Source organism: Rhodanobacter aciditrophus (genome assembly GCF_042679525.1).
Lineage (GTDB): Bacteria > Pseudomonadota > Gammaproteobacteria > Pseudomonadales > Marinomonadaceae > Marinomonas > Marinomonas aciditrophus.
The window spans coordinates 288,040-345,710 of the sequence record NZ_JBHTMN010000011.1 but is presented as its reverse complement, the minus strand read 5'-3'; the positions used below and the strand labels follow the sequence as shown (position 1 = coordinate 345,710).

The window sequence follows — 57,671 nt, the reverse complement described above, 5'->3', positions numbered from 1 at the left end:
GCTTGCTGGGATGGGCGATTTAATTGCGACATGCTCTTCCCCGCTAAGTCGAAACTACCGTGTAGGCTTCGCCCTAGGTTCTGGAGAAGCGCTAGAAAAAGCAGTGGGCTCCATAGGTGAAGTTGCAGAGGGTGTTAATACACTTCGCATGGTGGTAGAAGAAGCACATAAACATCAACTGTACATGCCGTTAGCAGAAGGTCTGTATAAGTTGATCTTTGAAAACGCGAGCTTGGAATCCCTGATTGGTGGCCTTATGACTGGCGAACAAAAATGGGATGTAGAGTTTGCAACGACTGGAGAAAATCATAATGGATAAGCCGGGTTATTCAGATCAGGGATATTGGTTGCGTATCCTTTTTATGTTGATTTATTGGTGTCTACTCAATGTGGCATTTACCTTGTTCGGCTTTTTGCTGATTATCGTCACCTTGATACGTTTCGGCTCAAAGCATGAGCCTGTGACACTCGGCGCTTGGCTGCGATCTGTCTCCGCTTTCATGAAGCAAGTATTGGCTTTCTTAGCTTTCAGTAGCGAAGAGAAGCCTTTCCCATTTCAACCTTGGCCAGAAGGTGACAAGCGTGCAGAGTAAACGACTCTACATCATGCGTCATGGCCATGCTGAGCCATTTGGTTATCAGGACGATAGCTCAAGAGCTTTGACAGAGGCTGGATATGAAGAAGTGCGTCAAACCGCCCAGGCATTTTCTGAGACCACTGAAGACTTTGATGCAATTTTTGTCAGTCCTTTTTTGCGGGCTCAGCAAACCGCTAATGAGTTTATAAAAGTATTAGGGACTGCTACTTTACCGACGACTTTAGAAACTATTACCCCTAGTGCTAAGGCGCTGGATGTAGCGCTTTGGCTAAATGATTTACCTTATCAATCGATCTTGTTGGTGACTCATCAGCCTTTTGCATATCAGTTAGTAGATCTTCTTGCTGACCAGCCATTGCCGCCGACTTTTTCAATGCAAACGGCAACACTCGCAGCTCTTGAGGGAGAGCTTTTTGCTACAGCTTGCTGTCAGTATCGCTGGTCCCTGTCGCCAGCAAATCCATAATTTGATGGGACTGTTATGAGTAATGAAACGGCTTATAACTTAGGCCATATTAAGTTAGGCGCGCAGCAATGGTTGTCAGCCAATCCAAATGCTCTACGTGTTTTGATGCTTCATGGTTGGCTCGATAATGCTGCCAGTTTTAATAATATTGCTCTTCAATTGTGCGAATACAATGTGACTGCTATTGATCAGGCTGGCCATGGGGTGTCTGATCATAAGCCAGATGGCAGTTTTTATCATTTATGGGATCATGCCCTAGATGCTATTAGTGTGTTAAATGCCTCTACTCAAAGTACATGGTTAGTAGGGCATAGTATGGGGGGAGCGGTCGCCATGTTGGTCGCAGCACTTGCTCCAGAGAAAGTAAGAGGGTTAATAATCCTCGACAATATGGGCCCTTTGACCGCGTCGGCAGATGAGCGTGTGACCACTATGCAGCGGGCGGTCCAGAAAATGCTAAAAACCCGGGCAGATAGATATACCCGGTATCCCTCCCAAGAAGACCTTATTCAGGCTAGGATGCGTGGTTTTACTGAATTGTCACATGGAGCGGCTAAGCCTCTGGTTGAGCGAGGTTCGATCATGAAAAATGGTGAATGGGTTTGGCGATCTGATCACAAGCTCTCATTTCCTTCACCGTTTCGTATGGATGAAGCTGCTGTCGAGTCATTTATTCAGTCCATAAAATGTCCTACCTTGGCACTTGTTGCTGATAATGGTGTCTATGAAAACAATAAAGAATTGGTTAAGAAGCGCGCTACTGCGTTTCCCTGGATTAAACTTAAGTGGTTACCAGGTGGCCATCATTTTCATTTAGAGCCAAATACATGCAAAGCCGTTGCAGAGGAAATTAGACGGTTTATAGACCAAAATTAGTAAGTATTTGGTGAGGAGTCCTGATTATGTCCCGACTATTTAGATCTGCATTGGCACCCTTGTTTATAATTCCGACCTTGTCCTATGCTGCCGTTACTGAAGTGCCTGTTTTTCGAGGTGCGCAAATTATAAAAAGCGAACCCGTCGAAAGCTCCTCTATCGAAGTGCCCCTCGCTAAGATCTATCGCTCAGGTCGTGGATGGGAGCCAGAATCCGTGGAACGCATAGATGGGCAATCATTTCAGACTCTTTATAAGATTGGTCGTAATGTACCATTAAATGAAGTAGTGGATTTTTATGACGAGGCACTTGCCAGCATTGAAGGCAACACTGTTTTGTTTCAATGTGAAAGCCGTAACTGTGGTAGCTCCAATGCTTGGGCAAACAACTTTTTTAACGAATATTTGCTTTACGGTGCGGACCAGAATCAATCACTAAAAGTTCTTAAAGATGCCCAAAATCATTATTGGGTACTTTATATTAATCGTCGCGGTGCAGGTGATGTCATGGTTCGTCTTGATGAAGTTGTGCCAAAAGGGAGTGATGCGGTTGGTGCAAATATATTGGCCCAATTAAATGTTGCTGATGTGCCGCGAATACGTAGCTTTCTTCGAGAACAGTCTGATTTGAGCAATATTGTGGCGTTTGTGACGTCAGACAATCGAGATGGCAACCCGATCATAACAGGTGACAAGTCCATTGAGATGCTAAAAGATGGGCTTAATCCTGATGAGCGTCGTTTACTTCGTTTCATTAATTTAGCGAATATGGGTAATCCAGCTTATGGGGTCAACCGTGTTATTTTCGTTAGTATTAAATAGCTTTTCACATCACAAGGAGGTGATATGAGCAAGAAAACTGTCTCCCTAGTCTTAGGGAGTGGTGCGGCACGTGGGCATGCACACATAGGGATTATCAACGCTGTATTGGAAAAAGGATATGAAATAGTTTCCATTTCAGGGTGCTCAATCGGTGCCATTATTGGTGGAATCTACCTTCAAGGCAAGCTCAAGGAATATCAAGAATGGGCGGAGACATTAGACAAATTTAATGTGCTTAAGCTTCTTGATATGGCGGTACTTAGAGGTGGTTACATCAGTGGTGATCGTTACTTTCAAGTCATCGAATCCATGATAGGCGATGCTGATATAGAGTCCCTTTCGTTGCCTTATACGGCCATCGGCGTGGATATTTTAAGCCAGAAGGAATTTTGGTTTCAAAAAGGCAGCTTAATGCAAGCCATGCGAGCTTCCTCTGCTGTGCCCTCTATAGTTACACCTATACAGATAAACGGTCGAGTTTATGTGGATGGTGGTGTACTGAATCCCTTGCCAATCATTCCTACAGTATCGGCCGGTGCCGATTTCATCATCGCGGTGGACTTAAACGGACCTGCGCAAGAATTATCAGAAGAAGAATTTATCAAACAGGATGATGAGCCAGAGTGGTGGTCCAATGTTAAAAACTTTTTTGGTAAGGGAAAGGATTCTGAAGGCATTCCTGAAAAGCGTTATGAACCGCAAAACTGGGGGCGAATTCAAACCATTAACATGATGTTTGAAACCATGCAGGAATCTTTAACCCAATACAAGATTGCTGGTTACCCGCCTGATGTCCTAATCTCGATTCCAAAAGATACTTGTAGTTTTTATGAATTTTGGCGATCCAAAGAGCTGATTGATTTTGGCTACGATCTGGCCATGAAAGCACTGGATGAATACGAGCAGCCAGAGACAAAACACTTTTCATTTCCAAAGGGGCAATAAGCCCCTTTTTTTATGGCTTTAATAAAATCGACCTGAGATCTTACCAATAGATAAATAATGATCTATTTGATAAACTATTTATTTAATAGATCAAATTAACGTTGGAGCTGTTATTCATGGCACGTAAAGCTAATATCGCTAAAGAAGAGATCATAGAAGCCTGTTGGCATCTCATCTCAGAAAACACCTTTCCAAATATTCCTCGTCTGAGTGAGTACTTCAAAAAACTAGATGGAAGAGGGTGCTCCAATACAACATTGCTAAATGCTATCTCTGAATGGGAAGAAGCCTATAGAGAACAAAGTGCGAGTGAATTATCAGATCTGGCTGAAAGCATTGAGCCTTGTATCGACCGTTTTAATCGAGATTTAATCAAAGCTGTCTCAGTAGTGTTAGACGAAAAAATACGTGCACATGAAGAGTCGTTATCATTGCGCAAGGCTTCTTTAGAGGGGCGAAGCGACGCTTTGAGCGAGGCCTTATCCGAAAGCCAAATAGCGCTTGAAGAACGAACAATTGAAAACCATCAATTAAAGGAAGCCTTAGAGAAGCAACAAAAGAGCAATCAGCAGTTAACCACTCAAAATGAAGGCATGCTGTCCAGAACTCGAGTTTTAGAATCTGACTTAGCGGCTATGAAGCGGCAGTTAGAGGAAGCTGATGCAGCGTTACATCAAGCCCAAGTAGATCTTGCTAAACAAGACATTAAAATAGAACTGCTCACTGATGCGAACAAGTCTGCCCAGAGTCAAATTCAGCAGCTGCAACAAAGTAAGACTCAAGAATACGATCAACAGGTAAAAAGCACGGTACTTGAGCTAAAGGAAATCGCAAAATCCCTGCAGAACAAAGGGGCTGAGCGATAGAGCTAATATGGGTTTATCGGTATAATACGCCTCTTTGTAGCAAGATTGAATGTCATGAGTAAACATCAAACCGCGGTTCGCGACTTAGAATCCATCCAAGATTTCATTCGCTGGACTTATTCTCGTTTTCGTCGATCGGATATATTTTACGGCCATGGTACAGATAACCCATGGGATGAAGCGGTTCAATTGGTGCTTGGTGCGCTGACTCTGCCTTTGGACTTTGATAAAGAGTTTTTGGATAGCCGCCTCACGTATAATGAAAAAAAGCATATCCTTAAGCTCGTTGATGTTCGTATCAATCAACGCGAACCTTTACCGTATTTACTTGGTGAAGCTTGGTTTATGGGGCTGCCGTTTAAAGTCACGAAGGACACCTTGATTCCACGCTCACCGATCATGGCTTTGATTCAAAATGAATTCCAGCCTTGGCTACAACAATATCCACTTAACATACTGGATATGTGCACAGGATCCGGTTGTTTAGGTATCGCTGCGGCGTTAACCTTCGAAGACTCTAGTGTGGACATCACAGATCTTAGTGATGCGGCACTAGCCGTAGCTCAACAGAATATTACTATGCATGAGGTTGAGGACCGCGTCACGGCTATCCAGTCTGATATGTTTGATGGTCTTTCCGGTAAGCAATACGACCTCATTATCTGTAATCCACCTTATGTGGATGCAGAAGATTATGAATCGGCTCCTGAAGAGTTTCATAACGAACCAGAATTAGCGTTAACATCAGGGGTAGACGGGTTAGATTTCACCCGTAAATTTTTAACACAAGCAGGGGACTATCTGCACGACAATGGCATCATAGTTTATGAAGTCGGAAACTCAGAAGTCGCGTTGCAAGAGGCCTACCCAGATACACCTTTTATGTGGGTTGAGCTAGAAAACGGTGGTAACGGTGTATTCGTTCTCACCAAAGAAGAATTAAAGACATTACAACAAGAGTAACCTGACACATGGCTGGTAATACATTTGGAACTATGTTTAAAGTCACAACATTCGGTGAAAGCCACGGCTTGGCTCTAGGCGCGATTGTTGACGGCTGCCCTCCAGGCTTAGAACTAACAGAAGCCGATCTACAGCGTGATTTAGACCTTCGAAAACCAGGTACTTCCAAGCATACTACACAACGCCGGGAGCCTGATGAAGTCGAAATTCTGTCTGGCGTTTTTGAAGGCAAAACCACCGGTACACCGATCGGACTTCTAATCCGTAACACGGATCAACGCTCTAAAGATTACGGCAATATCAAAGATACCTTCCGTCCAGCTCACGCTGATTATGTATATGATCAGAAATTTGGTTTCCGTGACTATCGTGGCGGCGGTCGTTCTTCTGCTCGTGAAACGGCCATGCGTGTAGCGGCTGGTGCCATCGCTAAAAAGTGGCTAAAACAGCGTTATGGCATCGAAATTCAAGGCTTTTTGTCACAACTTGGTCCGATCAAGCTAGACGTTAAAGATTTATCACAGGTCTATGAAAACGCCTTTTTTAGCCCTGATCCTGATGCGATTCCAGAGCTTGAAACCTACATGACGAACCTGCGACGTGAGGGGGATTCTGTTGGTGCCAAGATTACAGTGGTTGCAAAAAATGTCATGCCTGGACTGGGTGAGCCCGTGTTTGATCGCCTTGATGCGGACATTGCAAAAGCCATGATGGGCATCAATGCCGTTAAAGGTGTGGAGATTGGTGATGGCTTTGATGTGATTGAACAAAAAGGCACTCAACACAGGGACGAAATGACTCCAGAAGGTTTCCTAAGTAACCATGCTGGTGGTGTTGTTGGTGGATTGTCTTCTGGACAAGACATTGTGGTGCACATGGCACTTAAGCCAACTTCCAGTATCACGGTGCCAGGCAAAAGTATCAATCGCCAAGGCGAGTCTATCGATGTGATTACTAAGGGCCGTCATGATCCATGTGTCGGTATTCGTGCCACACCGATTGCAGAAGCCATGTTGGCTTTAACCTTGATTGATCATTTATTACGTCATCGTGGGCAAAATGCTGACGTGACATGCGAGACCCCGATCATAAAAGGGCAAGCATAACGTTTTAAAAGCCGCTTCCGAGCGGCTTTTTTGTCTTTAAAACCACATGATATCAACTCTTACGGATCGAGAACTCAGATGGCTAATGTCGTTATTCGTATACAAGTAGGCTCGCAAAATCCTGTAAAGCAGGGGGCGGCCATGAAAGCATTTGCGAAAGCTTTTCCCAGTCGTGCATTACATTGTGAAACGACAAGCGCCCCCTCCGGGGTTCCTGATCAGCCTATGAATGAAGCTGAAACCAAGCTTGGGGCGCAAAATAGAGCAACCCACTGTGCTCATCATGATAAGAAACAATCCTTTGATTTTTATGTTGCCATGGAAGGGGGCGTTGACCTATTTGACGAAGGTCCAGCAACCTTTGCCTACGTCACCGTACGGGATAAAAATGGCAAAATGATCACGGGCCGAAGTGCCAATTTACCGCTACCAAGTGGCATTTATAAGCGCCTAGTTGAAGGTGAAGAGCTGGCACACGTGATGGATGATGTGTTTAATGAGCACAATATAAGACAAAAGGGCGGCGCGATCGGTGTCCTGACTAACCATATTGAAACCCGTGAAAGTGTCTACATGCAGGCCTTGATACTTGCTTTAGCGCCTTTTATGCATGAAGAGATATATCAATGATCGATCAATACAGTCACTTTTGGTTTGACGCCGATGAAACCCTGTTTAAGTTTGATGCTTATGCAGGTCTACAGCACATGTTTCAAATGTACGATGTGGAATTTACTAAAGAGCATTTTGAAGTATATCAAGCGACGAATAAGCCACTTTGGGTAGCATACCAAGACGGCTTAATAGACGCTAATACGCTTCAGATAACGCGTTTTAAGGGTTGGGCAGATAAGTTGTCTGTGGAGCCAAGTGTATTAAATGAGCAGTTTTTAGACAGCATGGCGTTACTCTGTGAGCCTTTACCAGGGGCATTGGGTTTAATCGATTATCTGAAATCTAAACAGAAATCTCTATCAATCATCACCAATGGTTTTACCGCGTTACAAGAGCGTCGACTGCAAAAGACGGGCTTACGGGATGCATTTGACCACATAGTCATTTCAGAGCAGATTGGGTACGCAAAACCACATAGCAAGGTATTCGAGCATACCATGGCCAAACATGGCTTAACGGAACAAGACAAACCGCACATCTTAATGGTTGGCGACACCTTAGCCTCAGACATCCTTGGTGGTAATAATGCCGGTATTGATACTGTCTGGTTGAATCATCACAACATTGAAGTAGAGCCACACGTAATGCCCACGTATGAAGTTCCTAATCTGGAAATATTACTTCGCAAACTGAAAGGCCGTAACTAGACATTCGCGACTGATCAACACAGCTTTAAACTTGTAAAAGCCTTAAGAAGAAGCGAATTCAACAAATAGAGGTTTTGCCTAGCTGAGCACAACGAAAGTAGTTCTGATATTTCCGATAAATGTTATTATCGGAAATAGCGAAATAAGCCATTTTAAGTTCAATCTCTCTGTATTTGACACTTTGTCCTAAGAGTTTTCTCTTATTGAGCTGTATTGAAACTGCATTGATTCATTATGCTGCTCGCCATTGGCTCCCTTTATAAACTCACTATTCCTAGTCTCAGTACCATTCACACCCTGAGTTCAACAGCACAAACTTAGGATAAATCTTGCACCGTGTTGAATTCCTCCATTATCGTCCTATCTATTAGTTATCGATAAATTAACTTTTAAGGATTTAACAATGTCTAATGCTACGCAAGCACTGTTTACATCTGTGGCTCTTGGTGATGTTCAGCTATCAAATCGATTCGTCATGGCTCCATTAACACGCTGTCGTGCTGTTGATCATCAGCCTAATCAATTAATGGCTGAATATTACTCACAACGAGCTTCTGCTGGCTTGTTGATTACTGAATGTACAATGATGACTGAAGGCACTTCTGCGTTTGGCAACGATCCTGGCATTTACAGTGCTGAGCAAGTGGCTGGATGGAAATTAACCACTGATGCCGTACACGCTGCTGGCGGTAAGATTTTCATGCAAATCTGGCATCCAGGTCGCGCTGCTCATCCTGCCCTTAATAATGGCAAGCCGTCAGTGGCACCAAGTGCCATTGCTATTGATGGCGAGATTCATACGCCAGAAGGCAAAGTGCCCCATGCAGTACCTGAAGCCCTAACTAAAGAAGCTATTGCTGCGATCGTAGAGGATTTTCGTAAAGGCGCAGAAAACGCTAAAGCCGCGGGCTTTGATGGCGTAGAGATCCACGGTGCCAATGGTTACTTGATTGACCAATTTTTACGTGACAGCAGTAACAAGCGTACTGACGAATACGGCGGCTCCTTTGAAAACCGAGCGCGTTTCTTAACAGAAGTGATTGAAGCTGTGACCAGTGTATTTGGTTCTGGCCGTGTTGGTTTGCGCCTTTCGCCCCTTAATAGCTTCCAAAGTATGCAGGACAGTGACCCTGTTGCTTGGACCGAGTATTTAACAACTCATCTGAATAAGTTTAATTTGGCTTATTTGCATCTTATGCGTGCTGATTTTTTTGGTGTGCAGCAAGCGGATGTGGTTCGAGTCGCCCGTGATCATTACCAAGGGCATTTAATGGTGAATATGGGTTATTCTGCTGAAGAAGCGAGCGCTACTATTGAAAGCAAAGATGCTGATACGGTTGCTTTCGGTACGCCGATTCTTGCGAACCCTGATTTTGTAGAGCGTACTCAAAAAGGTGCCGAATTGAATACTCCAGACCAAGATACTTTCTATACATCAGGTCCTGAAGGTTACGTCGACTACCCTACTTTGCAATCTGCCTAATCATTATTAAATGAACTAATCAAAGCCGGACAATCAGTCCGGCTTTTTTATATCATAACCTCTCGCTGAAGAGCGGCTCCTAGCACACCAAAGTATTGGTTAAACATTTCATTAATAATCAGTCGTTGTTGACCCTTAGGATACAGCCCGAGCTTGGCTTCATCAGAATGAATGGATCCACGTACCAAAAACTTATTTTGCGGCACGCTATCTTCAATAAAGGCTTCAAATGCTCGGGCGCACATTTCTTCAGGCCGTGAGTAATATAATACCCCTAGGCGATCATCCGTATCCCGTGAGACAGTAAATAAGTCACTAGGTTGCTTACCGTCATTAGATAACATGATGGCGGCAAAGCATTCACCTAATAAGGCATTTAATGGGTGTTTACCGCTGGGATAATCATTAAGCCACATGTTTGAAGCGAAGGCTTGTGAGTCAGCAATGGGAAACATTTTCTCACCCATATAATGGTCAAATGCATGAAACCATTCATGGGCAAGACTTCCTGCCCCCGCATTCTTTGCTAAAGACAGCTTTCTCATGGCCGGCACATAATGAGCAGACACTCCAGGTCGGCCACCTTTGCCATATTGCAACCCCAGCGTGCCTCTTAGAGATATTAAATGTGTCGTTCCTGATAAAGCAGATTGGAGATCACATAGGGCATTATGAAAGTTAATGGCTGCTCTATCCCGTTCTTCTGGTGTGACCCAGCGCCCCATTTCAATTCCTTTAAAATCGAACTGACGACGAATGCTAACAAATGATGGAATTTGATGGGATGCAATCATAATAAGCAGAAAAGTGGCGGGGACCTATAGAAATTCAGCGAAAATAGTATGAAATAGATGTTAAACGATACGACTGTGTTGCGCATCGTGTGATTACCAATTTGATTCATATTTGACCGCTTTTTCTTTCGTGTAAAACATGAAGAATAGGCGCTCCTTTGAAACCAGATACTGTCGGATGTATTAATGACTCAATTACCTCCTCACTCAGAAACACCGCGTTACGTTCAATACTTAAGGGTATTTGCGTTAGGATTTTGTGCGTTTATTTTTAATACATCTGAGTTTGTTCCCGTGGGTTTGTTGTCTGATATTTCATCTGACTTTGGGATTATGCCCTCGCAGACAGGCTGGATGCTGACAATCTATGCTTGGATTGTCGGACTCATGTCACTACCTATGATGCTGATCACCAGCAGAATGGAGCGGAAACGTCTGCTATTAGGCACATGTACGGTATTTGTTTTGAGTCATGGATTTTCTGCCATTGCTTGGGACTTTCAGAGTTTGTTAATCAGTCGCATTGGTGTGGCATTCTCCCATGCGGTGTTTTGGTCCATTACGGCATCCATTGCAATCCGTGTTGCGCCTCCAGGTAAGATGAATTTCGCCTTGAGTGTTTTAGCCACGGGGACAGGGATGGCCATGGTATTGGGCGTTCCTTTAGGTCGACTTATTGGACAGACTCTTGGTTGGCGAATGGCGTTTGAAGCCATTGGTATTGCGGCATTTGTCACTACCGTTGCGGTATTCCGTTTGTTGCCACCTCTGCCTAGTATGACCACAACGGGTTTAGGTAGTAAGGTAAAATCTGTTTTTACCAATAAGATATTGTTCACCATTTATTTTGCGATTTTATTGGTGTTTACCGCCCATTATACGTCTTATAGCTACATAGAACCGTTTTTGAAAACCTTTGAAAATATCTCTGATTCAATGACAACTGGGGTGCTTTTAACGTTTGGTTTAGCGGGTATCATTGGTAGTACAACGTTTGGGTACTTTGGTGAAAAGTACGGTAATCAGTTAATGATTGGCAGTGCTGCAGGTTTAGCGGTCTGTATGTTAGTGCTTGGGTTGGCGGCGAACATTACCTGGTTGATGATTGCTGTCACTGTGGTTTGGGGGGCATCACTAATTTTGACGACGCTATCTATGCAAGCCCGTGTATTAGGGATTGATGAAGGTGCTTCGGACATTATCATGTCTCTGTATTCAGGCATTATTAATGTGGGCATCGGCGCTGGAGCCTTACTTGGCAGTGTTGTCATTGAACGTGCTGGCATTGCTTATACGACTTATGCGGGTGCTTTTGTGGCCTGTTTGTCCCTCTTGGTAATCTACTACATTACCAAGCTGGGACTAAAACAGGTTGCGGTTAGCGGCGGACATTAGGGGCTTTACTGCAACAGTGAGGTACGTGCTTTGCGTTTGCCCGAATGTTTTCATCTTTCATGGTGGCTAAAGAAAAATACCAACGTTTTATAAAGTTAGAGCGATCAACTTCTAGCCCCACCTTTGTTAAGGTATTTAAGCAGTCTTCTAACGTTATAATCGAAGCATCATAGCTGAAAGCAAGCTTACCAGTGCGAGGTTTATAAGACTTGACCTTTGCACTGGGCAATGCTTTAAACAGCTCCTTCAAATTCCCTAGGGACCAAGTGCCCTCTTGTGTCTGATCTGTTGTTTTAAACGTCAAACTAACAGTATGTTCAAAAGCGGATTTAGACATATCTGCTCCATTTTTTAGCCGACTGGGCTTAGCGAGAGTCGCTAAGCCAAAACCACCAAACTATGAAACCCATTAAGGCAACACCTAGTACATTGATTAAAATATCCATGATTAGTCTCCTTTAGTTGGCGTTGTTGAAGGCTTAAATAAGCGTAATCGATTGGCATTTAGTACCACAGTAATGGATGACAGTGACATTGCAGCACCAGCGATCACCGGACTGAGTAGCCATCCTGTGAATGGAAATAACAGACCCGCAGCGACAGGGATACCTAAGGCGTTATAGCCAAATGCCCCCCAAAGGTTTTGCTTGATATTGTTTAGAGTCCCTTGGCTCACAGCAATAACACTCACCACATTATTGAGGTCATTACCAATGAGGGTAATGTCAGCACTTTCCATGGCCACATCTGTCCCAGCTCCCATGGCAAAGCCTACGTCAGCTTGAGCCAATGCTGGGGCATCATTAATACCGTCACCGATCATGCCGACTACAAACCCCTGTTGCTGCAAAGATTTGATGTGAGCATGTTTGTCTTCAGGGCGCATCTCAGCTTTGAAGTCATCTATGCCTACTTCTTTTGATACGGCTGCAGCGGTTTGCTCATTATCACCGGTTAGCATGACGACCTTTATCCCTTGATCATGTAGCGCTTGGATTGCATTAGCCGAACCGGATTTAACCTTGTCTGTAATATTAAATACAGCCAATAGGTCTTTATTTTTAGCAACATAGACATGTGAGCCTTGGCCCAAGTCAGTGACTTTGGAAAGATCTACATGGTTGTCCTGCATTAACTTCCCATTACCCAGTAAATACGTCTCCCCATTGATGTCGCCAGAAACACCTTGTCCTGTAATGGATTTGAAATTCTTCACTTGCGCTTCAGCGTATACATCAGATATCCCTTCCACCTCAACATAGTTAAGTAAGGCTTCTGCTAACGGGTGGTTGGCACCCTTCTCTAAGGCCTGAATAACACCGTGAACCTCTGATTGGGATAATTCACCATGGTACTGAGTTGCATCAACTACCGGTTTGCCCTCAGTGATGGTGCCTGTTTTATCGACTACCACTAGGTTAATTTCACTGGCCTTTTGCAGGGCATCACCGTTTCGAATCAAGCCTCCAAACTCCGCTGCTTTACCGATACCAATCATAGTTGAAATAGGTGTAGCCAAGCCTAGGGCACAGGGACAAGCAATAATCAGCACAGAAACCGCAGCTACTAGCATGTTTACAGAAACGGGAGATGGACCAAAATTGAACCAGAGCAATGCGGCAGCCGTAGCAATTAACATCACGCTTGGAACAAAGATAGCTGAAACTTTATCCGCAAGTTTACTGATAGGCGGTTTTGAATTCTGTGCTTCTCCCACCATGTTAATGATCTGAGCAAGCAATGTGTCAGCACCGATCTTAGTGGCTCGATAGGTAAAGCTACCATTACCATTGACGGTGCCAGCAGACACATTGCTCCCTTGTGATTTTTCAACGGGAACGGGTTCACCTGTTAGCATGGACTCATCTATTACGGATTCGCCTGATAAAAGGATGCCGTCCACAGGAAGCTTCTCACCCGCCTTTACTTGAATGGTATCGTCTATCTGAATGTCGCTAATGGCCACAGTTTGAGACCTATTATTCCGGACGACCGTGGCATGACGTGGACGTAAATCCAACAAGCGTTTTAGTGCTTGGCTGGTTTTACCTCGCGCTCTTACTTCCAATGCTTGCCCTAGGTTAATTAAACCTAAAATCATGGTGCTGGCTTCAAAATAGAGGTGGCGAGACGCTTCAGGTACCCAAGTAGGTGCGATCACCACCGCCATTGAATAGACCCAAGCCGCTCCCGTACCTAAGGCAATTAACGTGTCCATGTTACTGCTGCGATGTAAGAATGCACGCCACGCACTACGATAATAATGGCCACCAGAAAACACCATCACAGCCAAGGTCAGGACGCCAATAGCGCCCCATGTCCACTGCTGTATTGTGGTGCTGATCATCATAGAGCCACCCAGTAGCCCCCAAAGCATGAGAGGAACACCAACAGCCAACCCAGCAAACGCATTACGAAATTTTGTGACTAACTCTTGGTGCTCTTTTTCGTCTCGCTCCTTTTGAGCTACTTCAGGATCAACAATCTGTGTTGCCCCGTAGCCCACATTGGTCACTGCCATAATCAAGGCGTCAACGCCTTGATTACCGCGCACCTGAGCCGTTCGGCTGGCAAAATTTACCTCAGCGTGTTGTACGCCAGGAACCTTATCAAGGGCCTTTTGTATGGTGTTCACGCATCCAGCACAGGTAATCCCGGAGAGTTGTAATTGAATGCTGTCTTCGTTGTTTAATTCAGCACCCTCTTCTTTGACGACATCAGAAGGCTGCACTTGAGTTTGTTCATGAGCATGCTCATTGCTTGTTTTAGTTGTTGTTAAGGCGGGCTCAGGCTCTTGTGCAGGCACCTCATATTGCCCTAGTAGTTCATACCCTGTTTCTTCAATGAGTGTTTCAATTTGTGACTCATGTAATTGAGTCTGGATTTCTAGGCGGTTGTCTTTAGGAGTGCCGACCACTTCCGCACTAGGATCTTTCTCTTTAATGGCCCGTCGCACTTTGCTGACACAGCCTTGGCATGACATGCCTGTGACATTCAAATCGAACTCAAAAATATTCGGTGCATCCGGTGCCACAGGATGCGTTTGGTTAACATCACTCATTTAATGCTCCTTAGAACAGCAATCTGTTTCCTGTTCCCATTCTTCGATAAGACAACAAATGGAGTGGCCATTAGGGATGCCATCCTCCATTTCTTCCCAAGTTGCGAGAGCCGCCTCCATTTTAGCGAGGTGTGCTTGAAGCTCTGCTATCTGGCGTTTTGTTTCGGGGACTTTTTGTCGCAATAAGTCGCGAACCAGTGGACAAGGAGAATCACCAGAATCTGATTGTTCAAAAATTTCAGCGATTTGTTTTAGACTAAACCCCAACAAACGTGCCTGTTGAATAAACCTAATTCGCTTCAGTGCAGCGGCGTCATACTGCTGATAGCCATTATTCGGGTTTCGCGTAGAGTGAATAAGTCCTTCGCGAGTGTAGTGACGCACTGTTTCACCGGTAACCCCTGCTGCTTTTGCCAGTTCTCCGACTTTCATAATGCCCCCTGTTATTTCATTCGTCCTATCTTAGAACCTTTGTGTAACACATAGGTCAAATGTCGAATAGCGAATACACCTGAAAAATTGATACAAACGGATATTTGCGCAAATCTTCAAGATTGCTTTCATGCTTCTTACATAAAGACAGGCACGGGATAACCGAGTAAAGTAAACGGCTTATGGACTTTAAATGTTATCTTCACGCTTATGATTGCTGTATTTGTTCAGGCGCTTACGCCGATTATTCTCCTTGCTGGCCTTGGAATACTACTCTCTAGAAAGACCCAATATCTTGATAGTCCACAGTTAGGTGCCTTGGTGTCCAACATAGGGATCCCTGCTTTGTTATTGCACTCCATCTTAAATATGAAGATGGAATTGTCCGGTATGCTGTCTCTCGTGGCCGTGACGATTGTGATTTTAGTATTAGTAGGTGTAGCGTCATTTGTGTTTTTAAAACTATTAGGATTACCGGTTCGCTTTTATTTACCTCCTTTGGTAAACCCGAATACAGGTAATCTTGGAACACCAGTGGCCTATGCGTTATTTGGTGTAGAAGGATTGACGGTTGCTATTGTGGTGAGTTCTGTTGTCCAGATCAGTCATTTCACTTTAGGGGTGGGATTTATGTCAGGCAGTTATCATCCTAAGCAATTAGTGAAGAACGGTCCTGTTTTAGCCCTAATAGTAGGTGGGGTATTTAGTGGTATGCAACTGAGCTTACCCGAAGCTGTTATGAATACTCTTGGGATGCTGAGTGCAATCACCTTACCCATTATGTTGATGCTACTCGGTAAGTCCCTAGCCAGTCTTAGTATTAATGATAAAAGCCAAATTAAACGAGTCGTCAGCCTTTCTCTGTTCAGACCCCTAATTGGTTCAGGTGTTGCGTTACTGGTGGTGCCTTTTTTTAACTTTAATAGTGTTGAAACCGCAACCATTGTCATGTTGCACGGCATGTCTGTGGCGGTGATCAGTTATATGTTGGCAACACGCTTTGATGGCCCAAAAGACGAAATTGCACTTATGATAATGCTCTCATTGCCCGTATCACTTGGTGTCGCGGGTGGGGTTTGGTGGTGGTTTCAGTAGCTCAACTGAGCTAGCGAACAAGGGGCGCTGACTTGATGGTTGCCCAGACCGTCATTCCGTTTGTTAAAGCCAGATTATGTACAGATAATCGGGTGATACTTGATACAAGCTCAATGCCATTAATATCAATGGTAACGGTTGCAAGGGCAGAAGATTCATTTGTTACGATGTTCGAAATACGGCCTTTGAAGCTATTTAACGCACTTGAATCTGACATGGCAGTTAAGCTAAGGCTTACTTGATTCGCTTTAATAAATAGCTTAACAGTGCTTCCCTTGGATGCACTCAAATTTGGGACAATGAGATCACCCAGCGGGGTGTTGACTCTAGTGAGCTGCCATGCAGACAGTTCTTCCATTACTTCTCCAGCAACGGCAGTACCCATTCCTCCTAATTCAGAAGCTTCGGGGCCAAGACGCGCCAGTATGTTATTAGGTTCCCCTATTGCACTGATATTGCCATTCTCTAAATACACGACACGATCGGAAATACGAGCCACTTCTTCTATAGAATGGCTCACATATAATATGGGAATCTGAATCTCTCGAGTGAGTTTCTCTATGTACGGCAGAACTTCCTGTTTTCTTTGGCTATCGAGGGCTGCTAAGGGTTCATCCATTAATAATAAACGAGGACGTCTAAAAATAGCTCGAGCAATGGCCACCCTTTGCTTTTCTCCCCCAGAAAGCTCATGGGGCATGCGAGATAATAAATGTTCGATACCTAAAACCTGAGCTAGATGAGCTTGCTCACTTTCTGTGGACTTAGACACCGCGCGCTTTAAGGCATAATCCAGATTCTGTTGCACTGTGAGATGCGGAAACAAACTGGCCTCTTGAAAGACATAGCCAACCGCCCTTTCATGAACTGGCACATGATGATTATCTGTGAGCCACTTAACATCGCCTATGGAGAGGCTTCCTACAGCGTCAACTTCCAAGCCTGCAATCACCCGTAATAACGTGGTTTTACCAGAACCTGATACCCCCATAATCCCAGTGATTCCAGATAAAGGGAGCTGCATTGCAATTTGCAGTTTAAAGTCTTCTTTTCGTTTCAGGGTAATATCTAACGACAGGGTTTTAGCCTTTTCCATTAGTATGCTCCATGGGACATTGCTTTAGTGCTTTTCGTACCATAAAGGAGCAGCAAGACTACAAAAGAAAACCCAAGCATTAACGCGGCTAAAGTATGAGCTTCTGCATATTCTAGCGCTTCAACGTGATCATACATTTGTACCGCAACCACACGGGTTTCTTCTGGAATATTGCCTCCAATCATCAACACCACGCCAAATTCACCGACTGTATGGGCAAAACTTAATACAGCAGCAGTAAATAGACCGGGTTTAATTAAGGGTAACACCACTGTGAAGAAACGATCCCAAGGGCCTGCACCTAACGTCGCTGCAACTTCCAAGGGGCGCTCCCCTAGTTTCTCTATGGCGTTTTGAATGGGATAGACTGCAAAGGGTAGCGAATAAATGACAGAAGCAATAACCAACCCTGAAAAGGTAAAAGGCAGTAACCCAATACCTAAAAACTGTGTTGTTTGGCCTATGAATCCGTGTGGCCCCATGGAAATCAGTAAGTAAAAACCGAGCACCGTAGGGGGTAAGATAAGGGGCAAGGACAGTATTGCGGCAATTGGTGCTTTCAGTTTGGAGCCAGTGCGTGCTAGCCACCAAGCAATCGGGGTGGCTAGACATAGCAATAGAATCGTAACCGTTGTGGCAAGCTTTATTGTCAGCCAAATAGCGGCTAAGTCTGATTCTGATAAGTACACTGAGTGTCCATTATTGTATTTTGTAGCCGTATGATTGAATCACCTGGTGCGCCTCATCCGACTTTAAGTAATCTAAAAATTCTTGTGCTGCGGCGTTACGTTCAGCACTTTTCATCAGTACAGCGTCTTGGCGAATGGGTAGATAGAATTCGTCAGGAATGATCCATACTGAGCCATGGGTAATCTTATTGTTCTGGGTGATCTGTGACAAGGCAACAAAGCCAATATCAGCATTTGACGTGTCTACATATTGGAAGGTCTGGGCGATGTTATTACCTGTCACCCATTTAGTTTGCGTTTTGTCTACCAACTCTAGGGTTTCCAGGGTTTGTAATGCCGCTAAGCCATAGGGTGCTAACTTAGGGTTCGCCATGGCTAAACGGTTAAAGTCATCTTCATCGAGTATTTTACCTAAAGGATCTACTTTTTCGGGATCCGCTGACCAAAGTGCGAGTTGTCCCTCTGCGTAAGTGAAGCGTGATTCTGCTAATGCAAGATCCTCTTTAATCAAAGCTTCTGGTTTCGCTTGATCTGCAGAAAGGAAGACTTCAAACGGTGCACCATTTGAAATTTGAGCATAGAACTTTCCAGATGAACCAAAAGACAGTTCAACTTCATGGCCAGTTTGACCTTCAAAATTAGCTGCAATGACTTTTGCGGGTGCCGTAAAGTTAGAAGCCACTGCTACATTTATCGTATCAGCAAAAGCCATATTGGAAGTGAACGCATAGGCCAACACACAGGCTGGGAAAATAGTACGAAAAGGCACCGCTTATCTCCTTCATTAAGAAACATTCCCATTAGAATAACCCGCATACATGTCATGGGATAACTCAAATTGGCTAGAAAAAAAGGAAATAGCGTCTGTCCCACATAAGAGGAAATGGGACAGCTTTATTTAAAAAGTGGTATTAAGGGAATTGAAGTCAGTCAGTTTAAAAAACGAACCATCTTGTTCAAAATTTTTAAGGGTTTTGCTTTTTAAACTATCCGCGTTAAATGTACTTGGCTCTGACACTTCGGAATGGGCATAACGGTCAGTGTAATCTTCGGAAGTAGTTGTATAGATATCAAGCAAATCATTTTGCGCAACCACACTTACCTGACTGTCTGCACTGACTGTTAAGCTAATAAAAGGTAAGACAATAAAGAGGGTTTTGATGGCATATTTACTCATGATTTTACCTAGATACAAAATCAATTTACTGAACAAATTATAACAACCAGTGACTTAAACTGCGTTATCCTGCCGATGAGTTAACTTCTTTTTCCAAACTGTGACATCATATTTCAATTATGCTGCCACACTGTGCACAGCATTCCATTCTCTCACTGTGATTTGACTATCATTGAAAGCAACAAAAAAGGACACCCCGTGGTGCCCTTTTTATAAAGTTATCTCGTATCAATAATGTGCTGACGACTTAAACTTTAAGCTTCCAATTCACTTCTTGACCGGCATGAAAAGGAACAATCGGCTCGCCAGTAGGCAACATGATAGATTCTGGAACCGTCCAAGATTCACGGACCAAGGTAATGGTTTCCTTGTTGCGTGGTAATCCATAGAAATCCGCACCATGTAAGCTTGCAAAGCCCTCAAGCTTGTCCAGAGCATTAAGATCTTCAAATACTTGTGTGTACAGCTCAATAGCAGACCAAGCACTGTAACAACCAGCACAACCACAGCTAGACTCTTTACGATGTTTAGCGTGAGGAGCTGAATCTGTTCCTAAGAAGAATTTAGGATTACCTGTCTGGACCGCAGCACGTAGAGCTTCTTGATGTGTTGAGCGCTTAAGTACTGGTAGACAGTAGTTGTGCGGACGAACGCCACCATCCAGTAAGTCATTACGGTTCAGCATTAGATGCTGAGGTGTGATGGTTGCCGCAACGCCATCACGGGCTTCGGCAACGAAATCAGCAGCATCTTTCGTAGTAATGTGCTCAAACACTACTTTAAGAGTAGGAACGCGCTCTACAATCTTAACTAGGTGTTGATCAATAAAGGCTTTCTCACGATCAAAAATATCAATATGTTTTTGCGTCACTTCGCCATGAATTAGCAATAGCATTCCTGCATCTGCTAAGGCTTCAAACACCGGATAAAGCGTTTCTAAAGAACTTACACCAGAATCTGAGTTAGTGGTGGCACCAGCAGGATACATTTTAGCTGCGACAGCACCAGCCTCTTTCGCAGCGCGAATGTCCTCAGCTGTGGTCTTATCCGTTAAATAGATGGTCATAAGTGGCGTAAAGTCCACATCCGCGGGGATCGCTGCTTCAATACGTTGACGGTATGCGATAACACCCTCTGCGTTTATGACAGGTGGAACTAGGTTAGGCATAACAATTGCGCGGCCAAAGCAACGGGCTGTGGCAGGCACAGTTTCTTTAAGCATCTCGCCATCGCGGAAATGAAGGTGCCAGTCATCAGGGCGAATAATAGTGATTTGATCCATTTCAAAACCTGCTTTTTATCTGTGATAAAGGGAACTAAAACTGCTAAAAACATGGTCTTACAACGGGCCTGAACCATGATTTATAGCTTAGACAAAAGCGCTACATGTGGTTAATCATCGAACGAAAGCAGTCAAAGGTTACCTTATTAATGCTCTGGCAAGATCAATAACGCAAGGAGCCTCATTAGGTGCTTCCTAGTAAGATAAAGACATGAAGCGTTTATCAATTTTTTTTAAACAAATAAAAGCCGAGCTAGGCTCGGCTTTATAGAACTTATACTTACTTAGATCTTGGGCGTGGCTTACGATCTTTGTTAAAGGCTCTTGGCTTACGATCACCACGATCATTGCCGCCATTATGTGATCGACGACGAGGCGCTGGGGCTGGGCGATCAAAGGTAGCATCGTCAGCTTTTTCCAGCTCAGTGATGTCTGAGCGTTGACCACAAATACGAGTTTTCGCAAGTTTACCAATCACCTGCTTGCTCATATCTGAAGGTAAATCGACCGTTGCGAAATCTTCAAAGATCTCAATATGACCAATCAATTTGCTATCGATGTCCGCTTCGTTAGCAATGGCGCCTACGATGTTGCCTGGCTTAACACCGTCACGGTAACCGACTTTAAGCAAGTAACGAGTCATCTCAACAGACGGATTGTCTTTAAGAGGCATCGCTTCTTTAGAAAGGTTACGTGGTTTACGCGGTGCACGATCACCTCGATCAGGGCGTTCTTGGCGCTCACGAGGTTTAAATTCGATCTCTTTCAAGATAAGAGGCGTTTTGCCTTGAGCCATAAACGCCAACGCAGCGGCGGCTTTTATCGGATCGACTTCATTATCTTTTTGGTAGCTTTCAACCAGCTCGATAAAGAAATCAAGATCTTCATTGTCCATCGTATCTGTGATGCGCTGTTTGAAGCGAGAGATACGCTGAGCGTTGATGTCAGAGGCGGTCGGAAGCTGCATGCGCTCGATCGTTTGACGTGTTGCGCGCTCAATTTGTTGCAGCATACGACGTTCGCGGTGTCCTACAAATAGAATCGCAGTACCAGTACGACCGGCACGGCCAGTACGACCAATACGGTGTACGTAAGATTCTGTATCGTATGGAATGTCGTAGTTTACAACGTGGCTCACTCGATCTACGTCCAAACCACGTGCTACAACATCTGTCGCAACAAGGATGTCAATTTGACCCTTCTTAATGCGATCAACTGTACGCTCACGTAAGTTTTGGCTGATGTCACCGTTTAAGGCTTCACAGGCATGACCACGGGCTGTTAGCTTTTCAGCTAGCTCAACCGTTGCGGCTTTAGTGCGCACAAAGATGATCATACCGTCGTGTTCGTTCATTTCTAGAATACGGGTTAAGGCATCTAGCTTATGAAGACCACTCACCTGCCAGTATTTCTGAGAAATAGTCGTGGCAGTCGAAGTTTTGGTTTGAATCTTAACTTCTTTCGGGTTGTTCAAATGTTGTTGAGCAACCTTACGGATCACACTCGGCATGGTCGCAGAGAACAATGCGATCTGACGAGATTTAGGGGTGTGCTCAAGAATCCACTCAACATCGTCAATGAAGCCCATGCGAAGCATTTCATCTGCTTCATCAAGAACCAGTGCCTGCAAGCCATCAAGCTGCAAAGTACGACGACGAATATGGTCCATAACACGACCAGGTGTACCGACAACAACTTGTGCGCCACGTTTTAGCTGACGTAGTTGTGAGTCATAGGACATACCACCATAAATGGGTAGCACGTGAAAATCCGGAATATGGCGAGCATAGCTCTGGAATGCTTCTGATACTTGAATGGCCAACTCACGTGTTGGCGCCAACACCAATAATTGTGGTGTTTTGTTTGCCACGTCAATACGAGATAACAATGGCAACGCGAATGCGGCTGTCTTACCCGTACCTGTCTGCGCTTGACCAAGAAGGTCATGCCCTTCTAACAAAAATGGAATACTTTGCGCTTGAATGGCAGAAGGTTGTTCATAACCTAGTTCACTAACCGCTTTAAGGACTGGGGCGGCTAAACCCAAAGAATCAAAAGTAGGCTGAATATCAGCGTCAGACATGTAGATGGTAACCTTTAAATAGGATGGGAGACGTGCATAAGTGCACCGAGAAATCAATCGCGCATTTTAGTGCAATAACGTGAATTTAGCTAGTAGAAAATGCTAAATTCACGAATATAACCAATGTTTCCTTTTTCTACTGGTGCGCTTTCGAGTCAATCATAATAGCTAACCAACGCATTCTTGGGTTTGCTTCTAAGGCGATTTTAATAATGATAGTCAATGGAATGGATAAAAGCATACCCACTGGACCAAAGACCCATCCCCATAGAATCAAAGATAAGAACACCACTAAGGGTGATAACCCTACCCCACGCCCCATGAACTTAGGCTCTACAAAGTTACCCATTACTAGGTTTACTACTAAAAAGCCCAGCGCAGTGAGACCAGCATAGGCACTTCCCAATTGCACAAACGCGAGAAAGACGGCAGGCACCGCCGCAATGATGGAACCAATGTTTGGCACAAAATTTAACAGGAAGGCGCAAACACCCCAAAGCAATGGGAAGTCTACCCCTAAAATCCATAACCAAATGCCTATGATCAAACCTGTACCAATACTTACCAAGGTTTTAAGCATTAAATAGCGGTTAACCGTGTCAATGAATCGATTTACCTTTTCCATAGAACCGTCTGCATCGTCCAGTGCGTAAGCTAGTTTTTTGGGTATTTCAGCCGCTTCAAATAAGATAAACACAACGGTCATGATCACTAGGAACATATTCGTCAAAACACTGCCAAGGCTGGATAAGGTGTTGGTGAACATTGACATCAATGAAGAAGGATCCATGTAGCCACGTATTTGCTGATAAGAAATATTCAACCCAAAACCATTTAACTGATTGAATAAGGCCGACATTTCTTTGCCAAAGCGCTCTTTGTACATAGGGAGTTGCTTAGTGAAATCTTCTAATGAAGCACCTACCAATAAGCCAACAAAGCTTAAACTCGTCATAATAAGTAAGACGATAATGATGATGGACGCCCAAGTTGGCACTCGATACTGCTTAAGTGTGCCGAGTAATGGTGTACAAATAATGGCGATAAATACCGACAACATAAACGGCACAATGATTTGCGAAGCGGCTTTAAGCCCCGCAATGATCAATATAAAGGCAGCAAATCCTACCAGCCAATGTATTCCTTTTCCTTCGTTCATCAATGTGACTCTCCTGCCATGAACATCCTAATTAATATGGATAAATACTCTGTGCATAGTCGGCCAAATCCTGGAGCATAATGCGTTTGCTATCAGGTAATGACTCGTCCATAGCGAGCTCATTTAAACGGGCAAAATATTGCTCCATGTTAATGGAGCCACTGCCGTCCTTCTCGAGTAATCTAATACGTCGATATTCTTCCCATTCTTCGCGCTGCTCACCATTCATTTGCTCTGGATAGTTTCTAGCAAGATAACGGGTAAACATTTCAGGCAGTCGACGATCATCAAATGTCATTTCTAACTCGCCTAAAATATCACTTGGTGTCTGTCTGATTTCTTCCATTCTCAGTTTGTCATCCCTAGAAAAGAAACCACCACTGTAAAGCATGAGATCTGGATCTTTATCGATGCGCTCATGTTCTTGCATAAATACCTGAGTGAGTTTTGCAGCTAAGCCAGATGACTGTTTAATCTTGGCTAAATTTCCGCGACAAATATCACCATCTAATCCAAGACGAGAAACAACCGATTCGTCTTTTAAAAACGTCGCTGGGGCAACGGCAGGGCATTTGTTTATATGAAGCACTTTCAAAGGCAACCGCTCTACCCCATCCCCTAACGCTTCTTTACGAGTAAAAACTCGCTCACGAATCTCATCTACAGATAGATCGATTAAAGGCTGCGCATCAGCCATCAAATCGTAAACGATGATGCCATTCTTATTGGTGGGATGTGGAGCCACCGGCACGACAAATGCTGAGAATTTACGCTCTTGGCCAAACATGCCAGAAATATGCAGGAAAGGTTTCATCCGAATAGGATCGATAAATTGTTGCAAGGACGCCTTATCACGCATTGAGAAGTAATAATCAAAGAGTTTGGGCTGCGTTTCCTTGATCAGCTTAGCTAGGGCAATCGTGCCATGAACATCCGAGAGTGCATCATGGGCCTGTTCATGCATGATGCCATTTGCCACGGTGAGATCTTCAAGTTTAAAAGAATAAGTGCCATCTTCTTTTTTGGGCCATTTAATACCTTCTGGTCGCATGGCATAGGTCATCCTTACCAAATCAATAATATCCCAGCGGGAACAAGCGTTTTGCCATTCTCTTGCGTAAGGGTCGATAAAGTTTCGGTAGAAACTATGGCGAACAACTTCATCGTCAAATCTTAAGGTGTTGTACCCCAGCGCACAGGTCCCGGGAGTGGCTAATTCTTTTTCGATGAGTCCCATGAACTCTGACTCATTAAGCCCTTCACGGTTAGCATCTTGGGGAGTGATCCCTGTTAAAAGACAGGCATCAGGATGAGGTAATACGTCATCGGCCAACTTGCAGTAAAGCATGATAGGTTCGCCAATGGGGTTAAAATCTAAATCTGTACGAATCCCCGCAAACTGCATCGGTCGGTCTTTAGCGGGATCGACTCCCGTAGTTTCAAAGTCGTACCAAAAAAACGAGGTGGTCGCACTGTTACTCACAAATAATTCCTGTTCGCTTCGTTTAAAATCAGTATTATACGCATCTAGACAAGAACTTGGCGATGAAGGAGTAATGATGTCGACGCCAGCTCAATGCCCATGTGGCTCAGCAGCCCCATACGAAATGTGTTGTGGAATGTACCACAATAATCCTGGCACTGCGCCTACCGCAGAAGCTCTCATGCGCTCCCGTTATTCTGCTTTTGCTCTGAATAAGTTTGACTATATTGCAGCAACGCAAAAATTAGACTCTGACCCAGAGCAAACCACAGATGCCATAGAAGACAGTAATGGCACCACCAAATGGACCAAGCTCACGATTACCGAGGTTCAAGATGGTGGTGAAAAGGATAAGACTGGCTTAGTCGCTTTTAGTGCTCATTTTAAGGAAGGGAAAAACACCGGAAAGTTAACTGAGCGCTCGCTTTTCAAAAAGGACAAGGGAACCTGGTATTACATTGCAGGGGAACACGAAGTTCAGGGCAACACACCTCATGTTGTGCCACAAGAATCTCGTATTGGTCGAAACGATCCATGTTCATGTGGTTCTGGTAAGAAATTCAAGAAATGTTGTGGGTGATCATTGATCACCCTTCAATTCCCACTCCGCTTTAATGGCTCTAATCTCTTCGTCTTGAACGATGAACATTTCAACTAAGTTCGGATCAAAATGTGATCCGGCATTATCTCGTATGTATTGATAGGCATCTTTAATAGGCCAGGCTTTTTTATAAGGCCTTTCCATAGTCAATGCATCAAATACATCTGCAAGGGCAACAATCCTAGCTGTCAGTGGAATGTCTTCACCTGCTAAGCCGTTAGGATAACCACTGCCATCCCAGCGTTCATGGTGCGCTAATGCAATTTCAGCCGCCATTTGAAACAAGGGTGACTGGCTATTCCCCAGAATTTTCGCCCCAATTGTTGGGTGTTGTTGCATGACTTCCCATTCTTCAGGCGTAAGTTTTCTAGGAGCTTTTAGAATATTGTCTGGAATACCAATCTTCCCAGTGTCGTGCATGGGGGCTGCTAAACGTATTCTCTCCACTTGTTCTGCATCAAAGCCGACCTTGCGTGCCAACAAGGCACAGTAATCCGCCATGCGCCACATATGAGAGCCGGTATCTTCATCATTATAGGTACCCGCTTCACTTAGCATTTTTACCGCTGCGACTAACGACTCTTCTAGCTGTGAGGTACGCTGCTTAATAATAAGTTTGTTACGCTTATCTTGTTCCGAGAGGGCTATGTGATTAGCGACACGGGCTAATGTGGTTAAAGGGGTAATAGGCTTGGTTATGAAGTCAACTGCGCCTACTTCAAAGCCTTTACGTTCATCATCAACTGACGTCATGGCGGTAATAAAGATCACAGGGACATGGGCCGTCATCGGATTGTTTTTGATCTTACGGCAAACTTCGTAGCCATTCATGCCCGGCATCATAATATCCAGCAGGACCAGATCGGGTACCTTCGCTTCAATGCTTTTGAGCGCCATCGCACCACTCTTGGCGATACGAACATCGTAATGTTTTTTTAGGATACCTTTTAAAATATCTATGTTATCGGCCATGTCATCGACAACAAGCACGCTTTTAGGCGCTAAATTAGACTCATAGGCTAATAAAGCATCATTCATATAATCAAGATCAAACATGACTCCAACACTCCTATGTCTTTGGAGTTCTGACACGGTCAAAAGCTATTATTAGGGTTGCAAGGACACGCTCACGCGGACTTACAATGGGCCCTCAAACGATCAATAGCTAAATCATAGTCATAATTATGAATAAGTTTCTGGATTTCTAATAAGTTTTCGTTATGATCAGGGCCATACAACTCAATGATCTCAGAGATCTGATCATCTACATCAGCCTCTCCGATCTCTAGGCTTTCTTTAAGTCTCGATACACGCTCAATAAATTCTTCTGTTAAGTCTTTGTCTGTCGGAGACAACTGAGCAGTTGCCGATTGGTCCTCGATTAAATCTATTTTTAAGTACCTTGTAACAAGGGCTTTCAACTCAATCGCCGCGTCGACTATACGGTTAACCTGTATGCGCTGTTCTTGTGCCGCGTGATTTTCACTGATCAACAACTCTAATGCGGCAATCTCCCTAGCGAAACTCTCGCCACCGATATTAGCCGCCGCGCCTTTAATACTGTGTAACTCATAAGATGTTGTTGGAATGGTGTCTTCATGCTCTCCTGTGTAGGGTTGCAATAGAACAAGAAACCTCTCTAATACTTCGTGATATTGATGATCATCTCCACCAAAGCGATACAAGCCTAGCTCTGGGGAAAAGGCTTTAGCAGTCATGGATTGATTCATAGGAATCACGTTATTAACAGACTCTCCAACTAACCAATGTTCTAATTTGTTAAGTAGCAATAAAGGGTCAAGAGGTTTGGTCAAGAAATCACTCATACCTGCTGATAAGGCATGTTCACGGTCTGTATCTAACGCGCCTGCAGTTAAAGCAAGAATCGGTGGATGATCTTCGCCGAGTGCTTGGATAATTCCTTGAGTCGCTTGGTAACCATCCATAATAGGCATTTGCACATCCATTAAGATCAGATCAAATGAATGTTTTTGCGCTTCTTCAACGGCGGCCTTACCGTTTTCTACAGCTAATACCTCCACGCCTAGCTTTTCCAGTAAAGCGGTGGCAATCTCGCTGTTTACAATGTTGTCTTCCGCTAACAATATCTTTTTACCAAGCAAGCTATCGCACTCGTGAAACAAGGCCAAAGGCAGGGCGCTCTCCACATCGGTGTTAGCGCCTTTTGTGCGAAGTTTATCGATGGTTTGCTCTAATTTTTTAGGGGTTATTAAGGCTAATTGTTCCCAAGGAAATTGCAGCTCCACACGTAAATTATGTCCGACAATGATCACGCGACCGCAAAATGATGAGTGTAATGCCCCAGCCTCATCATCTGACAATAGGTCGGACAAATCATCGCTAACGATCAGTACAGACGTATCACTCACCTTTTCACCCTTTCCAATATGTTGAAAGGACAAATTTAAACGGGCCAGGTGTTCAGCAGCAATATTATCTTGGGTTAGAACCAAGAGTGGGAATTCCTTTATAGAGGGACGATTACTTTCAGGTTGCAAAGGTAGAGAGACATAAAAGACGGTGCCTTCACCAACTTTACTCTCAAAAGAGATGTCTCCTCCCATTAGATTCACTAAACGTTTGGAGATCCCCAGGCCAAGACCTGTACCACCGTATATACGCGTTGTACTGGTGTCAGCTTGACTAAAACCATCAAAAATATCGTTTTCGGACTCGATGCCAATGCCAGTGTCACTAATAACAAATTGTAAACTATCCCCTTCACGTTTTACTTCCAGTATCACCTGTCCAAAATGAGTGAATTTCACCGCATTGCCGAGGATATTTACCAAAATCTGCTTAATACGAGTGACATCCCCTATCAGCTGATTCTGTAGTTCAAAATCCCGCTCAACGATTAAATCCAACCCCTTAGAATCAGAACCTGAGCGGCAGATTTCGTAAACGTACTCTAAAACTTCATCGAGATTAAAAGGGGCATATTCGAGTTGTAACTTGCCAGCCTCAACTTTGGAAAAATCCAATATGTCGTTGATGATCAACAATAGATTATTTGCAGAATTTTGAATTTTATTTAGATAGTTTCGCTGTTTTGGATGTAATTCCGTATCCAACGCCAAATGAGACATACCTATGATAGCGTTCATCGGAGTGCGAATCTCATGACTCATGGTGGCCAAAAAGTCAGACTTAGCTTTCGTTGCCGCTTGCGCTGCCAACGCCGTTTCTTGTAGCTCATTTGCTAATGCTTTTGTGCGCTTATAGGACATTAAGCTGATTTTGACTTGACGCACCAGCATCACAATTATAACCACCATAGTGGTAGTGAGGAGTGCAACTAATACCCCTAAATAGCTGAATAAACGCATCATGTCATTGCGCGCATCCACTTTATCCGCCGAACGTCTCGCTAAAGCATCAAGCACAACCTGCTCTGTTGTGCTGAGCAATGCGTTGACATGCTCAGAAATAAAGTCCAGATCTGATGGGCCAACATTGCCAGAGAATAAGCGGCTATCGATAGCATTTAGTCGCTGACGTAACTCTCTGCGGCGTTCTTCCGCATTAGGAAGTTGGTTAAACAAGTCTTTTAGCTGACCTTCAGATACAACATTAAGACGACTGTAGAGAATATCAAAACGTAGCTGCGCTTCTTCCATACGGTCAAGATCAGTGGCACTGTCTTCCCAAAGTCGCACAGCGTTTCGTAATTTTAGAGCTTCTCTATCAAGCTGGTAAGAAGCCCACAGAGCATCTTCTTCTGCAGCGGATAATAGATCTTGTTGACGTTCTACAATCTGTAGGTACAACAACACTACAACGATCAAAAACATGGCTGCGGCTGGAACTAGGGTGGCAATTACCTTACCCGCACGTGTTTTAAAAATCGTTCTCATACAAGACCCATATCCATGTCATCATATTGCATGTTTAGGCTTACTCAACAGTAATGGACTTAACCTGCCAAACAGAGCGGTTATGAATAACTTCATTATTTAGAGAAGGATCTTGATCGAATGGGTACAGCATAAAGATTGGCCCTTTATCTCGTACTGACATTCTCTCCCCGTTCATGGTCATGGCCATAAGAACGCCTCTGTCGTATGCGTCCGCGACCGGCATCTTGGCACTATAATCATTCAGTGCGGTAATGGTAAGGGTGTCACCCTCAGCACCAACAGCGTCTAAAAGAGCAGACAGTTGAGGACCAGTGAAAGTATTGACACCTTCCGTCCAAGGGGTGCTAGTGACACTGGTCATTTCCCCTAAAGCCATCAACATTTCGCGATCAAATTGCGCAGTGGAATCAATATTCGATTGAGAAATTTTTCCTTGCACAGTCAACACTACTCTGCCATCCGGTTTGTCCAGAGCCATTGCATAAGATGAGGCTGATACAACAGCAACAGAAAGAATCATTTTTCCCCAAGAATTCTGATAAATCATTAGATGCTCCGTGTTCAACTTTAAGAAGATAAATCAATACTATAAGCCCCCTGTCTTTAATTGAATCTACTGCTTACCATTCTTTACGTAATTACAACCCTTGAACACGCTGTCAAAGCTTTTATTACATGGGACACAGGGGGAAATACCCGCCAAAATTGTTGAAGTTCAAAGCGACAAAAAGTATCTTACGGGGTACTTGTAATAAAATGACAAAACGCGCATTAAATGCCACATGCGACAGAACGGAACCCTCCTATGAAAGCCATTACATTAGGCCCCCTAAACTCCGCTAACGGGGAGATTCAAATTCCTGGGTCAAAAAGTCTATCTAACCGAATTTTGCTACTTGCGACACTTGCGAAAGGCACAACTAAAATCACCAATCTTTTAGACAGTGACGACATTCGTCATATGCTAAGTGCCCTCACGAAAATGGGTGTGCGTTACACTCTTGAAGACGAAGGCACCACTTGTATTCTTGAAGGTAACGGCGGTCCATTACACGTTGAAGATGCTGACCTATTTTTGGGAAATGCTGGCACGGCTATGCGCCCTCTCACAGCGGCATTGTGTTTAGGCACAGGTTCCTACCGCCTACATGGTGAACCGCGCATGCATGAGCGCCCAATTGGTGACCTTGTTGATTCGTTGCAGGCATTAGGCGTCGCTATTTCCTATGAGGAAAATGTTAATTACCCTCCTCTTCTTATAAAAGCTAACGGCCTACCTGGCGGTGAAGTTTCCATTAAGGGAAATATTTCTAGCCAATTTCTTACTGCTTTGTTGATGAGCGCCCCTTTGGCAACATCTGATCTGACCATCAAAGTGGATGGAGAACTCGTTTCTAAGCCCTACATTGATATCACTCTACATGCTATGAAGCAGTTTGGGGTGGAAGTTGAGAACCAGAACTACCAAGCATTTGTGATTAAAGGCAATCAAACTTACCAATCACCTGGCGAAATTATGGTTGAAGGTGACGCCTCATCCGCTTCTTACTTTTTGGCTGCCGCCGCCATTGCGGGAGGTAAGATTAAAGTACATGGGGTTGGCTCAGAGAGTGTACAAGGAGATGTTAAATTTGCTGAGGTGCTCGCTAAAATGGGAGCGAAAATCACCTACGGCCCTACTTGGATAGAATCTGAACGGGGCGAATTGAATGGCATCGATATGGATATGAACCATATTCCTGATGCAGCCATGACCATTGCGACCACAGCACTCTTTGCTAAGGGACCTACCACTATTCGCAATATCTACAACTGGCGGGTAAAAGAAACAGATCGTTTATACGCAATGGCGACTGAACTTAAAAAACTCGGCGTAGAAGTGGTAGAAGGCGAAGACTTTATAAAGGTCACTCCTAATAGTACGCTTGATCTGAAACATGCAGAGATCGACACCTATAATGATCACCGCATTGCCATGTGTTTTTCTCTCGTTGCGTTTTCAAATACGCCTGTGACGATTAATGATCCAGGATGTACCTCTAAAACATTCCCGACTTACTTCTCTCTATTTGAGCAGATCAGTCATTAAGATGTTTGACTGAGAGATCATGACCAACAAAAAAGCCCGCACAGTAATCTATGCGGGCTTTTTCTATTAATATCAGTCTATCAATTAGTTCGCTGTGCGAATGGTTTCTAATTGAGACTGTAGCTCAGCTGCTTTTTCAGAGTATGCTGCTTCTTGCTGAGTGAAAGTAACAGGACCATTAAAGTCGACAGTGCTGTCCACATCAACACCCATTGTTTCAAGTTGAGCAGACAAGGCTTTTACATCGGCTTTAGCAGCCATCAAATCATCATGAATGTTATCTGATGCGGCAAAAGAGCTAGTGGCTGCAACAGCAAGAGCGGCGATAAGTGCTGGAGTTTTAAATTTCATAATAAATACCTCTAAATTCTTAAATTCTAAATCTGGTTAAATAAAACGACTGTCGATTAATATGACGCGTTTAGTTTGTTGTATTCAGCTTGTAGCTCACCTGTTTTCTCAAGGTAAACAGATTCTTTCTGACCAAAAGTGTTAGCGCCATCTAGATTAACTTCATCAGCTTGGTAACCCATGGTTTCAAGTTGATTTGAAAGCGCTTGATAACCTGCACGAGCCTCACGGTAATCAGTGAAGGTGTTAGCAAAAGCTGACGTAGATAGTGCTGAGACAGCCAAAACAGAAGCAGCTAGTGTTGTGATCTTTTTCATTTGGAACCTCCTAAAAGGTTTGATTCATATTGTTGAGCGAATGTGTTTCGCGCTTCGATGTCAGTAATATTAGCCGCGTTTTTGCTAAAAAAAAGAGTCTAAAAATGCGTTTCAAACTTCTTCCAATAACCCACTCAAACACCCTTAATTTGGCGATTTCGGTATCAAAAGTGGATAAAACGCTTTCGCTATTCTTTTTCCAGCCTAAGTTGTAAATAATAATCATGAGCGCATAGGTTTGCAGGCATATTGATATGCAATTAGACGGTCAGCTGACTCGTAAATATTCCAAATATGAATTTCTAGTCCTTCTTATAAAGCCGTAACAGATAAAAAAACAAAATTAGCTTTCTTATTTGAAATCGATAACTTCGATGATCCTTTATCTAAAAAGCTGATAAGTCCTGCAAAACAGGTAGAATAGGCGATACAGCTGGCTAACACTGGCATCACTACGCTAGAGATTTTGTAATGAAGACACCCTTGCCCTTGATAGACAACCTAGAGCATTTGGCGAATCCGTTTACCCAATTCCCCTTAATTCTTCAAGGCTTGAAGGATGGTGTGTCACTTCTCAAAGAAGATCAGTTCGTTAGAGACTTACAGCTCGCGTTATGCTTTATCTATAGCTATAACGGCTCACAAGCCACATTCAATTCTTACCGTCGCGAAGTAGAACGTTTGCTACTATGGTCCTGGTATGAAAAAGAGACCCCTGCTCTTGAATTAAAGCGAGATCAAATCGAAGAGTTCATACACTTTTGCAATACCCCACCAGAAGCTTGGATTGGTACTAAAAACGTTGCACGCTTTAAAAATCATATGGGGGAACGTGTCCCGAATGATGAATGGCGTCCCTTTGTTGCCCATGTATCAAAAATCGACTTTCGCAATGGGCAAACCCCTTTGTCACAGCACTATAGCCTTTCACAGGCAGCGATTAGGGCGACCTTTTCAATTCTGTCCTCTTATTATGGGTTTTTGATGCAAGAAGAAGCTGTGCAGCAAAACCCTGTCGCTCTCATCAGGCAAAAAAGTAAATTCGTAAAAAAAGAAGTCACTCGTCGCCAAGTTCGTCGTATTTCCAACTTACAATGGGATTATGTTATCGAAACTGCGGAACTGATGGCCGAAGAAGACCCAGCCATGCATGAACGCACCTTATTCATCATGAACGCCCTCCTTGGGATGTATTTACGAATCTCAGAATTAGTGGCTGATGAGCGTTCAGCGCCAATAATGGGGGATTTTATCAAGGACACGGACGGAAACTGGTGGTTTAAGGTGCTCTCAAAGGGGAACAAAGAACGATTAGTCAGCGTCTCAGATGAAATGCTTACCGCTTTAAAACGGTATCGACGTTTTCGACAACTTCCTGACCTCCCTACCGTTGCTGAGCCTACCGCCCTGATACCAAAGAACCGAGGACAAGGAGCCATGACCAGCTCCCGCCAAGTTCGCAACATTGTGCAACATTGTTTTGATCAAGCTTATTATCGGATGTGTGATGATGGTCTTAAATCAGATGCTGATGATTTGCGGGTAGCAACAGTACACTGGTTGCGCCACACTGGGATTTCAGAAGACGTAAAAGTACGCCCCAAAGAACACGTTCGTGAAGACGCTGGCCATGCAAGTATGGCCACGACAGACCGTTATATTGATACCGAATATCGTGAGAGACACGCCAGCGGCCGAAAGAAAACTCTACGCCCCCACTAGTAAATTAACGCCAGCGGTCTAAGGATGTTTCATCTTCTAACTTAGCATCGACCCAACGTGAGCCTTGTGCCGTCGTTTCTTTTTTCCAAAAGGCAGCACGACTTTTGAGATAATCCATGATGAAGTCGCAAGCGGCAAACGCTTCACTCCTGTGGGCGGCTGCTACCCCAACAAAAACAATTTGATCATTTACTGATAATTGCCCAATACGATGCACCACGGTTACATCAAGAAGTGGCCAACGTTGTTCAGCCTCTGTCAGGATTTGCTGAATATTACGCTCAGTCATCCCAGGATAATGTTCTAAGAAAAAGGATGAGGCTTCCGGTTCTGGGCTAAATTGACGCACACGGCCAACAAACATAGCCACTGCGCCAGTTTGATTTGCAACGCACAATTCGTCATAAAGCGTCTGAACATTAAAATCATCAACTTGAACAAATATGTTCATAATTATCCTCCCGTGACCGGAGGGAAAAATGCGACCTCATTAGCCGTCTCTAGAGAAACCACATCCGTCATACGTGCAAATTCGAAGTTTATAGAGGCTTTAATGTGATCATCCAGTAGAGCCGTATTGGATAATTGTTTTGCGAGTATTTCCCGTAAGGCTTGCACCGTCATATCTTGTGATAATTCAAAGGCAAGCTCAGATCGACCGACCGACTCTTTTAAAGCACCAAAAAACACAACATTAATGGTTGTCATCACTACTCCATGAACCAGATTTACCACCCTGTTTTTCTAGTAACTTGGTGTCCTTGATAACGATGCCTTTATCAACGGCTTTACACATATCGTATAAGGTTAAAGCAGCAACACTTGCACCTGTTAGGGCCTCCATTTCCACTCCTGTTTTACCACTTAAGGAGCAGCGGCAGAGAATCTCAATAGACTCGGTATCCAGAACATTTATCTCAACTTCCACCTTGCTAAGCATTAACGGATGGCACAAAGGAATTAAATCGGAGGTTTTTTTAGCTGCTTGGATACCAGCAATTCGCACAGTCGCCAACACATCCCCTTTCGGTAGCCCACCTTCTATTATCTTGGTCAGAGTTGTGGGAGACATTACCACCAAGGATCGTGCAATGGCTGTTCGTTTGGTGATAGCTTTATCACTCACATCAACCATATGAGCGTTGCCTTTCGCATCCAAATGCGTAAGCGATTGGGTCATAAAAAAAACCTTGCATGAAAATAAAGCCACTATAGTGGCAAAACCTACAGCGAAATCAAGCGCTCCCCGCGACTAACATTGTTATACGAATGAAATCAGGCATAATGCGATTAAATGGATGTAATAGACGACTATGAGCCTCATCGACGATTTTAATGTTTTAGAACTCTCTACTAACGCAACGGAACAAGAAGCCAAAGCGGCATATCGTCGTCTTGCGCGCCGGTATCATCCAGATAAAAACCCTGATCGAGATACCACTGAACATTTTCAACGCATACATGATGCTTACCAAAATGTTCTGCAAGCTATTAAACGCTCCAGTGATCAATCCTGGCAACCCTACTCATTTACGGAACAGGCAAAACCAAGTGCTAGTCCTGGCACTACCTATGAGTTCAAAAGTGACGCCAAGCAAGAAGCCTATGTAAAACAACAGCAGCGCGCTTACCAAGAAATGAAGCGGAATAATGCACAACAAGATAGAGCTCGCGAAGAAGCCTTGAATTCAGCCCGTAATACGCTCCATGAACGACGCATGAAAGCCTTGTATGAAGAAATGCGTAAAGCTGATGCCAATAAGCGTCACCAGGATTACACGGAAACAACAGACAACATGGGCAGTGAGCCTTCTTTTGATGACGTATTTAGCGCCTATCAACAAGCCTCTCAGCCTGGTTACAGCTCAGAAGCTCAGTCCAATGACCAAAAGCCCAACATTAAATCATTTCGCCTCCAAGCAGCCAAAGCAGCCTTTGTCGCTTGCAGTTACTTAGTTGTTTTTGTGGGGGGAATTTACACGTCTAACTATTGGAATAGCCTGCAGAACACGGTATTTGATTCACCAAATAATGACTATATTAGCGGCCTGTATCCCCAGTATCGTTCAGGCACTAATTACAGTTTGTCCGAAGCTCGCCTTTTTACTGAACCCAGCGTCGCTTCCGAAATTAAAGACTATATCCCATCCATGACTAATGTAGAGGTCATGAAAGCTGAAGGCGATTGGCTTACTCTATCTTTTGGCAACTCCACTGGGTGGGCTAAAGCCGAATTGTTTGGCTTTGGATCTGTGGAAAATGCCGTTAACACAGGCTGTGTCGGTCAACCGGGATTAGCTCCGAGTCATGGTGCTGTTATTGGCGAAGCCGCGGGCAATAGTCGCCTTCGCATTCTTAACCAACTTCCTCAAGCTTCTAAACTAATCTTTGAATCATTGGATGGGCAGACTCCCTTCTCAATATACCTTCAAGGTGGCCAGCCATTAGCGGCAAACTTTATTCCCCGAGGGCGTTATCGATTGGTGTTAGAAACCGGATCCCTGTATCATTCCGCTTGCCAAAGATTCCTTTTTAATGACGGGAGCCGTGTACTGCTGGACAGTGTTACCTTCGCCAGTACTGAGCAAACCCTAACTATACGGAATCCAATTAATCCTTAACTACCCTGTACACGAGTTTCGTCTTCATGCTCAGTAACGTTCGTATTGTTCTAATCAACACCTTTCACCCTGGAAATATTGGTGCTATTGCCCGTGCCATGAAAAACATGGGATTAACAAATCTTTATTTAGTCGATCCGAACGACTACCCTTCCGAAGAGGCAACTAGCCGTGCAGCTGGGGCAGTTGATTTGCTTGAAAACGCAACAATTGTGAGCACTTTAGAAGAAGCCATTGGTGATTGCAGTTTGGTGATTGGAACAAGTGCCCGACATAGAACGTTTCAATTGCCGATTATGAATGCTCGAGAGTGTGCGGAAGCGGTCATTCCTGAAGCGAAAGACCACAATATTGCGATCCTTTTTGGCCGTGAAACCATGGGACTTCTCAATGAGGAAATTGCCCAGTGCCATCGTCAGGTTTATATTGATGCGAATGACGAATACCCAGTGCTCAACATTTCACAAGCGGTTCAGATTGTTGCTTATGAAATCTGGATGGCCCATCAAAATGAATCCATCCATGAGAAAGCCGTCCCTGAATACCCACGTAAAAAAGAAATGGATTTGTTTTACGAACATCTAGAAGAGACCCTGTATGGCATCAACTTTGTGGTGCGTAATCACCCTGGGAAGGTATTAGACAAATTGAAGCGCTTCTTCAATCGTTCAAGACCCGAAAAACAAGAGCTGGGAATCTTACGTGGTGTATTAGCTGCAGTAGACAGGGAAGCTGGACTGAATGAAGGCATGAGCCACGCCGCTAAAAACAAAGCCAATCAAGAATCAACTCACGATAAATGACAGCTAACCCAGCCAAATGACCCTTTCATTTGGCTGGGTTATTTTAGCAACAGACTAGATGCCAAGCTCTTTCTGAACCGCCAGTTTCGTTTGGATAAATTCTGAATGAGGCATGAATAAAAGCTCACTGATCTTACGAATGCGGTGGTCTTCGTAAGCATCTAAATCCCCATCTGCAAAGGCTACACGCCATAGACATTTTAAAAGTTCTAGCTTTTGCTCAATACTGGCCGTTGCATTAATCACCTTAGTGAACTGGTAAGCATCGGTAGCATCCCGTATCTCGTCTTTTACTTCATCAAACAGTTGATCAATGTCTTCCCCGAGGTCACCCACTGAACGAATAGCGTCTTTTGCCTTGCGCTCTTCATCTGGATGAATTTCATCATCGGCAATCATAACTTCCAACAAAAGCGCTGTGACAGCCTTCTGGTAGCTGATTGGCTCGATGTGCTCCTGCTCATTAGCAAACAATTTTTTCAAAGCGTTTAACATAAAACTGTGTGTACTCTTAAATGCTGGACAATTTCGTCAATTAAATCATTGGGGAATTGTCGATAATCTAAATATGGGCTCCAGATCAGGTTGCCTTCTGCCTTGGCGACATGAGCCTCCCCAAGCACCTTCGCATTTTCAGGTATTGGAAAGTCATCGTTAAATGTTTTACCCACAATGAACACCCAAGCCCCAATCTTAGCCTCGCTTTCATTTAACTCAGACGCTAAATGTTGAGCATTGAAAACGAGCTTTGCTCTATCCCAGAGTTTGTTATCTCTCACTATACGCCAATCCTCACTGGGAAATGTGGTCAACTTGGCAATAATTGTGAGAATTTTGCGCCAATGATTACCGTTAAGTGAAATAAGATCTTTTGTATCCATCTCCCTATAATTCATTACGCCTTGCGGCAATAAAGGCTTATTTGGTAGTAAAAATATGAGCTTCATGACAATGGGCTCCATTTGCCCTTAAAACAAAATTAGAAAGTGAAACTGATTAAGGGTAACAACTGCTGTTTTTTTAAATATATTAGAATATACTTATATAAATTAACTTATTTGGAGTGACCTAATGGAATCCTTTATAAGCCCTCTCAGTGGAGGCATCATAATCGGCTTAACGACCGCTGCCTACCTGTTATTGATCGGAAAAGTCGTCGGTATTAGTGGGATTTTGGCTCAAGCCTTATTCAGTAAAGATCGTTTTTTACCGTTTTTGTTCATTTTAGGTCTTATTATCGGTGGGAGTGCTTACGGAGTGCTAACGGAACAAACTGTTCCTTTTCCAGAAATGCGTAGCCCAATCTTGTTGATTATCTCAGGTCTTCTGGTGGGTTACGGTACCCGTCTTGGTAGTGGCTGTACTAGCGGCCACGGGGTGTGTGGTATTTCGCGCCTATCCCCTCGCTCGCTCATTGCGACAGTTATATTTATGACGACTGCAATCTTAACTGTATTGGTTACTAAGTAGGAACACATCCATGTATGCATTAATCACCTTTGCCACTGGCTTAGTCTTCGGGCTGGGTTTGGCCGTATCAGAAATGACCAACCCTACAGTCGTTATTGGCTTTTTAGATATTTTTGGAGACTGGAATCCATCGTTAATATTTGTCATGGGGGGAGCTGTGGCAATCGGCATGATCGGGTATGTGATTCGCAATCGCCGTTCAAAGCCTTGGTTGGCAGACAAATGGTATGTGCCAACAAGACGAGATATTGATAAAAACCTTGTGCTCGGGGCAGCTATGTTTGGTGTTGGCTGGGGGTTAAGTGGTTATTGCCCTGGTCCTGGTTTGACAGCCTTAACCAATAACCCTATGGAAGGTTTCTACTTTGTCGCTTCCTTGATTGCAGGCTCCGCCCTGTTCCATTTCCAGAACCATCGAAAATCAAATTAGTACGGGTTACAGTAAAGGCTCTTCGGAGCCTTTTTTATTGTTGTATTAATTTCTGCAAAAAATTCTTGACGTAGAAAACAATGCGCCTTAAATTTCGCCCCGCGTCGTTGCTAACATATTCCGCACCGCTTCAACTGCTGCGCTAGTCGCTTAAGGTCTCGTACCGGATAAGTAACAGCCATAAGTAGGATGGAGGGAGGTAAAGGCGTAATTTTTTCGGATTATGTTTATAAATTAAAGGAGCAATGCGCCATGTCTGTAGACGTCCATTCTTTTTACACCCCAGAACAATTCAACCGACTAAAATCTTTAGCGGATACTAAAGAAACGCCTTTCGTTGTCATTGACACTTCAATGATTAATGACGCCTACACAGAGCTTACCAAAGGCTTTCCAAGCGCAGATGTGTTCTATGCAATCAAGGCGAACCCAGCACCAGAGATTCTTACTATGCTACGTGACCGTGGCTCGAACTTTGATGTTGCTTCTCGTTATGAGTTGGACAAATTATTCGCCATTGGTGGTGTTTCTCCAGACCGAGTAAGCTTTGGTAACACCATTAAGAAAGCGAAAGACGTACGCTATTTCTATGAGAAAGGCGTACGAATGTTTGCAACGGATTCCGAAGCGGATCTTCGTAACATCGCCAAGGCTGCACCTGGCGCTCGTGTATACGTTCGTATTCTGACAGAAGGTACGGTTTCTGCAGACTGGCCTTTATCACGTAAATTCGGCTGCCGTCCCGATATGGCAATGGATCTATTGATACTCGCAAAAGAACTAGGCCTAGTACCTTACGGTGTGTCTTTCCACGTAGGTTCACAACAACGTGATATTGGTGCATGGGATGCTGCAATCGCCAGTGTTAAAGTGATTTTCGAACGTCTTAAAGAAGAAGATGGTATCGAATTAGAAATGATTAATATGGGTGGTGGCTTCCCTGCAAATTACATCAGTCGCACGAATGATCTGGCGACCTACGCAGAAGAAATCACACGATTCCTGGAAGAAGATTTTGGCGATAAAATGCCGCGTCTTATCCTAGAGCCTGGTCGTTCATTGATCTCGAACGCAGGCATTCTGGTGAGTGAAGTCGTATTGATTTCCCGCAAGTCCCATACAGCGCTTAACCGATGGGTATACACAGACGTGGGTAAATTCTCTGGTTTGATTGAAACCTTAGATGAGTCCATCAAATACCCTATCCATGTTGAAAAGACTGGTGAGCTTGAAGAAGTCATTATTGCTGGCCCGACTTGTGACAGTGCCGACATCATGTACGAAAACTACAAGTATGGTCTGCCTTTAAACCTTGCCATCGGTGATCGTTTGTATTGGCTGTCTACCGGTGCTTACACCACAACATACAGTGCAGTAGAGTTTAACGGTTTCCCTCCGTTGGCCTCTTACTACATTTAGTCTGTTTAAAAAATAATGATCAAAGGAGCCTAATGGCTCCTTTATTTTTTGGTATGATCGAGAACCAACTTATTAGCAATGGAGCATCAGGTGTCTCTGTACTTATCACACCTTAATATCTACCCGATTAAGTCCACCCATCACATTCCATTATTGGAATCTAAAGTACTTTTTTCTGGGCTAAAAGATGACCGACGCTATATGTTAGTGGACGAATCTGGGTTATTTATCACAGCACGAACCCACCCACATATGTCCCTTATAAAAACAAAAGTAACCAATCAAGGCTTACTAGTAGAAAGTGACCAGTGCGGCGGGGCACTTATCCTTGATGAGACACTCTTTAGTTCCGAACGACTCACCGTAGATATTTGGGAAACACTAGTGGATGCAAAGCGTACCACTAATGAAGCAGATAAGTGGTTCAGTGATGCCCTAGAGGAGCCAGTTAAGCTTGTATACTTTGATGAAGAGTCCGCTCGTTATACCAAAAAAGACAGCACAGACCCTGTTGCATTTGCCGATGGCTACCCTTTTCTATTAACAACAGAGGCTTCGTTAAACGAATTAAATGAGACGACTGCACATCAAATCGAAATGTTAAGGTTCCGTCCAAACCTTGTCATAAGCGGTTCAAAGCCCTTTGCAGAAGATACCTGGAAAATCATCAGAATTGGTGACGTGGTTTTTGAAAATCAAAAACCCTGTACTCGCTGTATCTTTACGACTCTTGATCCAGTTACCGCTCAGCGTAGTCCCAAAGGTGAGCCACTAAAATCCCTTGCGAAGTTCAGGTTGGTTAATAAAGAAGGTGTCACATTCGGAGTGAACTTAGTTGCACAAAACGAAGGGGAAATTAAGGTTGGCGACTCGGTGGAAATTCTTGAATACAAAGAGCCAGAGAAATATGAGGATAGACGCAAACCTAAAAGTTAGCGCCTATCCATTTAGGGGCTAATGAGCCTGTGATGGCTGATACCCTACTCTATGCAGACCGGTTGATTGTTTGGAGCGTCGATTGATGGCTGCCATCCAGACACCGGTAGCCATACCTACCACAATACTTGTGACGATGGCGGCTTGAAAAGAAAGGCCAGTGTAACTCCACTGTAGCGCCCACATAGCAAGACCCCAAAGAATGGAAAATTGCACCCCTTTAAATACGGCATCACCGATAAAGGAGCTTGGTGCCCCAAATCCTGCAAAGTGGATTTTTTCGGCTAATTTTTCAACAGGTGATGAGCTAAAATTGCTAAATAACATTATGCCCTCTCCTAAAGCTGTTAATGTTGCGTTAAGAATAATGGGCTAAGTCTGTTAAAGACAGATAGGTAAGCTAGCTTCCACAAGCTTACCTCCTTCATTGCGAAGTTAATGCAATCGTGCAAACTGTGACAATAATGTTGTGATAGTTATGAATATCTCATGAATAATGCAATTTTACTTACGTATTTATACGAAATACCACCATTTCCTTATGGAGAATCCCCTGCTCCAGGCATAGGCTTGTAAAAAAAGGGAGGTGATTGTTATGAATACAATCCAGATCTCACAATGTGTTGAAGACATCACACCAGAACGGTTAAAAACAGGCTCAATTTTTGGTGCCTTAAGCCCATCTGGTATTCAATATCTAGTCAACGAGGGGGAGCTATTACATTTTTCAAAGGGTGAAAGCGTCTTTGAAAATGAGGACAAGGGCGATTTTTTCTACATCGTTATCACCGGAGAGGTAGCTTTCTATAAAAAGCACTCCACCAATGCAACACTCATAAGACGAGTGTCGTTTGGTGAAGCGCTTGGCTATGTCACCATGATTTCTCTGACACAACGTTTGGGGAATGCCAGAGCAGAAAAAGACGCCATACTTTTAAAAGTGGATTACAACTTGTTTGCGGCTTTCCACGATAAACACGCCTTTGACTTCGGTATTTTGATCTTGAATCTTTCACGTGACATGGCGCGAAACATTCAAAAGCTTAGCAATACCATTGCTGTTGCCAATATAGACGTGGATTTGACTTTTTAAATCTCAGCCGCGACAACTGAAATTTCAACTAATAGTTCGGCACGGGCAAGGCGCGCTTCAACGCATGCTCGTGCTGGGGCAAAACCTTCCGGAACCCAAGCATCCCAAACAGCATTCATTGCCGCAAAGTCTTTCATATCACGCAAATATACCGTTGCAGAAAGAATGTGTTGACGATCTGATCCAGCCTGAACTAATAAAGCATCCACCTTATCAAGCATGGTTTGAGTTTGCTCGCTAATGCCGGTCTCAGCATCCGCTGCCACCTGGCCACATAGATAAATCGTGCCGTTATGCTTCACAATGCGGCTCATACGTTGACCCACTTCAAGACGCTCAATATCTGCCATTTCATCATTCTCCATTAAAGTAAAAAACACTAGAATAACAGCAAATAATAAGAATATTTCACTATTTAACTTAAGATTCCTAGTGATTTAAATTAAAACTCCAACCCCTTCTGGGCTTTTATGCCACGCTTGAAGGCATGTTTGATCTCTTTAATTTCGCTGACTGTATCAGCGAGTTCTACAAGCTCATCTGATGCTCCACGACCTGTCACCACCAGATGCTGAGAGTCAGGACGATTCATAATTGCATCCAAAACAGGGTCCGCGGACAAATACTCATAGTGAAGCAGATAGGTCAATTCGTCTAAAACCACAAGATCATAGGACTCATTGGCTAACAACTGACTGGCTTTTTGCCATGCAGCTTCTGAACTAAGTATGTCCTTTTCTCTATTCTGTGTTTCCCAAGTAAAGCCTGAATCCATGATATGCCAAGTGACGTTTTCATGGGACTTGAAGAAGTCTATTTCACCTGTGTTCCATTCACCCTTTAGAAATTGAACCACTCCGACTCGCATATTATGCCCCAGGGCTCGTGCGACCATACCTAATGCCGAACTGGACTTACCCTTACCGTTTCCCGTCAGCAAGACAAAGGTTCCTTTATCTTGCTGTGCTTTGGCAATACGCTTGTCCACATGCTGCTTAATCGCTTTCATGCGTTGGTTATGCTTCTCGGGATCGTGAATTGCTTTTGCCATGGTTTAGATCCTTTCCAATTGTGTTTTAAGACTCTCAAGCCATAACTCAAGAATAGTTTGAACGATATAAGATTTACTTTTCCATAGCGTGGCGGAAAAGGTCCCTTTCAATTCATAGGACACGGTAATGTCTGTGGTACGTTTATTCATGGATGCCAGATCAAAGCACCAAGTTTCTGTATGGTTTAGAAAACAATAACGAAATGAACTTTGAAACGATAGATGGGTGGGAGCGCGGCTTTGTAGTACCTCAGCATTCAGATGCCAGGGGCCTTTCAGGGATCGCAAATCCATCTGTAAATTTGACCCCGTGTGAAAGCCAAAGGAGGCCTGAAGACTTTTTACCGCATGATTCCATTGGCCTTGGTCAGGTGCGATCAACATGCCCCATGCTTGATTGCACGGGACATGTACAACAATGTTATATGATCGCGAAAACATACCTAGATGCGATCATCTTCTGGGTCATAGCCTAGATTTGGTGCTAACCAGCGTTCCGCATCGTCTTTAGACATGCCTTTTCGGTCTGCATAGCTTTCAACCTGATCTGGTCCTATTTTACCTACGCCAAAGTAATTACTATCACTATTACCGAAATACCAGCCACTGACAGCTGCCGTGGGTAACATGGCATAGCTTTCAGTTAGCTTCATGCCGATATTGGACTCTACATCCAGCAACGCCCACAATTTGTCTTTTTCAGTATGATCTGGACAAGCTGGATAGCCAGGGGCAGGACGAATACCCTGATATCTTTCTTTGATCAGTTCTTCGTTAGTTAAGGTTTCATCCGCTGCATAGCCCCAAAGCTCTTTACGAACTCGTTCATGAAGATACTCAGCAGTGGCTTCTGCAAGTCGGTCTGCTACAGCCTTAATCATAATGGAGTTATAATCATCATGGTCTGCCTCAAACCGCGCAACTATCGGATCGATACCAAAGCCAGCAGCACAGGCGAAAGCTCCCATGTAGTCATTCGCTTCTCCCACAGGTGCAACAAAATCAGATAGACACTGGTTGTATTTACCTGGAGCCGTTAGGTCATTCTGGTTGCGTAAGAAATTCAAGCGAGTCAACTCTTGGGTTCGACTTTCGTCTGCGTAGATCGCAACATCATCATGATCCACTTGGTTAGCAGGGAACAAGCCAACAACTGCCTTGGCATCCAACCAAGCCTCCTCAATGACCACATTAAGCATTTCATTTGCATCGGCGAACAGGCGAGTCGCCTCCTCTCCTACCACTTTATCTGTTAAGATTTTGGGGTAAGCACCAGCCAGCTCCCAGGTTTGGAAGAATGGTGTCCAATCGATGTAGTTCTTCACCTGATTAAAATCAATATCACTGTTTTCGAATACTGTGATACCGAGCTCTTTAGGTGTCACTACCTTAGTGAAATCAACAGGTGTTTTGTTAAAACGAGCTTTATCAAGGGACACACGGCGACCTGCGCTAGCACGGTCTTTGTAACGTTGACGGGTTTTCTCGTAGTCATCCTGGATCTCGGCAATAAATTTAGCGCGACGCTCTTCGTCTTTGCTTAATAATGCACTGGCAACACCCACGCTTCGAGAAGCGTTAGTCACGTGAACCACTTGGTTGTTCTTGTAGTTCTTTTCGATCTTAACCGCAGTATGAGCTTTGGATGTGGTTGCACCGCCAATCATGACAGGCAATTCAAAACCTTGGCGCTGCATTTCTTTAGCCACATGAACCATTTCGTCGAGAGATGGCGTAATCAAGCCTGACAACCCAATAATGTCCGCACCCTCTTCTTTCGCGGTACGTAAAATTTTCTCAGAAGGCACCATAACGCCCAAGTCAATCACTTCGAAGTTATTACACTGTAGCACTACACCCACAATGTTTTTACCAATGTCGTGGACATCGCCTTTTACCGTTGCCATGACGACTTTACCGGCACTGGATGACCCGCCTGAATTGTTGCGAGCTTTTTCTTCTTCGATAAATGGCATCAAGTAGGCAACTGCTTTTTTCATTACCCGAGCAGACTTAACTACTTGTGGTAGGAACATTTTACCGGAGCCAAACAAGTCGCCCACAACCCCCATGCCATCCATGAGTGGTCCTTCAATCACTTCTAATGGACGGTCAAACTGCTGACGAGCTTCTTCCGTATCATCTTCGATGAATTCGGTTATGCCTTTTACCAAAGCATGGGTCAAACGCTCACCCACTGGCAGATTACGCCATTCTTGGGTTTCTTTCTCAGCTACTTCCCCAGACCCCATATACTCACCCGCAATGGCTAAGAGGTTGTCTGTGGCATCAGGAGTGCGATTTAGGACTGCGTCTTCAACGGCGTTACGAAGTGCTTCTGGAATGTCTTCGTAAACGGCAAGCTGCCCAGCGTTTACTATACCCATGGTCATGCCGTTTTTAATCGCGTGGTATAGGAACACCGCGTGGATAGCCTCACGCACGGGGTTATTACCACGGAAAGAGAAGGATACGTTCGAAACACCCCCTGAAATTTTCGCGTAAGGCAACTCACGCTTGATGTCTGCCGTTGCTTCAATGAAGTCCAAAGCGTAACGGTTATGTTCCTCAATACCTGTAGCAATGGCGAAGATGTTCGGGTCAAAGATAATGTCTTCCGGTGGGAAGCCAACTTTATTGACGAGTACATCGTAAGATCGGCGACAAATTTCAATCTTACGCTCACGGGTGTCCGCTTGGCCCACTTCATCGAATGCCATAACAATCACTGCGGCGCCGTATTTCATCAGGGATTTCGCCTGATCGATGAACTTATCTTCCCCTTCTTTCAAGCTAATGGAGTTAACCACCCCTTTACCTTGAATGAGCTTCAAGCCCGCTTCGAGAATCTCCCACTTGGAAGAATCAAGCATAATCGGCACACGGGAGATATCAGGCTCAGACGCGATAAGCTTCAGGAATCGCTCCATGGCAGCCTGAGAATCCAGCATCCCTTCGTCCATGTTGATATCAATGACCTGTGCGCCATTCTCAACCTGCTGACGAGCCACATCTAATGCCGTGTCAAAATCACCCTCTTTGATCAGGCGTTTAAACATAGCAGAACCAGTGACATTGGTTCGCTCACCGACGTTAACGAAGAGACTTTCTTCACTGATGTTAAAGGGCTCAAGTCCTGACAGACGACATTCTTTAGGGATCTCAGGGATCTCTCGGGGAGCCGACTCTAAAAAGGCATCTGCAAAAGCTTTAATATGAGCAGGCTCAGTACCACAACAACCACCAATGATGTTTAGAAAGCCCGCCTCAGCCCAAGACTGAATCTCTTCCAGCATTTCCTCTGGAGTCTCATCATACTCACCAAACGCATTAGGAAGACCAGCGTTAGGGTGAGCAGATACATGGGTATCGGCAATACGGGATAACTCTTCTACATATTGACGTAAGTCTTTTGGTCCAAGGGCACAGTTCAAGCCAACTGATAGAGGCTTGGCGTGGGAGATAGAATTCCAGAACGCTTCTGTTGTTTGACCTGATAAGGTACGACCTGAAGCATCTGTGATGGTACCTGAGATCATAATAGGATAACGCTGACCGTGATCTTCGAAATATTGTAATGCCGCATAAATAGCTGCTTTAGCATTCAAAGTATCAAAAATAGTCTCGATCAGAATGAGATCTACACCACCTTTCACGAGACCATCAATGGACGTTGTATAGGCGTCTACAAGCTCGTCAAAGGTAATGTTTCGGAAACCAGGGTCATTTACGTCAGGGGACAAAGAGCATGTTCGGCTTGTGGGACCCACCGCCCCCGCTACAAAACGAGGTCTTTGCGGGTTTTTGGCAGTTATTTTATCGGCAGCTTGTCGAGCCAAACGCGCAGACTCGTAGTTGATCTCATAGCTAAGAGATTCCATGTGGTAATCCAACATGGAAATATGGTTTGCGTTAAAGGTGTTGGTTTCAATGATGTCCGCACCAGCTTCTAAATAAGCTAGGTGGATAGCCTTGATAATCTGAGGTTGTGTCAGTGACAGAAGGTCATTGTTGCCCTTCAGCTCACTTTCCCAGTCGCTAAAGCGCTCGCCGCGATAGTCACCTTCTTCCAATTTGTAACTTTGGATCATGGTACCCATACCACCATCCAGAATCAGGATATTCTCTTTTAATCGGCTTTCTATAATGTCGTACGAGCGGGACTTCACCACAATTACTACCTCAAACAATTTTATGCGAGGCTACTATACCAAACCCAACTTTGATGTTGTTGAATTTTAGTAATGAAATGATGAATGAAGTCCCATATGGCGTTGATTTTTAAGACAGTTGCCCAGATGCGCCATTATTTATTGGATTGACGTCCAGATTTGCCCACTGCAAAACCTATGATTAACCCTCCTAAAATGGCCAATGCCCAGTAACCGTATTTCGCCATCCAATCATTAGATATTAATTCTACCTGAGTATGGTCACGGTAAACCTTTCTTTGGAAGGAGTGCCCGTCATAATTCACACTTTGGTTAACGACAACATTGAGTGTTGCATTAGGGGCCTCATTCAGACCTGTTAGACGCCAACGGAAGCTAACTTGCCCATTTTCCACTGTCGATTCGGCCTCAGAAGCACTCATCATACTCAAGGCACTGTCAGTAAACAGCTCAGCATAGAAACTTTGCCCTTGAACAGCATTATTCACATTGGCAGCAAGTTGAATCTCGAAGGTATCTTGGACGTTGGCAGAGCTTGGCAGTGACCAACGAACATTGGTCAGCTCACTATTTAATTGTCGCTGCAGAGACTGAACAGCCCCTTCAAATGGAATAAGATTATTAACCTGTGCCTCTAAGGCAGCACGCTGTTCAGTTTGCTGGCTGGCTTGGGCTTGTAACTCAGCCACCTGTGCAGCACTGCCCTCTCTAATACGCGTCATTTCTGCACGGTATTGCTCTTTTTGTGCTTCGCTTTCTATGAGTTGTGCTTGAAGGTTTTGTAACTCTGCGTCTTGAGCACTGATCTGTAAGCGAAGTTGCTCAATGTCTTGGGTTAAGGTGTCGTTCGCTGCTTTAGTGGTACGATATGTTGATTCGAGCTCTGCAAGCTGTCGGTCCAAGCCCTCTTCTTGTTCCTCAAGTTCATTTTCTAAAGCGATAACATCATTTTGATAGTCTGATATGAGTCCGTTTTGTGCATTAAGCTCTGCTTTCAGACGGGTGATTTCTGCATTAAGAGCAGCAGTATCGGGGGCTTCGGTTTCCCCATCAACAACCTCAATCGTTCCACCACGAGCCATCTCAGCATTGCTGTTTTCAAGGGAATTAATTACGTTACTTTGCACACGAATTTTATCCCACAGCACCTGATGTTGTGCACGAGCTTCAGATAAGGCGCCACCTAACTTAAGGTTTTCTTGATTAAGTGCATCATATTGCGCCTCTAACTCTCCATTACTCGCTAACAATGCATCGTAGTGACTTTTTAGATGAGCATGTTCAACCGATAGGTCTCGGTAATTCTTACTCAATGCATAATGGGCGCTGTCTAGGGTTCTAAAACTTTTGTTGAGCTCAATAAAGTCTGCTTCTTGAGAAGATTGTTCAGCAAGCAACCCTTGGTTTTGCTGCTCAAGAGTTTGGATCCTTGCAGTTAAACGATCATTTTCTAAGCGTAATTGGTTGTAATCGATTTCTAATTTATTACGTTGAGCTTTAAGTGTTTCGATTTGACTTAGGGCTGTTGCATCAGTGCCTTGGCTCATAAGTTCGGCAATCTGTAACTCTTTTTGATCAAGGGCTTGAGTCAAGGTTGCAATCTGCTCTGAATTGGCTGCGAGTTGCTCTTTAAGGGCATCGATTTGATCTTGATGTTTTTCCTGATCAGAGGTCGATGAGGATTCTGTAGGCGTCACAACCACTTGCTCAGTCAAGCTGGAGCCGTTATCTGTTGTATTTGATGTTGTACTACATGCAGATAGCATAACACCCAAAGCAACTGGAGTAAGATAACTGAACGACTGTTTCATTATTATTGGCTCCCTATGTCAACGTTTGACGCCTGTGATCGTAAAATGCTTGAGATAACAATAAAGTCTAGCTTGTATCCCTGACAATTACCTTACAAAAAAAAGCGCTGGTCTGACCAGCGCTTTTCGTAATTTATGCAAGACTCTTTGAAACCACTTCGTAAACGTCTTTCGACAAATCCTCCCCTGCGATTCGCTCGAGTTGAGCCTTCATCAGACCAGAGAGCTCTGGCTCCATACGTTGCCATCGAGTGAGTGGCGTACATAATCGAGAAGCAATTTGAGGATTACGTTTATTCATCAGGATGATCTGATCCGCCAAAAAGGCATAACCGCTACCATCTAAATTATGGAAAGCTTGGGTGTTCTGTCCCAAACCACCGATTACCGCTCGGAGTTTATTTGGGTTTTTAATGTCGAAGTTTGGGTGTTCCATTAGGGATTTAACATTCGCCAAACCGTTTTCCTGCTCTCTTGCAGCACTTAACATCAACCATTTAATAACCACTAAAGCTTCGTGCTTCCACTGCTCATAGAAGGCATTGAGCAACTCATCGGCTTCAGGCAAGTCGAAATTAACAATGATGCTAAGCGCGGCAAACTGGTCAGTCATATTGTCTGCATTGCGGTATTGTCTCACTGCAACACTGGCGGCTTCGTCACTACCTGCTGCGACCCAATAAGCCAGGGCAGCATTCTTTAATGATCGCTTAGCGATCTGTTCTGCAGTGGCTTCATATGGCCCATCAGTAGTATTAGTTTCATATGCTACTTTAAATTCTTGCTCTAACCCTTTTGCTATTAACTCTCGTAAATGTTTACGAGCGGCTTTAATGCCATGGGGGTCAATTTCTTCCGCCAGTTCGGACATGTAAGCTTGGCTTGGCAAAGCAAGAATCAAAGCAACCATGGCTGGATCAAGGGTTTTGTCACTTAAAAGCGTAGCAAAGCCTTTTAGTAACTGAGTCTCTTCACTCAAGGTTTGCCCTGCTTGATACTGAACAATTAATTGGTTCAGTTCGTTTACAGCAAGCTGCTGAGAGGCACTCCAACGGTTGAATCCATCCGCATCACCAGACATAAGCTGAAGCAGTTGCTCCGTAGAGTAGTCATAATTAAGTTTAACCGGCGCAGAGAATTCACGTAGTAGCGAAGGCACTGGTTGCTCAGTCACATTCTCAAAGACAAAGGTTTGCTCTGCGTCTTTTAAATGCAAAACTGTTTCATCATGAGTATTGCCTTCATAAACAAAACTTAAAGGCTCGTTGTTAGCGCTAACAAGGCCAACTTTAACAGGTATGTGCAATGAGAGTTTAGTGGGCTGCCCAGGTGTCGGGGGAGTCATTTGCGACATATGAAGACGGTAAGTTTTGCTTGCCTCATCATATTCGTCAGTCACAGTGACACGAGGTGTTCCTGCTTGAGAATACCAGCGCTTAAATTGACTTAAATCCACGTCATTGGCGTCTTCCATGGCCGCAACAAAGTCGTCACAGGTCACAGCCTGACCATCATGTCGCTCAAAGTATAAATCGGACCCTTTACGGAAGCCTTCTTCACCCAACAGGGTGTGTATCATACGCACGACTTCTGAGCCCTTCTCATAGATGGTCAGGGTGTAAAAGTTCGAGATTTCGATAAAGGATGCTGGACGAATCGGATGGGCCATAGGGCCTGCGTCTTCGGCAAACTGGGCTGTCTTTAAAAAGGACACATCTTCGACACGTTTAACCACAGATGAATGGGTATCCGCGGAGAAGCTTTGATCACGGAAAACCGTAAAGCCTTCCTTTAAACTTAATTGGAACCAATCACGGCAGGTCACTCGGTTACCCGACCAGTTATGGAAGTATTCATGGGCTACGACCGCTTCCACGCGAAGATACGCGTCATCCGTTGTGGTTTTGGGGCTTGCTAACAAACAGGAGGAGTTAAAGATATTTAACCCTTTGTTCTCCATGGCTCCCATATTGAAGTCATCAACGGCAACGATCATAAATATATCCAGATCGTATTCACGCCCATACACTTCCTCGTCCCACTTCATGGAACGTTTTAAGGAGTCCATGGCGAAATCCACTTTATCAATATTATGGGGTTCAGTGTAAATCTGCAGTGCCACTTCTCGACCACTCATGGTCACGAATGTGTCATTGATGACGTTCAGATCACCGGCCACCAAAGCAAAAAGATAGGCAGGCTTAGGGAAAGGATCATTCCAGGTAACAAAGGTCTTACCTTCTTCTGTCTTACCCCGTTCGATCTCATTCCCGTTTGAAAGCATAACGGGGTATTTGCTTTCATCGCCAATGATGGTGGTTGTGAATACTGACATTACATCAGGACGATCCAGGTAATAGGTAATGTGACGGAATCCTTCCGCTTCACATTGAGTACAGAACATTGAGGAAGATCGGTATAAGCCTTCCAACTTGGTATTATTCTGGGGCTCAATCAATGTTTCGCAGGTCAAAATGAATTCATTCGGTGTCGCCGTAATGATCAACTTATCATTAACCAAAGAATATTCTTCTTTTGGTAATTCATACGTATCAATCGCCACGCCAATCAGCTTAACGTCTTCACCACCATCCAACACAAGAGGCGCTGTGGCAGAGTTAGATTCTGGGTTCCGACGCAGATGAAGCCGAGAGGTTACAATGGTTTGGGTTTCATCTAGATCAAAGGTCAGCTCCGTTTTATCAATCAAAAACTCTGGAACTTTATAATCCTTTAAGTAAATGGCGGATGGATTCTGTTCTGACATGCTAACGCTCCTATAGCGTGAATTCTGCTTCGTATCCAGTGTACTTACGTAGATTGATCACCCCAGTATCAAGCAGCCAATATTGCCCCTTGATGCCCAGTAAGGTGCCTTCTACCAATGGGGTCTTCTCAGCATTAATGCTAGTCACCTTGGTGGGGTGCTCTAAAATTGGATACGTAAACTCGTGGGTTTGATTGGTATGGTCTAGCTCTTGAATCGATTGAAGACCAAATTCATTCTGCAAGGCGTCCAAGCCTTCCCATAGCTGATTTATCAAGCGTTCTTGCTCTGCAGCCAAGTCAAATGTCAAGTCGCTGCCCTTGAGCATATTGCGCCAATTGGTCTTGTCAGCCACTTCATTTTTAAACAAAGTTTCGACCAATCCTGACATTCTTCTACTTTCAACCAAGAACATGGCTCTTGCCTGAGTGGCACCTTGATCTAACCATCGTGTGGGCAGCTGATCGCCTCGGGTAATCCCAACTTTGAGTGCCGTGGTATTGGCGAGATAGACATAATGGCTTTGCATGCAATACTGCTCTGCCCATTCCGGTTCACGGCAAGTGCCCAAATGGAAATGACATTTCTCAGGGCTCATGATGCAGGTATCACAGGCCGCAAGTTTCTTAAAACAGGGAAAGCAAAAACCTTGGCTAAAGGACTTTTTACTTGCACGACCACAATGGATACAGTGAATAGCGCCACTAAATTTTAACGAAACTTTTTGCCCTAACGCCGAAGACAGAGGGATTAGCGAGTCCCCTATTTTTAGCTCATAGTGAACCTTACCGTCTTGATCGGCACTGGCTGCCATTTTTCGAAGATCGCCCTGAATCATGAATCAGCATCCGGGTTGTTCACCCATTTGACCGTATCATGCTGCAAAGTATCTGTTTTGGTATCACAACCCTTATGAACTTCACGATCGATGTAGCCTACGCGTTGCTCTTCGGACTTATTGGTATAGTCATAGGTGATGACCGCCTGCATACAGATCTCAATTTGCTCCGGTGTCAGCTTGACGCCGTTAGGCCATTTACCTAATTCAATAGCTTGCTTGAGTCGCCCATAAACTTCTGGGGACATATTATCGATCATATCTTTAAAATTCATTTTAACTCTTCCAGGCACACTGGTTAACGAAACAAGGTTAGCCTTGTCGCTTAAATACTTTGAAATAAAGGCTATATACACCCGCCAAGATCAAACCTGACATTAGGCCGATTAAGTGCGCCTCGTTGGCCATATTGCCAAGCCCAAGCATGGCAAAAACATCGGTGTAACCAAGCACTAACCATACGGTAAAAAACACCATTAATGGCTTAGAGATAATCTTAGGCCATCCCTTCACTAAAATAGGCATTAACCAGGCAAAGCCCACCAGCCCATATACCAAACCAGACAGGCCACCAAACAAAGGGGAACCATTGATTAAATACTGGCCCACGTTACTGACAACTGAGACCGACAGGGTAAACAATAACCAAGCCACAGAACCTATCAGCCGCTCAACCTTACGGCCTAAATCCCAGACCCAAAGGGCGTTGAATATTAAATGCGCTGCGCCAAAGTGTATCAAAGCAGGTGTAAACAAGCGCCAGTATTCCCCTTGGGCAAGAACTTCTTCCAAGGGATAAAAACGTATTCTATTGCCCAACAATTCAAACGAAGAAATGGTAAACCATCCGACGTTCTCTAAATACTCTCCAAGACCAGTGATCACTGACACAGCGAAGGTGGCAGCTAACAAAGCAATGGTTAACGGGGACATGTGCCAATCCGCAAGCAAGCGGCTTGGTTTACTGACATTTTGAGTATCATGGACCATGAAGTCAGCATGGGGATCATGCTGCCAAGATTCTAAGATAGCCATGGCACCATGAGATTGCTTCGGATCTAACAACCATAGTTGGTTGCCATGGTCAGATTGCAAAATGCGATGGCTAATGCCTTGTTTCCAAAGCACCTTGCTCAATGAAGCAGGATCTTCATTAGAAGCAAATTCGTAGATTAATAGCATGCTACCCTACTAAACGATTCAGTTATTGGCGGTAACCAGACTGCCAACCGAGTTTGCTACGACAGACGTCATAGAAGTCATGATCCTTAGGGTGAATCAAACGAATGCCCCCTTGACGACGAGAAATATGAATCTCATCCCCTGGTGCGGCAGTAATATTAAGCTGACCATCACAACTGACACTGGGGTAAGTTAAGTTTGACTCACAGACAACAATACGAATCTTGGCGTCCGCATCAATCACAATAGGTCGATTACTCAATGTATGAGGATGCATTGGCACCAGTACCAAAGCATTCAGCTTAGGTAGCATTATGGGACCGCCAGCAGATAATGCATAGGCGGTAGAGCCTGTTGGTGTTGCCACAATCAAACCATCAGACTTCTGGTTCATTACGAACTGGTCATCAATGAAAAGGTCAAAGCGAATCATTCGAGCTGATTTACCCGGGTGAAGCACTAAGTCGTTTAAGGCAATACCTTCACCACTGGGACGATTTTGTCGTTTTATCTTGGCCTCAATCATGAAGCGCTGCTCTTCTAGGTACTCTCCACGCAGGATAGGACCCAACTCAGCTTCAAAATTATTCGGAGATATATCGGTAAGGAAACCTAAAGTCCCTCGGTTCACGCCTATGACAGGGATATCAAAGTCGATAATGGCACGTGCGGCACCTAAAAAGCTGCCATCTCCGCCTACCACCATCACAAGATCACAGTGACTGCCAAGCTCTTTCAACGGTGCAAAAGGCGTTCGCATGCCGGGCATCATAGTTGCTAAGTCAGACTCCAGTACGGGAGACACCCCTTCTTCTATAAGGTAGTCCATTAAACGTTTAACGGTATCTAAGATCTGTGGCTTATCTAAGCGAGCGATAATGCCAATCCGTTTGAAAAGACTCATTGAGTAAAGGTTCCCGTTACTTGAGTTGCAATTGTCTGTCTTACTGATCACGTCTATATCTGGGTGTTAAGAGACACTTCAATAAATTAGAGCATAAACAGCATATTAAAAATGAGAATGTAACATGAAGCCATAGCATTCGCCATGGAACCAAACCCGTATCCGGCTCAATAATCTATTGAATCAAATGGCCAGTGGTGTTTTGCCACACCGCGCCACCCTTGCAGACCACCGGTATGGATAAATAATGTGCGACGGTAAGGCCAACGGCCATCAGTGATTAATTGCTGCACTTGGTAAAGCATCTTCCCTGTGTACACTGGGTCCAGCTTTAGTGTTGGATTTAATGAATACACGTCACATAAAAAGGCGAATAGCTCTGGTGAGAATTTACCGAATCCTCCATGATAACACTCATCAAATGTAAGCAGATGTTTGCCCGAGGTGTCCACTAATGCTTGGCTGCGAATGTCCAGCTCAAGATTCTTAGTGCCTTTCAAAGCGCTAAAAACGGCAAGCTGGGATACATTGGATGAAGAAAGAAACCCTGCTGCAGTGGTGCCAGTGCCACTTGCAAGACAGACCATGTCCCATGGTTCACCTCCTGAACCATTATTATTTAAAATCCCTTCGGCCCAGTCTTGACACCCTTTTACCCCTAGGGGCCCAGAGCCACCTTCAGGTATCCAATAAATAGTATTGAAATCGCTGTCCACCTGACGCTTCACATCAGAATCAAGACCACGCTTATAGTCTTGGCGGCTACAGGGATAGAGAATGGCTCCGTTACACACAGCAGTTCTCAAGGTGTCAGTAAGACTTGGCTGCACCTCTCCACGAACCACAACAATTGGCTGTAACCCAAGCTCAACGGTTCGCTTAACGAAAGCATCTATATGATTCGAGTAAGGGCCGCCAAAGGTAGCAATGTATCTCACCCCTTCTATTAGAGCTTTTTCGAGATGATATTTAAGCTTATGCTGTTTATTACCTGGGGCCACACTTATCTCTAAGTCACCGCGATAAATGAAAAGGCCTTGATGATCATCAAGAGTCTGTCTATCTGGTAACCATATCCGCTCTATTTTCAAATTGCCTTCCAATTTATCGAACCGTAACAAGCTGCCACATGACTAAAGCGCCGTATGATGCGCGTTTTTCTCATGCAAGAAAATCCCTTAGGGAGGATTTTATTTGATAGAATTTCATTAGAGAGAATGCATAAAGCGGAGAAAACCAAATGATCCCCAAGCTATCCGAAGTCACGCCAATTCAGGCAAAATACCTCGCTTTCATCGAGCGCCTGAAGGCTTCAGGATTCCAAGGTGACACCAATCCTGATTACGCCAATCGAGTGGTACTGTCCACCGACAACTCCATCTACCAAGTGTTGCCTCAGGGTGTCATCTACCCTAAATCAATTGAAGACATACAACGCATCACCCGCCTTTCTAATGAAGACGAATTTCACGACATCGTATTGAGTCCTAGGGGTGGCGGTACGGGCACCAACGGACAATCATTAAGTGATGGATTGATCGTCGATATTTCTAAGCACATGAATCAAATTCTTGAGATCAATGTGGAAGAAGGCTGGGCGCGAGTTCAGACTGGTGTGGTAAAGGACCAACTTAACAAAGCTGCCGCTGAACATGGGTTATTTTTTGCTCCTGAACTCTCAACCAGTAACCGAGCGACCGTTGGCGGCATGATCAATACGGACGCTAGTGGTCAAGGCTCGGTGATGTACGGTAAAACCCGAGATCACGTACTGGAGCTCAAAACCGTTCTTCTGGATGGTACCTTATTAGAAACACAACCGGTTGATGATGAAACACTAGAATCCATTAAGTTGGGTTCAGATTATTCGTCCCACGCTCACCGAGTAATCGACACCATTCAAAAGACCAAGCAAAAGCAGATCGCGGAGACGTTTCCAGAGTTAAACCGTTGCTTAACGGGTTACGATCTGGCGCATATTCGTGATGAAAACGGTCTTTTCAACCTTAACAATATTCTC

58 protein-coding genes (2 of these 58 only partly in view) are annotated in these 57,671 nt (G+C 44.3%); 25 read left to right on the top strand and 33 right to left on the bottom strand.

Features of this window, described 5'->3' with window-relative positions:
• From ACFQ45_RS10615 to ACFQ45_RS10560, 12 genes are all read left to right on the top strand, one after another.
• Positions 1 to 319, top strand: partial view of an NAD(P)H-dependent glycerol-3-phosphate dehydrogenase gene (locus ACFQ45_RS10615; protein WP_377367459.1) — the 3' portion only. Its footprint begins 713 nt before the window's first position; 319 of the gene's 1,032 nt are visible here — the last part of the coding sequence; its start codon lies off the left edge, out of view; it ends in the stop codon at positions 317 to 319.
• Positions 312 to 593: a DUF4389 domain-containing protein gene (locus ACFQ45_RS10610; protein WP_377367457.1), complete on the top strand. Its 282-nt coding sequence runs from the start codon at positions 312 to 314 to the stop codon at positions 591 to 593. Before ACFQ45_RS10615 ends, ACFQ45_RS10610 begins: the two co-directional genes overlap by 8 nt.
• Positions 583 to 1,065 carry a phosphohistidine phosphatase SixA gene (sixA, locus tag ACFQ45_RS10605; protein ID WP_377367455.1) on the top strand — a complete coding sequence of 161 codons (483 nt, stop codon included), beginning with the start codon at positions 583 to 585 and terminating at the stop codon, positions 1,063 to 1,065. Before ACFQ45_RS10610 ends, sixA begins: the two co-directional genes overlap by 11 nt.
• Before the next feature lie 15 nt (positions 1,066 to 1,080).
• Positions 1,081 to 1,941: an alpha/beta fold hydrolase gene (locus tag ACFQ45_RS10600; protein ID WP_377367453.1), complete on the top strand. Its 861-nt coding sequence runs from the start codon at positions 1,081 to 1,083 to the stop codon at positions 1,939 to 1,941.
• A gap of 26 nt (positions 1,942 to 1,967) precedes the next feature.
• Positions 1,968 to 2,762, top strand: coding sequence for a DUF4892 domain-containing protein (locus tag ACFQ45_RS10595; protein ID WP_377367451.1), 795 nt, complete (start codon positions 1,968 to 1,970; stop codon positions 2,760 to 2,762).
• Positions 2,763 to 2,786: 24 nt separating this feature from the next.
• Positions 2,787 to 3,707: a patatin-like phospholipase family protein gene (locus ACFQ45_RS10590; protein WP_377367449.1), complete on the top strand. Its 921-nt coding sequence runs from the start codon at positions 2,787 to 2,789 to the stop codon at positions 3,705 to 3,707.
• Between the two features lie 116 nt (positions 3,708 to 3,823).
• Positions 3,824 to 4,573, top strand: coding sequence for an HlyD family secretion protein (locus ACFQ45_RS10585; protein ID WP_377367447.1), 750 nt, complete (start codon positions 3,824 to 3,826; stop codon positions 4,571 to 4,573).
• 54 nt (positions 4,574 to 4,627) lie between these two features.
• Positions 4,628 to 5,536: a 50S ribosomal protein L3 N(5)-glutamine methyltransferase gene (prmB, locus tag ACFQ45_RS10580; RefSeq protein ID WP_377367445.1), complete on the top strand. Its 909-nt coding sequence runs from the start codon at positions 4,628 to 4,630 to the stop codon at positions 5,534 to 5,536.
• Positions 5,537 to 5,544: 8 nt separating this feature from the next.
• Complete coding sequence (gene aroC / locus ACFQ45_RS10575) at positions 5,545 to 6,642, top strand: chorismate synthase (protein WP_377367443.1); 1,098 nt, start codon at positions 5,545 to 5,547, stop codon at positions 6,640 to 6,642.
• 78 nt (positions 6,643 to 6,720) lie between these two features.
• Positions 6,721 to 7,272 (top strand): inosine/xanthosine triphosphatase, encoded by a 552-nt coding sequence (gene yjjX, locus ACFQ45_RS10570; protein WP_377367441.1) that lies wholly within the window; start codon positions 6,721 to 6,723, stop codon positions 7,270 to 7,272.
• Complete coding sequence (gene yjjG, locus ACFQ45_RS10565; RefSeq protein WP_377367439.1) at positions 7,269 to 7,964, top strand: pyrimidine 5'-nucleotidase; 696 nt, start codon at positions 7,269 to 7,271, stop codon at positions 7,962 to 7,964. Before yjjX ends, yjjG begins: the two co-directional genes overlap by 4 nt.
• Before the next feature lie 403 nt (positions 7,965 to 8,367).
• Positions 8,368 to 9,447: an alkene reductase gene (locus tag ACFQ45_RS10560; protein ID WP_377367437.1), complete on the top strand. Its 1,080-nt coding sequence runs from the start codon at positions 8,368 to 8,370 to the stop codon at positions 9,445 to 9,447.
• A 47-nt stretch (positions 9,448 to 9,494) separates the two neighbouring features.
• Here ACFQ45_RS10560 and ACFQ45_RS10555 read toward each other — a convergent pair whose 3' ends face one another.
• Positions 9,495 to 10,241, bottom strand: a complete 747-nt coding sequence (locus ACFQ45_RS10555) for a CLCA_X family protein (protein WP_377367435.1) — start codon at positions 10,239 to 10,241, stop codon at positions 9,495 to 9,497.
• 186 nt (positions 10,242 to 10,427) lie between these two features.
• Here ACFQ45_RS10555 and ACFQ45_RS10550 point away from each other — a divergent pair, with 186 nt between their 5' ends.
• Positions 10,428 to 11,636, top strand: a complete 1,209-nt coding sequence (locus tag ACFQ45_RS10550) for a sugar transporter (RefSeq protein ID WP_377367433.1) — start codon at positions 10,428 to 10,430, stop codon at positions 11,634 to 11,636.
• Here ACFQ45_RS10550 and ACFQ45_RS10545 read toward each other — a convergent pair.
• The 3 genes from ACFQ45_RS10545 to ACFQ45_RS10535 form a co-directional block, all read right to left on the bottom strand.
• Complete coding sequence (locus tag ACFQ45_RS10545; protein WP_377367431.1) at positions 11,620 to 11,973, bottom strand: hypothetical protein; 354 nt, start codon at positions 11,971 to 11,973, stop codon at positions 11,620 to 11,622. The two genes, ACFQ45_RS10550 and ACFQ45_RS10545, sit on opposite strands and share 17 nt — an antisense overlap.
• A 111-nt stretch (positions 11,974 to 12,084) precedes the next feature.
• On the bottom strand, positions 12,085 to 14,697 hold the full coding sequence (locus tag ACFQ45_RS10540; RefSeq protein ID WP_377367429.1) for a heavy metal translocating P-type ATPase: 2,613 nt from the start codon (positions 14,695 to 14,697) through the stop codon (positions 12,085 to 12,087).
• Positions 14,698 to 15,129: a MerR family transcriptional regulator gene (locus tag ACFQ45_RS10535; protein ID WP_377367427.1), complete on the bottom strand. Its 432-nt coding sequence runs from the start codon at positions 15,127 to 15,129 to the stop codon at positions 14,698 to 14,700.
• Between the two features lie 210 nt (positions 15,130 to 15,339).
• Here ACFQ45_RS10535 and ACFQ45_RS10530 point away from each other — a divergent pair, with 210 nt between their 5' ends.
• Positions 15,340 to 16,224, top strand: coding sequence for an AEC family transporter (locus ACFQ45_RS10530; protein ID WP_377367425.1), 885 nt, complete (start codon positions 15,340 to 15,342; stop codon positions 16,222 to 16,224).
• Positions 16,225 to 16,234: 10 nt separating this feature from the next.
• Here the strand turns inward: ACFQ45_RS10530 and modC are convergent, their stop codons facing one another.
• From modC to sbcB, 8 genes are all read right to left on the bottom strand, one after another.
• Entirely contained in the window at positions 16,235 to 17,320 is a 1,086-nt protein-coding gene (gene modC, locus ACFQ45_RS10525) for a molybdenum ABC transporter ATP-binding protein (RefSeq protein ID WP_377367423.1), read from the bottom strand.
• Positions 17,320 to 18,009 carry a molybdate ABC transporter permease subunit gene (gene modB / locus ACFQ45_RS10520; protein WP_377367421.1) on the bottom strand — a complete coding sequence of 230 codons (690 nt, stop codon included), beginning with the start codon at positions 18,007 to 18,009 and terminating at the stop codon, positions 17,320 to 17,322. Before modB ends, modC begins: the two co-directional genes overlap by 1 nt.
• A gap of 10 nt (positions 18,010 to 18,019) precedes the next feature.
• Positions 18,020 to 18,778: a molybdate ABC transporter substrate-binding protein gene (gene modA, locus ACFQ45_RS10515; protein WP_377367420.1), complete on the bottom strand. Its 759-nt coding sequence runs from the start codon at positions 18,776 to 18,778 to the stop codon at positions 18,020 to 18,022.
• 129 nt (positions 18,779 to 18,907) lie between these two features.
• Positions 18,908 to 19,186 (bottom strand): hypothetical protein, encoded by a 279-nt coding sequence (locus ACFQ45_RS10510; RefSeq protein ID WP_377367418.1) that lies wholly within the window; start codon positions 19,184 to 19,186, stop codon positions 18,908 to 18,910.
• A 247-nt stretch (positions 19,187 to 19,433) separates the two neighbouring features.
• Complete coding sequence (gene pyrC, locus ACFQ45_RS10505; RefSeq protein WP_377367416.1) at positions 19,434 to 20,468, bottom strand: dihydroorotase; 1,035 nt, start codon at positions 20,466 to 20,468, stop codon at positions 19,434 to 19,436.
• Between the two features lie 280 nt (positions 20,469 to 20,748).
• Positions 20,749 to 22,551: a DEAD/DEAH box helicase gene (locus ACFQ45_RS10500; RefSeq protein ID WP_377367414.1), complete on the bottom strand. Its 1,803-nt coding sequence runs from the start codon at positions 22,549 to 22,551 to the stop codon at positions 20,749 to 20,751.
• Between the two features lie 136 nt (positions 22,552 to 22,687).
• Complete coding sequence (locus ACFQ45_RS10495; RefSeq protein WP_377367412.1) at positions 22,688 to 23,710, bottom strand: AI-2E family transporter; 1,023 nt, start codon at positions 23,708 to 23,710, stop codon at positions 22,688 to 22,690.
• Positions 23,711 to 23,741: 31 nt separating this feature from the next.
• A complete protein-coding gene (sbcB, locus tag ACFQ45_RS10490; protein ID WP_377367410.1) occupies positions 23,742 to 25,193 on the bottom strand; it encodes an exodeoxyribonuclease I in 1,452 nt (483 codons plus the stop codon).
• Between the two features lie 73 nt (positions 25,194 to 25,266).
• Here sbcB and ACFQ45_RS10485 point away from each other — a divergent pair, with 73 nt between their 5' ends.
• Entirely contained in the window at positions 25,267 to 25,773 is a 507-nt protein-coding gene (locus ACFQ45_RS10485) for a YchJ family protein (protein WP_377367408.1), read from the top strand.
• Here ACFQ45_RS10485 and ACFQ45_RS10480 read toward each other — a convergent pair whose 3' ends face one another.
• From ACFQ45_RS10480 to ACFQ45_RS10470, 3 genes are all read right to left on the bottom strand, one after another.
• Entirely contained in the window at positions 25,774 to 26,850 is a 1,077-nt protein-coding gene (locus ACFQ45_RS10480) for an HD domain-containing phosphohydrolase (protein ID WP_377367406.1), read from the bottom strand.
• A gap of 71 nt (positions 26,851 to 26,921) precedes the next feature.
• Entirely contained in the window at positions 26,922 to 29,672 is a 2,751-nt protein-coding gene (locus ACFQ45_RS10475) for an ATP-binding protein (RefSeq protein WP_377367404.1), read from the bottom strand.
• Between the two features lie 40 nt (positions 29,673 to 29,712).
• Positions 29,713 to 30,222, bottom strand: a complete 510-nt coding sequence (locus ACFQ45_RS10470) for a molybdopterin-dependent oxidoreductase (RefSeq protein ID WP_377367402.1) — start codon at positions 30,220 to 30,222, stop codon at positions 29,713 to 29,715.
• A 258-nt stretch (positions 30,223 to 30,480) separates the two neighbouring features.
• Here ACFQ45_RS10470 and aroA point away from each other — a divergent pair, with 258 nt between their 5' ends.
• On the top strand, positions 30,481 to 31,764 hold the full coding sequence (aroA, locus tag ACFQ45_RS10465; RefSeq protein ID WP_377367400.1) for a 3-phosphoshikimate 1-carboxyvinyltransferase: 1,284 nt from the start codon (positions 30,481 to 30,483) through the stop codon (positions 31,762 to 31,764).
• 84 nt (positions 31,765 to 31,848) lie between these two features.
• On the opposite strand, the gene ACFQ45_RS10460 is transcribed toward aroA, so the two are convergent.
• The gene (locus ACFQ45_RS10460; RefSeq protein WP_377367398.1) at positions 31,849 to 32,115 is read right to left on the bottom strand and encodes a hypothetical protein; all 267 of its coding nucleotides are present in this window, start codon (positions 32,113 to 32,115) and stop codon (positions 31,849 to 31,851) included.
• Between the two features lie 56 nt (positions 32,116 to 32,171).
• On the bottom strand, positions 32,172 to 32,432 hold the full coding sequence (locus tag ACFQ45_RS10455) for a hypothetical protein (protein ID WP_377367396.1): 261 nt from the start codon (positions 32,430 to 32,432) through the stop codon (positions 32,172 to 32,174).
• A gap of 471 nt (positions 32,433 to 32,903) precedes the next feature.
• Between ACFQ45_RS10455 and ACFQ45_RS10450 the strand changes: the two genes are divergently transcribed.
• On the top strand, positions 32,904 to 34,154 hold the full coding sequence (locus tag ACFQ45_RS10450; RefSeq protein ID WP_377367394.1) for a tyrosine-type recombinase/integrase: 1,251 nt from the start codon (positions 32,904 to 32,906) through the stop codon (positions 34,152 to 34,154).
• A 4-nt stretch (positions 34,155 to 34,158) separates the two neighbouring features.
• Here ACFQ45_RS10450 and ACFQ45_RS10445 read toward each other — a convergent pair whose 3' ends face one another.
• Genes ACFQ45_RS10445 through moaC form a run of 3 tightly spaced genes read right to left on the bottom strand, consistent with a single transcriptional unit; the run spans position 34,159 to position 35,334 of the window.
• Entirely contained in the window at positions 34,159 to 34,605 is a 447-nt protein-coding gene (locus ACFQ45_RS10445; protein ID WP_377367392.1) for a molybdenum cofactor biosynthesis protein MoaE, read from the bottom strand.
• Positions 34,606 to 34,607: 2 nt separating this feature from the next.
• Positions 34,608 to 34,862: a MoaD/ThiS family protein gene (locus ACFQ45_RS10440; protein ID WP_377367390.1), complete on the bottom strand. Its 255-nt coding sequence runs from the start codon at positions 34,860 to 34,862 to the stop codon at positions 34,608 to 34,610.
• The gene (gene moaC / locus ACFQ45_RS10435) at positions 34,849 to 35,334 is read right to left on the bottom strand and encodes a cyclic pyranopterin monophosphate synthase MoaC (protein WP_377367388.1); all 486 of its coding nucleotides are present in this window, start codon (positions 35,332 to 35,334) and stop codon (positions 34,849 to 34,851) included. Before moaC ends, ACFQ45_RS10440 begins: the two co-directional genes overlap by 14 nt.
• Before the next feature lie 133 nt (positions 35,335 to 35,467).
• Between moaC and ACFQ45_RS10430 the strand changes: the two genes are divergently transcribed.
• A complete protein-coding gene (locus tag ACFQ45_RS10430; protein WP_377367386.1) occupies positions 35,468 to 36,775 on the top strand; it encodes a J domain-containing protein in 1,308 nt (435 codons plus the stop codon).
• 26 nt (positions 36,776 to 36,801) lie between these two features.
• The gene (gene trmJ, locus ACFQ45_RS10425) at positions 36,802 to 37,578 is read left to right on the top strand and encodes a tRNA (cytosine(32)/uridine(32)-2'-O)-methyltransferase TrmJ (RefSeq protein ID WP_377367383.1); all 777 of its coding nucleotides are present in this window, start codon (positions 36,802 to 36,804) and stop codon (positions 37,576 to 37,578) included.
• A 54-nt stretch (positions 37,579 to 37,632) separates the two neighbouring features.
• Here trmJ and ACFQ45_RS10420 read toward each other — a convergent pair whose 3' ends face one another.
• Together ACFQ45_RS10420 and ACFQ45_RS10415 are read right to left on the bottom strand one after the other, a co-directional pair.
• Positions 37,633 to 38,061 (bottom strand): tellurite resistance TerB family protein, encoded by a 429-nt coding sequence (locus tag ACFQ45_RS10420; RefSeq protein ID WP_377367381.1) that lies wholly within the window; start codon positions 38,059 to 38,061, stop codon positions 37,633 to 37,635.
• A gap of 5 nt (positions 38,062 to 38,066) precedes the next feature.
• Positions 38,067 to 38,525 carry a DUF6942 family protein gene (locus ACFQ45_RS10415; protein ID WP_377367379.1) on the bottom strand — a complete coding sequence of 153 codons (459 nt, stop codon included), beginning with the start codon at positions 38,523 to 38,525 and terminating at the stop codon, positions 38,067 to 38,069.
• 124 nt (positions 38,526 to 38,649) lie between these two features.
• Between ACFQ45_RS10415 and ACFQ45_RS10410 the strand changes: the two genes are divergently transcribed.
• The 4 genes from ACFQ45_RS10410 (at position 38,650) to ACFQ45_RS10395 (ending at position 41,833) form a co-directional block, all read left to right on the top strand.
• Positions 38,650 to 39,048: a YeeE/YedE family protein gene (locus ACFQ45_RS10410; protein WP_377367377.1), complete on the top strand. Its 399-nt coding sequence runs from the start codon at positions 38,650 to 38,652 to the stop codon at positions 39,046 to 39,048.
• Between the two features lie 10 nt (positions 39,049 to 39,058).
• Positions 39,059 to 39,478, top strand: a complete 420-nt coding sequence (locus tag ACFQ45_RS10405; RefSeq protein WP_377367376.1) for a DUF6691 family protein — start codon at positions 39,059 to 39,061, stop codon at positions 39,476 to 39,478.
• Positions 39,479 to 39,730: 252 nt separating this feature from the next.
• Positions 39,731 to 40,897 carry a type III PLP-dependent enzyme gene (locus ACFQ45_RS10400; RefSeq protein ID WP_377367374.1) on the top strand — a complete coding sequence of 389 codons (1,167 nt, stop codon included), beginning with the start codon at positions 39,731 to 39,733 and terminating at the stop codon, positions 40,895 to 40,897.
• Between the two features lie 90 nt (positions 40,898 to 40,987).
• Complete coding sequence (locus ACFQ45_RS10395) at positions 40,988 to 41,833, top strand: MOSC domain-containing protein (RefSeq protein ID WP_377367372.1); 846 nt, start codon at positions 40,988 to 40,990, stop codon at positions 41,831 to 41,833.
• Positions 41,834 to 41,851: 18 nt separating this feature from the next.
• On the opposite strand, the gene ACFQ45_RS10390 is transcribed toward ACFQ45_RS10395, so the two are convergent.
• Positions 41,852 to 42,160 carry a DUF6404 family protein gene (locus ACFQ45_RS10390; RefSeq protein ID WP_377367370.1) on the bottom strand — a complete coding sequence of 103 codons (309 nt, stop codon included), beginning with the start codon at positions 42,158 to 42,160 and terminating at the stop codon, positions 41,852 to 41,854.
• 268 nt (positions 42,161 to 42,428) lie between these two features.
• On the opposite strand from ACFQ45_RS10390, the gene ACFQ45_RS10385 reads away from it, so the two are divergent.
• Entirely contained in the window at positions 42,429 to 42,926 is a 498-nt protein-coding gene (locus ACFQ45_RS10385) for a cyclic nucleotide-binding domain-containing protein (RefSeq protein ID WP_377367368.1), read from the top strand.
• Here the strand turns inward: ACFQ45_RS10385 and ACFQ45_RS10380 are convergent.
• The 10 genes from ACFQ45_RS10380 to ACFQ45_RS10335 form a co-directional block, all read right to left on the bottom strand.
• On the bottom strand, positions 42,923 to 43,276 hold the full coding sequence (locus tag ACFQ45_RS10380; RefSeq protein WP_377367366.1) for a RidA family protein: 354 nt from the start codon (positions 43,274 to 43,276) through the stop codon (positions 42,923 to 42,925). The genes ACFQ45_RS10385 and ACFQ45_RS10380 overlap by 4 nt on opposite strands.
• A gap of 92 nt (positions 43,277 to 43,368) precedes the next feature.
• Positions 43,369 to 43,977, bottom strand: coding sequence for a cob(I)yrinic acid a,c-diamide adenosyltransferase (gene cobO / locus ACFQ45_RS10375; protein WP_377367364.1), 609 nt, complete (start codon positions 43,975 to 43,977; stop codon positions 43,369 to 43,371).
• Between the two features lie 443 nt (positions 43,978 to 44,420).
• Positions 44,421 to 48,167, bottom strand: a complete 3,747-nt coding sequence (metH, locus tag ACFQ45_RS10370) for a methionine synthase (RefSeq protein WP_452600456.1) — start codon at positions 48,165 to 48,167, stop codon at positions 44,421 to 44,423.
• A 116-nt stretch (positions 48,168 to 48,283) separates the two neighbouring features.
• Positions 48,284 to 49,960 carry a coiled-coil domain-containing protein gene (locus ACFQ45_RS10365; protein ID WP_377367360.1) on the bottom strand — a complete coding sequence of 559 codons (1,677 nt, stop codon included), beginning with the start codon at positions 49,958 to 49,960 and terminating at the stop codon, positions 48,284 to 48,286.
• A 133-nt stretch (positions 49,961 to 50,093) separates the two neighbouring features.
• Positions 50,094 to 52,727, bottom strand: coding sequence for an aminopeptidase N (gene pepN, locus ACFQ45_RS10360; RefSeq protein WP_377367358.1), 2,634 nt, complete (start codon positions 52,725 to 52,727; stop codon positions 50,094 to 50,096).
• 10 nt (positions 52,728 to 52,737) lie between these two features.
• On the bottom strand, positions 52,738 to 53,565 hold the full coding sequence (locus ACFQ45_RS10355) for a DUF2797 domain-containing protein (protein WP_377367356.1): 828 nt from the start codon (positions 53,563 to 53,565) through the stop codon (positions 52,738 to 52,740).
• Positions 53,562 to 53,840, bottom strand: coding sequence for a YeaC family protein (locus ACFQ45_RS10350; RefSeq protein WP_377367354.1), 279 nt, complete (start codon positions 53,838 to 53,840; stop codon positions 53,562 to 53,564). The genes ACFQ45_RS10355 and ACFQ45_RS10350 overlap by 4 nt, the downstream gene beginning before the upstream one ends.
• A gap of 37 nt (positions 53,841 to 53,877) precedes the next feature.
• Positions 53,878 to 54,747 (bottom strand): rhomboid family intramembrane serine protease, encoded by an 870-nt coding sequence (locus ACFQ45_RS10345; protein WP_377367352.1) that lies wholly within the window; start codon positions 54,745 to 54,747, stop codon positions 53,878 to 53,880.
• A gap of 22 nt (positions 54,748 to 54,769) precedes the next feature.
• Complete coding sequence (locus ACFQ45_RS10340; RefSeq protein WP_377367350.1) at positions 54,770 to 55,651, bottom strand: NAD(+) kinase; 882 nt, start codon at positions 55,649 to 55,651, stop codon at positions 54,770 to 54,772.
• A gap of 167 nt (positions 55,652 to 55,818) precedes the next feature.
• Positions 55,819 to 56,652, bottom strand: coding sequence for a 1-aminocyclopropane-1-carboxylate deaminase/D-cysteine desulfhydrase (locus ACFQ45_RS10335; protein WP_377367348.1), 834 nt, complete (start codon positions 56,650 to 56,652; stop codon positions 55,819 to 55,821).
• A gap of 239 nt (positions 56,653 to 56,891) precedes the next feature.
• Between ACFQ45_RS10335 and ydiJ the strand changes: the two genes are divergently transcribed.
• Positions 56,892 to 57,671, top strand: the 5' portion of a protein-coding gene (gene ydiJ, locus ACFQ45_RS10330; protein ID WP_377367346.1) for a D-2-hydroxyglutarate dehydrogenase YdiJ. It continues 2,289 nt past the right edge of the window; 780 of the gene's 3,069 nt are visible here — the first part of the coding sequence; its start codon is at positions 56,892 to 56,894; its stop codon lies beyond the right edge, outside the window.

Bases quoted from the DNA above. Each gene is read 5' to 3' on its own strand.
- ACFQ45_RS10415 (WP_377367379.1), bottom strand. From the start codon at position 38,525: ATGAAGCTCATATTTTTACTACCAAATAAGCCTTTATTGCCGCAAGGC.
- ACFQ45_RS10430 (WP_377367386.1), top strand. From the start codon at position 35,468: ATGAGCCTCATCGACGATTTTAATGTTTTAGAACTCTCTACTAACGCA.
- ACFQ45_RS10355 (WP_377367356.1), bottom strand. From the start codon at position 53,565: ATGATTCAGGGCGATCTTCGAAAAATGGCAGCCAGTGCCGATCAAGAC.
- aroA (WP_377367400.1), top strand. From the start codon at position 30,481: ATGAAAGCCATTACATTAGGCCCCCTAAACTCCGCTAACGGGGAGATT.
- ACFQ45_RS10385 (WP_377367368.1), top strand. From the start codon at position 42,429: ATGAATACAATCCAGATCTCACAATGTGTTGAAGACATCACACCAGAA.
- modC (WP_377367423.1), bottom strand. From the start codon at position 17,320: ATGGAAAAGGCTAAAACCCTGTCGTTAGATATTACCCTGAAACGAAAA.
- ACFQ45_RS10405 (WP_377367376.1), top strand. From the start codon at position 39,059: ATGTATGCATTAATCACCTTTGCCACTGGCTTAGTCTTCGGGCTGGGT.
- ACFQ45_RS10600 (WP_377367453.1), top strand. From the start codon at position 1,081: ATGAGTAATGAAACGGCTTATAACTTAGGCCATATTAAGTTAGGCGCG.
- moaC (WP_377367388.1), bottom strand. From the start codon at position 35,334: ATGACCCAATCGCTTACGCATTTGGATGCGAAAGGCAACGCTCATATG.
- ACFQ45_RS10530 (WP_377367425.1), top strand. From the start codon at position 15,340: ATGATTGCTGTATTTGTTCAGGCGCTTACGCCGATTATTCTCCTTGCT.
- ACFQ45_RS10345 (WP_377367352.1), bottom strand. From the start codon at position 54,747: ATGCTATTAATCTACGAATTTGCTTCTAATGAAGATCCTGCTTCATTG.
- prmB (WP_377367445.1), top strand. From the start codon at position 4,628: ATGAGTAAACATCAAACCGCGGTTCGCGACTTAGAATCCATCCAAGAT.
- ACFQ45_RS10390 (WP_377367370.1), bottom strand. From the start codon at position 42,160: ATGTTATTTAGCAATTTTAGCTCATCACCTGTTGAAAAATTAGCCGAA.
- ACFQ45_RS10480 (WP_377367406.1), bottom strand. From the start codon at position 26,850: ATGTTTGATCTTGATTATATGAATGATGCTTTATTAGCCTATGAGTCT.
- ACFQ45_RS10555 (WP_377367435.1), bottom strand. From the start codon at position 10,241: ATGATTGCATCCCATCAAATTCCATCATTTGTTAGCATTCGTCGTCAG.
- ACFQ45_RS10460 (WP_377367398.1), bottom strand. From the start codon at position 32,115: ATGAAATTTAAAACTCCAGCACTTATCGCCGCTCTTGCTGTTGCAGCC.
- ACFQ45_RS10410 (WP_377367377.1), top strand. From the start codon at position 38,650: ATGGAATCCTTTATAAGCCCTCTCAGTGGAGGCATCATAATCGGCTTA.
- cobO (WP_377367364.1), bottom strand. From the start codon at position 43,977: ATGGCAAAAGCAATTCACGATCCCGAGAAGCATAACCAACGCATGAAA.
- pepN (WP_377367358.1), bottom strand. From the start codon at position 52,727: ATGTCAGAACAGAATCCATCCGCCATTTACTTAAAGGATTATAAAGTT.
- ACFQ45_RS10475 (WP_377367404.1), bottom strand. From the start codon at position 29,672: ATGAGAACGATTTTTAAAACACGTGCGGGTAAGGTAATTGCCACCCTA.
- yjjG (WP_377367439.1), top strand. From the start codon at position 7,269: ATGATCGATCAATACAGTCACTTTTGGTTTGACGCCGATGAAACCCTG.
- ACFQ45_RS10545 (WP_377367431.1), bottom strand. From the start codon at position 11,973: ATGTCTAAATCCGCTTTTGAACATACTGTTAGTTTGACGTTTAAAACA.
- ACFQ45_RS10590 (WP_377367449.1), top strand. From the start codon at position 2,787: ATGAGCAAGAAAACTGTCTCCCTAGTCTTAGGGAGTGGTGCGGCACGT.
- aroC (WP_377367443.1), top strand. From the start codon at position 5,545: ATGGCTGGTAATACATTTGGAACTATGTTTAAAGTCACAACATTCGGT.
- ACFQ45_RS10510 (WP_377367418.1), bottom strand. From the start codon at position 19,186: ATGAGTAAATATGCCATCAAAACCCTCTTTATTGTCTTACCTTTTATT.
- ACFQ45_RS10440 (WP_377367390.1), bottom strand. From the start codon at position 34,862: ATGACAACCATTAATGTTGTGTTTTTTGGTGCTTTAAAAGAGTCGGTC.
- ACFQ45_RS10560 (WP_377367437.1), top strand. From the start codon at position 8,368: ATGTCTAATGCTACGCAAGCACTGTTTACATCTGTGGCTCTTGGTGAT.
- trmJ (WP_377367383.1), top strand. From the start codon at position 36,802: ATGCTCAGTAACGTTCGTATTGTTCTAATCAACACCTTTCACCCTGGA.
- ACFQ45_RS10455 (WP_377367396.1), bottom strand. From the start codon at position 32,432: ATGAAAAAGATCACAACACTAGCTGCTTCTGTTTTGGCTGTCTCAGCA.
- ACFQ45_RS10350 (WP_377367354.1), bottom strand. From the start codon at position 53,840: ATGAATTTTAAAGATATGATCGATAATATGTCCCCAGAAGTTTATGGG.
- ACFQ45_RS10450 (WP_377367394.1), top strand. From the start codon at position 32,904: ATGAAGACACCCTTGCCCTTGATAGACAACCTAGAGCATTTGGCGAAT.
- ACFQ45_RS10495 (WP_377367412.1), bottom strand. From the start codon at position 23,710: ATGAACGAAGGAAAAGGAATACATTGGCTGGTAGGATTTGCTGCCTTT.
- ACFQ45_RS10500 (WP_377367414.1), bottom strand. From the start codon at position 22,551: ATGTCTGACGCTGATATTCAGCCTACTTTTGATTCTTTGGGTTTAGCC.
- ACFQ45_RS10470 (WP_377367402.1), bottom strand. From the start codon at position 30,222: ATGATTTATCAGAATTCTTGGGGAAAAATGATTCTTTCTGTTGCTGTT.
- ACFQ45_RS10610 (WP_377367457.1), top strand. From the start codon at position 312: ATGGATAAGCCGGGTTATTCAGATCAGGGATATTGGTTGCGTATCCTT.
- ACFQ45_RS10595 (WP_377367451.1), top strand. From the start codon at position 1,968: ATGTCCCGACTATTTAGATCTGCATTGGCACCCTTGTTTATAATTCCG.
- ACFQ45_RS10400 (WP_377367374.1), top strand. From the start codon at position 39,731: ATGTCTGTAGACGTCCATTCTTTTTACACCCCAGAACAATTCAACCGA.
- yjjX (WP_377367441.1), top strand. From the start codon at position 6,721: ATGGCTAATGTCGTTATTCGTATACAAGTAGGCTCGCAAAATCCTGTA.
- ACFQ45_RS10485 (WP_377367408.1), top strand. From the start codon at position 25,267: ATGATGTCGACGCCAGCTCAATGCCCATGTGGCTCAGCAGCCCCATAC.
- pyrC (WP_377367416.1), bottom strand. From the start codon at position 20,468: ATGGATCAAATCACTATTATTCGCCCTGATGACTGGCACCTTCATTTC.
- ACFQ45_RS10550 (WP_377367433.1), top strand. From the start codon at position 10,428: ATGACTCAATTACCTCCTCACTCAGAAACACCGCGTTACGTTCAATAC.
- ACFQ45_RS10535 (WP_377367427.1), bottom strand. From the start codon at position 15,129: ATGAAAGTCGGAGAACTGGCAAAAGCAGCAGGGGTTACCGGTGAAACA.
- ACFQ45_RS10540 (WP_377367429.1), bottom strand. From the start codon at position 14,697: ATGAGTGATGTTAACCAAACGCATCCTGTGGCACCGGATGCACCGAAT.
- ACFQ45_RS10585 (WP_377367447.1), top strand. From the start codon at position 3,824: ATGGCACGTAAAGCTAATATCGCTAAAGAAGAGATCATAGAAGCCTGT.
- ACFQ45_RS10445 (WP_377367392.1), bottom strand. From the start codon at position 34,605: ATGAACATATTTGTTCAAGTTGATGATTTTAATGTTCAGACGCTTTAT.
- ACFQ45_RS10340 (WP_377367350.1), bottom strand. From the start codon at position 55,651: ATGAGTCTTTTCAAACGGATTGGCATTATCGCTCGCTTAGATAAGCCA.
- ACFQ45_RS10380 (WP_377367366.1), bottom strand. From the start codon at position 43,276: ATGGCAGATATTGAGCGTCTTGAAGTGGGTCAACGTATGAGCCGCATT.
- ACFQ45_RS10365 (WP_377367360.1), bottom strand. From the start codon at position 49,960: ATGAAACAGTCGTTCAGTTATCTTACTCCAGTTGCTTTGGGTGTTATG.